Origin of the sequence: Acinetobacter sp. YH12064 (assembly GCF_013419735.1) — a bacterium.
Taxonomy (GTDB): Bacteria; Pseudomonadota; Gammaproteobacteria; order Pseudomonadales; family Moraxellaceae; genus Acinetobacter; species Acinetobacter amyesii.
In genome coordinates this window covers 115,343-173,013 of record NZ_VOZP01000007.1, presented here as the reverse complement: position 1 = coordinate 173,013, position 57,671 = coordinate 115,343, and the positions used below count along the sequence as shown (strand labels likewise).

The window sequence follows — 57,671 nt, the reverse complement described above, 5'->3', positions numbered from 1 at the left end:
TGTCGGTATGGATGCGTTCCTACGTGACTTCGATTTGTACTTTGCCAAACTATTCGACGGTTTACGTCATGACAGTGGCGACCCGTATGAATGGGGCGATAAAGCCTATGCACATTACAAAAAGCTTAAAATTGACAGTAAAACCAAAATGCTGACTTTCAGTGATGGCTTGAACATTGAAAAAGCTTGGGATTTACACAATTACTTTAAAGACCGTTTCCAAGTGAGTTTTGGTATTGGCACCAACTTGACCAATGATATGGGACAAACTGCACTGAATATCGTGCTGAAGTTGGTTGAATGTAATGGTCAATCTGTGGCAAAAATTTCCGACAGTCCGGGTAAAACCATGACGGATAATGATACTTTCTTAGCGTATCTACGTCAGGTGTTTGACATCTCTGAGGTTAGCGCTTAAACACAGCATTAGATAAAACTAAAAAAGCCGAATCAATGATTCGGCTTTTTTATATCTAAAATATTGCTAAAGGAATGCAAAAATTCAGAATAATAGTGAAAATGACTTATGCTAAGATCGAATTTAATCGCACAAAATACAACACGAACAACGATGACAGCATCTACACTGAATTTTGGTCTACTGATTGAAGCGGAAGAATTGGTTCCACATCTTGGTAATGAAAAACTACGGATCGTCGATTTGAGTCGTCGTTCGGTTTATGACCAATTGCATATTCCACATGCACTGCATGTGCAGCCGAAACTGTTAGTGCGCCAAGAAGAACAAGCGATGGGGCTTTTACCTGACCAAGCCGGTTTAGAACAGCTCATCAGCTATCTGAATATCAGTCCAGAACATCATGTAGTAGTGTATGACGATGAAGGTGGGGCATGGGCTGGTCGACTGATTTGGAACTTACATTGCCTCGGTTTTGAAAATACCAGTCTCCTCAATGGTGGCATCCATGCTTGGCTTGGGGCAGGCTTACCGACCTCGTCTGAAATTGAGCAATTTGAACCCGTGAGCCCATTGGTTGAAGTAAGTGCAGAGGCGCGTGCTCAGTATCAAACAAACTATGACGAGCTATTGGCTCGTGTACAGCAGGAGCAGATCCAAGTATGGGACTGCCGTACCGAAGATGAATATACAGGCCTACGTTTGGCTGCGCGACGCGGCGGTCACATTCCGGGAGCACGACATTTCGAATGGAGTACTGCCCTTAACCGAGAAAATCATTTAAAATTGCATCCTTTAGAACGCACACAACAACGCTTAGAACAATTGGGATTCAATTTAAACGAACCTGTGGTGGTATATTGTCAGTCTCATCATCGGTCGGGCCTAGCTTATATACTAGGACGTTTACTCGGTTGGAATATTCGAGCTTACGATGGTGCGTGGAGCGAGTGGGGCAACCGACTCGATAGTCCTGTGATCAGCGGAGAGTTGCCGTCTTGAGCCTTACATCTCAGTTAAAAAAACAAATTTTTATTCAAGCTCAGCGTGTTGTTCCACAGCACAAATTATCACGTATCGTCGGTAAATTGGCTGCAAGCGAAAACCCTGTGGTGAAAAATGCTGTGATTACCGCATTTAAAGCACAGTATGGCATCGACATGTCGATTGCTGAGCAAAGTAATGCCCTGAAATTTAAATCATTCAATGAATTTTTCACTCGTTCTTTAAAAGAAGGCGTACGTGTAGTTGATGCAAATGCCAACAGTGTTGTTTCACCCGCAGATGGTGCGATTTCACAACTAGGTAAAATTGAAAATGGTGACGTATTTCAGGCCAAAGGGCAGAAGTTCACCGTTGAAAACCTGATTGCCGATCCACAATTGGCAGAGCCGTTTAAAAATGGGCAGTTTGCTACGGTTTATTTGTCACCAAAAGACTACCACCGTGTACATATGCCATTTGCAGGAACATTGACAGAAACCCTGTATGTACCGGGTGAATTGTTCTCAGTAAACCAGACCACTGCTGAAAATATTCCGGGTTTATTTGCCCGTAATGAACGTATGGTCTGCTTATTTGATACAGAAGTCGGTCGTATGGCGGTTGTATTAGTGGGCGCAATGATCGTGGCAGGTATTGAAACCGTGGCTACAGGTAAAGTTAAACCTACAGGGCGTTTGGAACTGAATCAACACGATTTATTTTTAGAAAAAGGTGCAGAATTGGGCCGTTTCTATTTAGGTTCAACAGCGGTAGTGTTGTTTGAAGAAAACAAAATGCAATGGGATGCGACCTTTAAAGCCAACTCGTCTGTGGTGATGGGCGAAGCTATAGGGCATACCATTTAAGCAATTCCCTCTCCTTTTAGGAGAGGGTTAGGGAGAGGTTTTTGAGCTAAGCTGATGTATTCAAAAAAGAATCCCTTCTAACCTCCCTTTATTAAAGGAATGAATAAAAAAAGCGCCATCAGGCGCTTTTTTTAATTGCAAAATTTAGCGTTTTACGACAATCGAGTCGATACTGCTATGACGTAAAGTTTGCTGTGCAATCACAGCAGCTTCTTGTGAATCATAGGGGCCAGACACGACGCGATACCAAACTTTGCCATTTTCATTACTTTGGATCACATCGGCAGATAAGCCATTTAAAATAATTTCTGCACGACGGGCATCGGCTTGGTCAGGGTCATCATAGCTACGCACTTGCAAAATATAGCTTGCAGGGGCAGGTGTTGTTTCTGTGGCTTCAATACCCGGCTCAGTCGGTGTAGTGGTATCCGTTTCAGGTGCTTCAACGATCACCACGGTTTCTTTAGTATCTGTTTCAGGCACAGCTTGATCTGGAATCGGGGTGACTTGTTGCTGAGGCAACAGATCATAAAAACGGTAATCTTTATTGGTTTCTTCTTGGTAGTGTTCAGAGGTAATTTGACCTTTCGGTTTTACTGGCTCCCATGGCTTCCATAACATTAAGGCCACTAAGAAACTCAACACGATTAAAATGATCACAAGTGTACCTAACCATGCAGGAATCAATGGTTTTTTAGGCTGATTCGGCCGCTCTGATACACCGCGTTGCGTTTTTCCAAACACGAGGAAACCTCTTTAATTTTAATTGTTACGAACCTAGTGGGAACTGACCCAAAACCAAGTTCTGATTATTATATATTACATGACTGTCATGCTGTTTATGTTTAATTTTCACAATTTCAACATCTTCAAGTTTTCATTTAAAGATGACTGAATATCCATGAAAATACAGGCTCATAAAGAGCCTGTATAGGCGTCAATGTATATGGTTCATACATGGACGGATTCTAACGTATACTAAGAATGGCTTACATTGATTCAGGCGCACTCACACCCAATAATTCAAGACCATTGCGTAAAACTTGCTGTACGTTTACAGACAGTAATAAGCGTGCTTGAGTCAGTTCTGCATCATCACCCAAGACTTTATTTTCATTGTACCAACCATGAAACAACGCCGCTAATTCTTTCAAGTAGTTACCCACTTGGTGTGGTTCATAGCTGTTTGCTGCACGAATCACAATTTCAGGGTAAGCCGCAAGTTTAGCAAGAACTTCAGTTTCAGCTTCTAACTCAAGTTTAGCTGCAAATTGACGTGCAGCTTCAGCAGAGAATTGAACGTCTGTCGCAGCAGCTTTTTCGAGCATACGGCAGATACGTGCGTGTGCGTATTGGATGTAGTACACCGCATTGTCTTTACTTTGAGACACAGCAAGGTCTAAGTCGAAGTCAATGTGTTGTTCTGATTTACGCATGACGTAGTAGAAACGAGCAGCATCGTTGCCCACTTCTTTACGTAAGTCACGTAAAGTCACGAATTGACCTGAACGAGATGACATTTGAACCATCTCGCCGCCACGCCATAGGCTCACAAATTGAACCAATAGCACAGTCAATTTTTTAGAATCATAGCCAAGCGCATCAATCGCTGCTTTCACACGTGCAATATAACCGTGGTGGTCTGAACCCCAGATATCAACGATATCGGTATATCCGCGTTGTAGTTTATTTAAGTGATAAGCAATGTCGGATGCGAAGTATGTAGTCTGACCATTACGACGTTTCACAACACGGTCTTTTTCATCACCAAATTCAGTTGATTTGAACCAGATGTTGCCATCTTTTTCGTATAAGAAACCACGTTGATCGAGCATTTGTAATGCTTCATCAATTTTTTCAGTCAAGGTTGCTTCGCTGAACCATTGATTGAAAGTCACGCCAAATTCACCGAGGTCATCTTTAATGTCATCAAGAATGGCTTTCAGCGCAGCTTGATGGAACACACGGTAACCCACAGCCAAATGGTTTTGTGAATTATGAATCAAACCATCAATGTGTTTTTCTTTATCGCCTGAAACAACGACTTTATTGCCTTCGCTATCGAGTTCAGCAGCATATTGCACATCTTCAGGAACATCTTTGTAGATGTCGGCAACAGGGCGTACATAAGCATCGCCATCTTTGTCGATAATGCTTTGTGCGATTTCTTTAACGTAGTCGCCTTGGTATGCATTTTTAGGGAAGACCAGTTGTTGACCGGTCAATTCTAAATAACGCAAGTAAGTCGATGTCGCCAAGATATCCATTTGACGGCCAGCATCGTTGACATAGTATTCACGGTCAACTTTGGCACCTGTTGCCTCAAGGAGATTGGCAACGGTCATACCGTAAGCTGCGCCACGACCATGACCCACGTGTAGGCTAGACGTTGGGTTGGCTGAAACGAATTCCACTTGAACACGTTTTTCAGCATTGGCCTGTGTGCGACCGAACTGATCTTTCTGAGCTTGAATTTGGTCTAAGACAGCAAAACGTTGGTCAGCATTTAAAAAGAAGTTAATAAAGCCAGGACCTGCAATTTCTGCTTTGCTGATATCTGCGACTTCTGGAAGATTTGCCAGAATTTTTTCGGCTAAATCACGCGGCTTCATACCTGCAGCTTTAGAGGCAATCATGGCAATGTTCGACGCAAAGTCACCGTGGCTTCGGTCTTTGGTTCGGGTCAAATTGCTAGTATTGTTCCAGTCAGTTGGGAGTACACCTTCAGCTTGAAGGGATTGCACTGCATGATCGAGCGCTGCTTGTATTGCCGTATTCATAATCAGTCGAAAAATAAATGTCGCAGAAAAACGGTAAATATAGCAAATTTCAGACTCTTTAGGTGAACCCATTTGTTGCGAATAAAAAATATTCGATAAAAGTGGAAGCATTGCTTATATCGAAGTAAAACGATATAAGTAGTTTAGCGATTCAGGATCACTGCTTGAGTATATGGACATGTCACAACCCACCCCTAAAATTTTTGGCAATGTGCCGAAGTTAGCTGCACGCTGGGCGCTGATTATCGTGCCGTTTATTTTATCCTGTCTTATGAGCGGTATTATTTCGTTTATTAATATGCTCAGAAATTTAGGGTGGTTTGAGGGATTTCTGACACTATGGCTGCATAATTGGATGATTTCATGGGCAATTGCTTTTCCCATTGTGCTGATTTTATTGCCGTTTGTTCGAAAGTTTACAGGCCTGCTGGTTGATATGTCAGGGCCACAGCCACCTGCAAAATAAGCCTGCATGTAAGTCACAGTTGAGTAAAACGGTGACTTACTGCATTTCGCTTTAAATATTTATAGGCTATCGCGACAACTTACTGCTTTAGAGAGTAATTCGGCTTTGTTGTTTTGGAAGGTATAGAGTTTTGAGGAATTAAACACTTTAATGACTTTGGCCTGAGCGACAGCGGTTTTAAAGCTTTGGAACTTTTGCTGATGGGCTGTCTCAAACGGATTTCCAAAGTTTTTATTGTCGAGCAGAATTTGAATTTGCCCCACATTTGTATCATGTGCTTTTAGGATCTCTTGGCCATCCGCGTTGCTTATACTGAAAGTTGGGCGCTGAGTGCTGATTTTGCAATTTAACTTGAAGCTCAAAGTGAAATTATCTGCCGATTTATTTTTGAGGGTAGATATGCCTTGTTGATCATTTTCAATATAGACCCACTGATTTTTCGGCATATTGGTCAGTAGGGTTTCTAACTGTTGTTGGGTACTTTTGCTGATATCGACAGTGCCTTTTTTATCGATTTCAGGGGCTTTTTCTTTACCGAGCATGCCCATCACTTTGTCGCTGACTGTGCTACTGGTTTTGGAAATGGTCTGGCAAGCGCTTAAGCTACTGATGATTAGAATGAATGGTAGTGTATAGATGGCAGGTAAATGCATAGATTTTATTGTTCTATTAAATTTTCGGATCGGCAAAGTTTAACGGTTCTACGCATAAAGCTCAAACCTGCGGCCAATCTCCTTTGAGGAGGACTGCTGCAGGCGGCTAAAGCAGCCATTCTACACAGGCACGAATAATCCCCAGTGCGAGGCCAATAAAACCACCGACCACGACACCATTGACTCGAATCATATGCAAGTCGCCACCGACTTCGTTTTCGATCTTATCGATCATTTCACGTGAGTCCCATTCATGTATACGTTCACTGATAAACCGAATGACTTTTTCGCTGTATTGATCAGAGAGATTGATGGCAATATCACTCATTTTTTCATTCAACAATTGGCGTACAGCGACGTTAGAAACAATATTTTCGCCCACTTGTTGAATGGCGACGCGTAGGTTTTGTGCAATGCCAGAGTTGGGCTTTTCTAAATCAGAACGAATGGCATCGCATAAAATCACCACTGCGCCACTGATAAAATTCAACATTTGTGGACTATCGAGCATGGCGTCTTTGGTGCTATTCAAACGTTGGCTGGCTACACTTTGATTGTCTGCCAACTCATGCATGAGTTGCTGTGCCATTTCTTCAATTTTTCGACGCCACGGGTGTTCATGGTCGGCAAGCATGGACTCGACACGACTGACCAGTGAATCAATGGTGCGCTGCTGGACATCAATACCAATCCAGCTCGCACCTTTGGCGAGCTTCCAAACCCCGAGTTCTTTAAACAACTGACGCGACAAATCACGGGTTTGTTCAGGGTGTTGTAGCATCCAATCATGGGCTAAATCCAGTCCACGTTGCAGGACATCTTGATGGAAATCATTTTCTAAAACTGCCCGCAGCATTTCACTGGCTAGATGGTTGACTTGCGTATTGCGCACCCATTGCACGCTGTTATTTTGGATAAAGCGTCCAATTTGTTCCTGACCGACAAATTCGAAGATTTTCGGTACGGTTTGTTGAATGACTTGGGTCACTTGCGCATTATTGTGCGGGTTGGCCAACCATTTCCCGACGGCAAGAGAGAGATCCGTCTCCGCTAAGCTTTTTTCAACCACTTGTGGTGAAAGAAAATTTTCCTGAACAAAACGGCCCATGGACTCAGCAATGCGTGCTTTATTGCGTGGAATAATTTCAGTGTGATCACGTAAAAATTTGGGAATCGGAATACGACCAAAGGGATTGCGAAATAAGACAGTTATCGCATACCAGTCTGCCAAACCACCAACCACGCCAGCTTCTGCTGAAAGCATCAAAATATGAATGAGCCAAACATATTCGGGCAGCAATTTAGCTGCGATCATCAATGCAATCCACGCCAGCACCGCCACCACCAAAGCAATGGTGGCGAAGCGTTTACTGCGTTGCAGACTAGGTGAAACAGCGGGCTGTTCAGTTGGGCTCATCAATGATCGGGTCTCTATGGGTTGACTTATTTAGAGGTGGGCTCAGCGGCTACAGGCAAAGGATTTCCTTGGCTGTCTAAACCATATTTAGCTCCGAGTGACTGCAAAATCAAGCGAGCATCAAAGGCATCCTGAGGGGCTTTGGCACGATCTTTATAGCAAGTAATACTGTAGGAAACTTGAGTTGGATCGAGTGTGACCACCTGTGGAACGTCATAAAACGGGCCTGGCCAAAAACCAGGATGGCGACGGTAATAGCCATATGGATAAGGCATTGGGTCTGGGTAAATCACCGCTTGGCGCGGCGGTTTTTGACTCCGATTACTCGGGTCATCCATGACTTTAAAATATTGAAAGCCATTGTGTAGGGTGGTTTGAGCGGCTTTAACCAAGGTGATTTCTTCGGCAGTACCATAGCTCATATTGGGTCTAGCTTGGAAGCTAATCCGATAGCTTTGAGCATTTAATGGTGTCGCAGAATATTGACCGAGTTGTTCAAAGGTCAAAGGTTTTGATGGGGTTGTGGCACAGCCAGTTAAACCGAGTGCTGCGGTTATGGCTGCTGCGATAATGAGTTTGTTCATGCGCATACTCCTGTTTAATCGGTTCATGGCAAGGGGAGATACTGGCCAAAAGCCGTCAATTAAAAGCTAGAATTGGGCTGGGTTAAAAATTCCAATTCCTCTGCTGTAGATGTTCTGCCCAATACCGCATTGCGATGCGGGTAACGTCCAAATCGATCGATAATCACTTTATGCTTTTTTTCAAATTCTAAGTTGATCGGATTGCCCAGTTGCTCAAATAATTTTAACGCGCTTTGATGGATTTTTGTCGATTCGCTATGCATAAAGGGCATATATAAAAATGAGCGCTGTTCAGGGCTTAATTGTAGATCTAAACCCTGCGCGATGGCTTCTTGTGCAAGCGCCAAAGCCAGTGCATCTTGGGCAAAAGCCAAGCCAGAGTCACGGAATAAATTTCTAGAAAATTGATCTAAAACAATAATTTCAGCCAATCGACCTTCGGCAGTAGTACGCCATTGCCACAGTTCTGCTTGACTGGCCGCTTGATGGATGTCTTTAAACTTTTTTTCGATTAAAACATCAAAATTATTGCTTTTAGCGAACCAATTGGGCTGATTTTCTGGGTTAAACCAAAATTCGAGAATATCTTGATAATTCATAAGTTTTAAGCATTATTAGCATATATTTGTTTATAAAATCACAAATTTCAAATGTCATATAGAGTAAGTTTGTGATAAAAAATTGCCAAAATAAAATCACGGTTTGTCTCAAAACTATACAGTGGGTCATATGCCCACTTCAAATCGCGTTATACTGATATAAACTGATGATTTTATTTTAGTAGTTTCTTCCATTTAAGCGAGATAGCAATGAGTCAACCCGAATCGACCTCTCAAGACATTTTACCGACTTGGGTAGATTCTTCGCTGATTAAAGGAATGTTGCGCGGTATTGAGCGTGAAAGCTTACGTATGCAAAGCAACGGTTTCTTGTCTCAGGCCGACCATCCCCAAGCCTTGGGTGCGGCTTTGACTCATCCGCATATTACGACAGACTATTCTGAAGCTTTGATGGAATTTATCACGCCGCCAAAAGAAACCATTACAGAGGCGTTGAACTATCTGCAAGATATTCATGCTGTTGCGCATACGCATTTGGAACATGGTGAAAAACTTTGGCCGTTGTCGATGCCATGCATGTTGGATAAAGACGAAGACAGTATTCGTTTAGCGCAATATGGCAGCTCGAATATTGGGCGCTTTAAAACCTTGTATCGTCGTGGTTTAGGGGTGCGCTATGGTCGCCGTATGCAGACCATTTCAGGGGTACATTATAATTTATCTTTCCCAGATCATTTCTTTGAAGCACTGCAACAGCACGAAACTGACGACGCCCTCAAGGCATTGAGCTTACAGGATTATCGCAGTCATCGTTATTTCGGCTTGATCCGTAATTTTATTCGTTTAACGCCATTGGTGATGTTTTTGGTTGGGGCGAGTCCGTCGGTGTGTAAATGTTTTATGATCGGACGTGAACATCAGCTGTTACCGCTCTTAAAAGGCACGTTATTTTTACCTTATGCAACGGCACTGCGTATGGGAAATTTTGGTTATCAAAATTCGGCACAAAAACAGTTAGGGATTCACTACAACGACATTCAGGCGTATTTGAAAGGTTTGCAAAAAGCGGTCCATACCCCATATGCCGCATTTAGTCATTTAGGTTTAAATGATGAACACGGTGATCCGATTCAAATTAATGACCATGTGTTGCAAATTGAAAATGAATACTACAGTTTGGTTCGTCCGAAACAAGTGCCACAGGATGGTGAAACACCGTCTGAAGCCCTGCAAAATCGTGGCGTAGGTTATGTTGAATTACGCGCGGTAGACGTCAATCCTTATAGCCCGATTGGGATCAATGAAAACACGGCAGGCTTGCTCGAAGTGGTGGCTTTGTACTGTTTATTGCAAGACAGTCCAGCGTTGTTAGATGCCGAACAAAATGAAATTGAGAAAAATCAGGCGGAAGTAGTGAACCGTGGTCGTGCGCCAAACGCAGTGATTTTACAGCAAGGGCAAGCGATTCCAATTGAAACATGGTGTCGTACACATGTTGCTGCGATGCAACCGTTGGCTGAATTACTAGATGATTCTTACAATACAGATATTTACACTCAGGCAATGGCTGTGATGCAATCACGCATCGATGAAGTCGATGAAACATTGTCGGCACGTATGATTAGCGATACTTTAGAACAAGGTGGAACTTGGGGCTTTGGTAGCTTTATGGCCTTACAACATGCTGAAGTGTATGAGCAGCATGTCTTGAGCCCTGAAACTGCAGCATATTTTGCACAAGCTGCTGAGAAGTCTTTAGAAAAACAGGCGCAACTTGAGCAAGACTGCACCTTGAGTTTTGAAGAATATTTGAAAAACTTTAGATAAAAAATTTTAAGAGGATTTACCATGAAATGGAGTTTCCGCTTCGTGAGTGGTTTGTTGTTTTTAGCCAGCGTGATCGGTATGTCTTTTGCGCTGTTTTTAGAACATGTACAAGGCTTAGAACCATGTCCGTTGTGCGTATTCCAACGTATTGGTTTGATTGGACTCGGCATCATTTCATTGATTGCATTGATTCACAATCCAGCATCGAATTGGGGTAAACGCATTTACGCATTGTTGGGGACACTATCAATTCTTTGGTCTACTGGGGTGGCTGCGCGTCATATTTGGCTGCAAAACTTACCGCCAGACAAAGTACCGAGCTGTGGCCCAGGACTGGATTATTGGGTAGAAACGCTGCCGTTAAAATCGGTCTTTGAGCAAGTGCTGACAGGCTCTGGTGAATGTGCCAAAGTGGATTGGACGTTCTTGGGGCAATCGTTACCGGTTTGGTCATTGGTGTTTTTTGCGGTATTAACCTTGCTCAGTCTTTGGCAGTTATTGCGTAAATATCCAAGCAAACCAGTCCCACGTTTACGTGATAAATTTTAATTTAGTGATACATAAAAAAGCCCTCAGTTGAGGGCTTTTTTTTATGAGTCTCAATGGGGGGTACGTTAGGTTAGGGCAATGCCTTCCACACTTTCCAAGTCCATCATAAATTCATAGATATGATCACAAGCTTTATCGTCATTGTTTGGATAGAACCAATGCACGATTTGCTCAGCCACTTGCGGATGATGCTGAATTTCGAAATGGTTCAAGCCATAAAAAATCGCTTTATGTGAATCTGGCACTTTCAGTTGATACCGTGCATTTGGGTGTTCTCCTAACGCACTTTTTACGCTGACCAAATAATCTCCAATCACATGTCGAGTTTTATTGCGACGATGTTCATATTCGATGGTCCCTGCAACGAGGTAGGTATTGATATGCGATGGAATCGGGGCTGGTTTACGGTTGTCGTCCATGAGTCCAATACGGACATCATTATGTTCCCAATCATCATCACGCACGCTGCCATAGCGCAAATCTAAAATGCCGTTACTGCGAATATTCACCACGTGGCCCACGATTTTGACCAAAGGGAAACGCCCCAATTGATCTTGCAGATGAAATCCGATACGTTCAAGCACAGCACCATGATGCGGTGAGCCTAAGCAGACTAGATTTTCGACTTGATGAATCCATTGATACATATTTTGTTTGCCATAAAAAATGGCACTACGGGACACTAAGCCCCCCATACTATGACCAATTAAGTCGATACTGGTAATACCCGGGTTGCGACGGACCAAATCTTCTAATGTATTGGCAAGGCTGCGACCATTGGTCGAGATACGACGACCCGTGTTGTAATTTAAATACAGCATGGTGTTGTGGTCACGTTGTGACAGTAATTTTTCACCAATGCCGCCATATTTGGCTGTCGACCATGACAGATGATTCATGCAGAGCCCATGAATCAACAGGGTAATACGACCGTTTAATTCGCCTTTTTGTACCGCACCATAATGGTCGTAAACCACCATCGGTAAGGCCATCGGGTTGTGATATTTCAGTAAATAGTCGCCCAAAACCCCATTCAGCGCCCCCACTAAAAAATGTAAAGACGGCGTGAGGGGTTTGTCGTGTAAGCGTGGGAATTTTTCAATAATGCTACGCAGCGTCGGTGCGAGTAAATAATTGCCATAATTGAAAAAGGTGTTGTAAGAAAATTCATAAATCCGTGCAATGGTCGGCTGCTTATGAAAGGCTTTCGAGCCTTGTTCGCTCATTCCAAAAATACTGATTAAAATTTCACGTTGAATGTTTTTGATCAAGTCATGCACGACATCACTAAAACGCATTGTCACGAGTTGTGCCAAACCTTCCAGCACATCTGCTTGACTGGGTGGAGTGCGGTCCCATTTACAATAGGTTTCATGCAATGGTGTTAAGCTAGGCATAATGTTCCTATCCTTACATTCAATGCTATCCCTCGATTGTATTTATTACTGGAATAGCCTGAAGTTTCATTGTTTATTTTATAAAATTCTCACGAACAGCTTTTACAATACCGATAACAGACCTGTCGGTGAATGCCTTTTGTCTGACAATTTTACTAAAAATTCAAATTTAGAAAATGTGACGCAGTTAGCACTTATATGCCACTTTTAAAGCAATTTAAAGATCAATTTGGAATCAAAATGATGAATATTGTGTATTTGCATGGTTTTCAAAGTAACTCAAATTCAGTGAAAGGACAGATACTGCGGCGCCATTGCGCAGACTTAAATGGTCTGCATGTGTATTTGCCAGATTTGAATATGCCACCACTACAGGTAATGCAGCAGATGTCAGAGCTGATTGAAGGTTTGGATAATGTGGTTTTGGTCGGTAGCAGTTTAGGTGGCTTTTATGCGACGCAGTTGATGGCACGCCATCACATTCCTGCGGTGCTCATCAATCCTGCGGTCTATCCATGGCAATTATTTCGTGATTTATTTGGTGAGACGGCATTGCCTTATCAGGTGACTGAAACGTGGTGCTTGGATGATGCACAGCTCAATCAAATGCAGGCTTTGGCTGTATCTAAGGTTGAAAATGCAGATCAACTGTTGGTCTTGCTCCAACAAGGTGATGAAACCTTGGATTATCGTGATGCCACTAGGTTTTATAGTGCGGTTCAAGCCGGCACGGCTATGCTGATCACTGAGGTGGGTGGAACGCATGGCATGGATAACTTTGCAGAAAAAATACCCATGCTCTTGCAGTTTTTGGCAGATGCTGTAAAAAATAAGCGGGCATAAGAAAAGCGAAATCAGTTTAATCATACAAAAAAGCAGCTTTACGACATGAATTGACGCATAAATTGACTAAGAAAATGGCGGCTGATCGCAAGAGATATGCAATTTATTAAAAAAGCATATACTGTAGCGCTCGAAGAAATGTTTTAACCAAAAAGCAGGGAATTTTGCAACGTGACGCAATATACGGCTCAATCACTTGAAGTTTTATCTGGCCTGGATCCGGTACGTCGCCGTCCGGGTATGTATACAGACACTACACGACCAAACCATTTGGCGCAGGAAGTGATAGATAACTCCGTCGATGAAGCGCTTGCAGGTCATGCCAACAAAATTACTGTGACGGTTTATAAAGATGGTTCTTTGTCGGTAGAAGACAATGGACGCGGTATGCCTGTTGATATTCATCCTGAGTATGGTCAAAGCGGGATTGAAATTATTCTGACCAAATTACATGCCGGTGGTAAGTTCAGTACCGATAACTACCAATTCTCAGGTGGTTTACACGGTGTGGGTATTTCGGTGGTGAACGCACTGTCAGATCGTGTTGAAGTGGAAGTTCAGCGTCAAGGCAATCTATATAAAATGGCCTTTGAACATGGCGTTCCTGTGGCACCGCTTGAGGTGTTGGAAGGTAAATGCGCTAAACGTGCAACGGGTACTACCGTGCATTTTTGGCCTGAAGCCAAATATTTTGATTCGCCTAAATTTGCGCTGAAAGCCTTAAAACACAACTTAAAAGCCAAGGCTGTTTTGGCGGCAGGCTTGCAGATTATTTATATCGATCAAATCAACAACGAAAAGATCGAATGGCAATTTGAAAATGGTTTAGTCGACTATTTGATGGATGAGCTGCAAGACCGTGACATCGTTCCTGTTCCTGCATTTGTGGCGATTGGTGAAGCTGAACGTGCTAGTGCTGAATTTGCCATTTGCTGGAACGTTGAAGGCGGCGAACAGATTCAAGAAAGTTATGTCAATTTGATTCCAACTGCGCAAGGCGGTACACATGTCAACGGTTTACGTTCGGGTGTGACAGATGCGATTCGTGAGTTCTGTGAATTACGTAACTTGTTGCCGCGTAATATGAAGCTGTCTGCCGAAGATGTGTGGGATGGTGTCAACTTTATTCTGTCTTTAAAATTCCAAGAGCCACAATTTTCGGGTCAAACTAAAGAACGACTTTCAAGCCGTGAAGCCTCTAGTGTGGTGTTAAATATTGCCAAAGATGCCTTTGCACTGTGGCTGAATCAAAACTCCGATATTGCTATGCAACTGGCAGAAATGGTGATTGCCAAGGCCGGTCGCCGTTTAAAAGCTGCGAAAAAAGTTGAACGTAAGAAAATCGTTTCAGGTCCAGCTTTACCGGGTAAACTGGCTGACTGTGTGGGGCATACCCTCGAAGAATCAGAACTGTTTATTGTGGAAGGGGATTCTGCAGGTGGTTCTGCCAAACAAGCACGTGATAAGAACTTCCAAGCGATCATGCCGATCCGCGGTAAGATTTTAAATACTTGGGAAGTGTCTTCTGATGAAGTTTTAGCATCGCAAGAAGTACATGATATTGCGATTGCGATTGGTGTAGATCCGGGCAGTGATGATTTGTCAGAACTACGTTATGGAAAGATTTGTATCTTGGCCGATGCCGACTCGGATGGTTTGCACATTGCGACTTTACTCTGCGCACTGTTCGTCAAACATTTCCATACTTTGGTTGAGGAAGGACATCTGTTTGTGGCGATGCCACCGCTGTTCCGTATAGATGACAATAAAGATGTGCACTATGCTTTGGATGAGGATGAACTGGAAAGCATCTTAAAGAAATGTAAAACCAAAAATCCTCAAATCACTCGATTTAAAGGATTGGGCGAGATGAACGCGAGTCAGCTGCGTGAAACGACTATGGATCCCAATACACGTCGTTTAGTGCAACTGGACTTGGATGACGTACAGTTTACTTCAGGTTTACTCGACAAATTATTGGCGAAGAAACGCTCTTCAGACCGTAAACACTGGCTAGAGCAGAAGGGTAATTTGGCCGATTTGGCGGTTTAAAATTGCAATAAGAAAAAAACCACGCAAGTGGTTTTTTTTGCTTTAAATTTAGGAAAAGCTGCATGATTTGTGTGCTAAAACACCGTATTTTTTGAAAAACGTCGCAAAATTGTTCAATTATAGGTCAAGTGTTGGATACAAGTTTGTATGCATCTTTGTGGTGATTTTACGGTGTTTGGATCGAACCATAAAAAATTACAAGCAAGTTTTTTGAATATAACTATATGAAAAATAATATTTAAAAATAAATAAAAGCACTCAATCAAAATAAAAAATAAGGCTTGGCACAGTTATTGAATTGCTCTGTTGTGATGAAAGACAACAAATGCATTTTAAAAATGTGACTTACAAGCTTAGGTTGGGAGTGTGAATAATGTTTCAACGCAATGTATTTGCTAAAAGTATTTTAGCGGCAACGATGACTGGGGCGATTGCTTTAACGGGCTGTTCAAAACCTGCAGAAGAAAAAACAGAAAGTGCTGCATCTGAACCAAAAGCGGCTGCAGCAAGTGGCGATACTATTAAAGTCGGGATCTTACATTCGCTGTCAGGCACGATGGCGATCTCAGAAACTTCTCTTAAAGATACGGCCTTGATGGCGATTAATGAAATTAATGCCAATGGCGGGGTATTGGGCAAAAAACTAGAACCTGTGGTGGTTGATCCGGCATCGGACTGGCCATTATTTGCGGAAAAAACCCGTCAGTTGATTACCCAAGACAAAGTAGCCGTGATTTTTGGTTGCTGGACGTCGGTATCTCGTAAGTCGGTTCTACCCGTGGTTGAAGAATTAAATGGCTTATTGTTCTACCCTGTTCAGTATGAAGGTCAGGAACAGTCTAAAAATATTTTCTACACGGGTGCAGCACCGAATCAGCAAGCGATTCCTGCTGTCGAATATCTGATGAGTGAAGAGGGTGGTAAGGCAGAACGCTTTGTACTGTTGGGCACAGACTATGTTTACCCACGCACTACCAACAAAATCTTACGTGCATTCTTGAAGTCGAAAGGCATTGCCGATGCAGACATCATGGAAGAATATACCCCATTTGGTCATAGCAACTATCAAACCATTGTGGGCAATGTGAAGAAGTTTGCGGCAGGGAAAAAGACGGCTGTGATCTCGACCATTAACGGCGATTCAAATGTGCCGTTCTATCGTGAATTGGGTAACCAAGGCATCAAAGCTGCGGATATTCCAGTGATGGCGTTCTCTGTAGGTGAAGAGGAGTTACGCGGTATCGACACCAAACCGCTGGTTGGACACTTGGCATCGTGGAACTACTTCATGTCGGTGAAAAATCCAGTGAATACTGAATTCATCAATAAAATGAAGCAGTATGCCGTGGAGTACAAATTGCCAAATGCCGATAAATTTGTGACCAATGACCCGATGGAAGCTACCTATGTCGGCATCAATATGTGGAAACAAGCGGTAGAAAAAGCAGGAAGCACAGATGTCGATAAAGTGCGTGAAGCTATGGCCGGCCAAGAATTTAAAGCGCCATCGGGCTATACCTTGCAAATGGATGCGTCGAACCATCATTTGCATAAACCAGTCATGATTGGTCAGATCCGTGCCGATGGTCAGTTTGATGTGGTACACAAAACCGCAAAAACCATTGCTGCAGAGCCATGGAGCCCGTACATCCCTAAATAATTCAATCCGAATGCCTACTGCCATTGTGTAACAGGCATTTTTTGATGTGATCCCTAGAAGGGGTTGTTCTATTACTCAATAGGGATGCTTATAAGATGAAAAAATTACGCAATTTCCCGATCTTTTTTCTATTCCTGAGCCAATTATTCTGTCTGCAAATCGTGCATGCAGAAACAGCAGCGGATGTGGTGCCTACGGTGCAATCTGTGCAGCAAGGTGACGCCATTCAGCAATTTGTTCGCGGGAGTTTTACCGAGCGACGCAGCTTACTCAATCAATGGCCGGGCGATATTGAATCCTTAGATCAGTTGGCCGCATTGGTCGAAAAAGACCAGTTATATAGTGGTCAAAGCGGTCAAACCTATATTTTAGAAACTGACGAAAAATTATTGAGCTATCCAGATTTGCAAACCGTGACGGATTGGCCTGCCGATTTATCTCAAGTGACTTTGGTGAATACCCTTCGTAAAGCCTTAACTTTTGCGCAAGCGAAAGAAAAGCTGCAATCGGATGATTTAAACCAACGTTTGGATGCAATTGATATTTTAGAAAATAACTTGGCTGAGTTGGAAGTTAAAAATATTAATCAATTGTATTTAAATGAAAAAAATAACAAAGTTAAAGCCCGTTTAGCGCAGCTCAAAGCACGCTTAGATTATCAAAACCCTGATGTTTTACAAAAAATACAGGCGGCCAAAGTGCTGCAAGATTCTAACCGTCCCGATGTGTTGGCGATGGTGGAACAGGAATTACAACAAGCCAATCTGCATCCCGAGTTAAAAGCCGCACTGACAGAAGCCAAGAGCAATATTAAAACTCGTATTCAGGCCAGTGAATGGACTGGACATGTCTTTTCAGGTCTCAGCACGGCCAGTATTTTACTACTGGCGGCGTTGGGCTTAGCCATTACGTATGGTCTGCTAGGCGTGATTAACATGGCGCATGGTGAACTGATCATGATCGGGGCCTATACCACTTATGTGGTGCAAAGCCTGTTTAAGAGTTATCTCAGTAGCTATGTCGATTGGTACTTGATTGCCGCGATTCCTGCTGCATTTTTTGTTAGCGCTTTGATCGGCATGTTGATTGAACGTACTGTTATTCGTCCCTTGTATGGTCGTCAATTGGAAACGCTATTAGCCACCTTTGGTGTGAGCTTAATTTTGATGCAAGTGGTGCGTATGGTTTTTGGTGCGCAGAACGTTGAGGTGTCAAATATTTCATGGCTGTCAGGAGGGATCGCTGTGACACCGAGTCTGATGCTGCCTTATAACCGCATTGCCATTATTGGCTTTACCGTTGCGGTACTGTTGTTGCTGGTTTACTTGCTGAATAAAACCCGCTTTGGTTTATTTGTTCGTGCCGTGACGCAAAACCGTCAAATGGCACAGGCCGTAGGTATCCGTTCTAGCCGCATTGACATGATGGCTTTTGGCTTAGGTTCGGGGCTTGCAGGTCTGGCAGGTTGTGCCTTAGCACAAGTCGGCAATGTCGGTCCTGACCTAGGACAAAACTATATTATCGATGCGTTCTTGGTGGTTGTGGTGGGCGGTGTTGGCCAAGTATGGGGCGCAGTATTGGCGGCTTTAGGTTTAGGTGTCAGTGGCACAGTGCTGGAAATCGGCATGGGTGCAGTCTTAGCAAAAATTATTCTACTGGTTCTTGTGATTTTGTTTATTCAAAAACGTCCACAAGGTTTGTTTGCCATCAAAGGCCGTTTTGTGGAGTAAGCGCATGAAAATCACTTCGTTATTATCGGATAAACCCTATAGTGGTATGGCGATTGCCGTGTGCTTTGCCATTTTGCTGATTTTGCCTTGGTTACATGTATTGCCAGCCGATTCAGCACTGCATTTATCAGCGTATTGGGTCACGCTCATTGGCAAGATTATGTGTCTCGCCTTGGTGGCATTGGCCTTAGATTTGGTTTGGGGCTATGCCGGCATTTTAAGTTTGGGACATGGTCTGTACTTTGCCTTGGGCGGCTATGCCTTCGGTATGTATCTCATGCGTGAGGCGGCAGGCGATGGCTTACCCGACTTTATGCGCTTTTTGAGTTGGACTGAGCTACCGTGGTACTGGATGGGTACTGAACATATCGTGTGGGCATTGGCTTTGGTGGTTTTAGTTCCGGGATTGATTGCCTTCATTTTTGGCTTCTTTGCCTTCCGCTCAAAAATTAAAGGCGTGTATTTTTCAATTATTACCCAAGCCATGACTTTTGCCGCTGCGCTACTATTTTTCCGCAATGAAACAGGCTTTGGCGGTAACAACGGCTTTACCGGTTTTAAAACCATCTTAGGTATGGATATTACCTCTGCACCAATGCGTGCAACCTTGTGTTTCCTCACGGCACTGACTTTGCTTATCTGTTTTGTCGGTTTACGTCACCTGATGAATAAACCCTATGGTCGTGTACTTGGTGCAATTCGTGACAGTGAAAACCGTTTGCAATATTTAGGTTACCGCACCTTATGGTACAAGCTCTCTGCATGGGTGTTGTCAGCAGTGATCGCAGGGATTGCTGGTGCTCTGTATGTCCCTCAAGTCGGCATTATTAACCCGAGTGAAATGAACCCTGTCAATTCGATTGAAATGGCGGTGTGGGTGGCTGCAGGGGGGCGCGGTACGCTGATTGGCCCAATTTTGGGTGCAGGTTTAATCAATGGGGTGAAGACCTATTTCACGGTGGCTTATCCAGAGGCATGGTTATTGATTTTAGGTGCGCTGTTTATAGTGGTAACAATATTTCTGCCAAAAGGCGTGATTGGGCTATTAGAGCGGTTTAAAAAGGAGCGCAGCGAATGAATGATCAATGGGTTCAACCGCATGGCGGTCATGCTGTTGAAGGTTATGGACGACCGAAGGAGCAGGGTGCGGATTTCAGTCACGGGATTGCCTTGTATTTAGAAAAAGTCAGCGTTTGGTTTGATTCTTTCCGTGCATTAAATGATTTGTCGTTATATATCAAAGAAGGTGAGTTAAGCTGCATCATTGGACCCAATGGTGCAGGAAAAACCACGCTGATGGATGTGATTACGGGTAAAACTCGCCCAACAGCAGGTTCGGCTTTTTTTGGGCAAACCTATGATTTGGCAAAAATGAGCACGGAGCAAATTGCAGAAGCCGGGATCGGTCGTAAGTTTCAAAAGCCTACTGTATTTGAAAATTTTACTGTGATGGAAAACCTGTTATTGGCAGCGCCGAAAGATAAACGGGTGAAAAAGAGTTTCTTCAGCAAACTCCATCCAGATGCGCAAAACGCCCTGGACGAATCTTTAGCACAAATCCGCTTAGAAGAATTGATTCATAAACCGGCAGGGCTGTTGTCACATGGTCAAAAGCAGTGGTTAGAAATAGGCATGCTACTGATGCAGCGTCCAAAGTTGATTCTGCTAGATGAACCTGTAGCAGGGATGACCGATGCTGAAACAGAGCGCACTGCAGAGCTGTGTTTAGAGTTGAAAAAGAACCATACCCTTATCGTGGTTGAACATGACATGAGCTTTATTGACACCATCAGTGAAAAAGTCACCGTGTTGGCGCAAGGTGCAATTTTGGCCGAGGGTACATTGGCCGAAGTCCAAGCCAATGAAGATGTCATTGAAAAATATCTTGGACGTTAAGGAGCAGACCATGTTAGAAGTCAAAGACGTCAATCAGTTTTATGGTGGCAGTCATATTTTAAGGGATGTGACATTTGCCGCTCCCGTGGGGGCGTGTTCAGTGGTGCTTGGGCGAAATGGTGTGGGTAAAACCACCTTATTAAAATGTTTAATGGGCATTTTACCGATCAAGTCTGGGCAGATCTTACTGGATGGCAAAGACATTTCTAAACTGAGTCCAGAGCAACGTGTACGCGAAGGATTGGCTTATGTACCGCAAGGACGGGACATTTTTTCAACCTTGACCGTTGAAGAAAATATTTTGATTGGGATGGCAAAATTTAAAGGCGCTAAAACCCGAAAAGTGCCAGAACATCTCTATGAGATTTTCCCCGTATTGGATGAAATGAAACATCGACGAGGTGGAGATTTATCTGGTGGTCAGCAGCAACAATTGGCGATTGCCCGTGCGCTTGCTTCCGAACCGAGGGTATTGATTTTAGATGAGCCGACCGAAGGCATTCAGCCCTCGATTATTAAAGACATTGGCCGTGTGATTCGTCAGTTAGCCGATAGCGGAGAAATGGCGATTGTTTTGGTTGAACAGTTTTATGATTTTGCAGAAGAACTGGCAGATGAATATACCGTGATGGCGCGGGGGCAAGTGATTGCACAAGGTGTCGGTAGTGAAATGCCTGAAAAAGGCATTCGGGAATTGGTGGCGATTTAGGTTGTTTAATGCCCTCTTTTGCTCCATATGTTGGGGCAAGAGAGGGGGTATTTTACTCACGGCTGTAATGCTTAAAGGGAGGAAATCTTTATGTGGATTAAAGTTCAATGTTCTCAGGCCAAAGAAAATAGCCACCATATTGATTGGGCTTGAATTCTCCTCCAATGAATTTACCTGAATCTGTAAGCGTATGCTTACCTTCTGCTTTTTCTTCAAGTAACCCTTTATTCACCAATAGTTCTAATAATTCAGGGGTTTTTAATTTGTGCTTTGCGGCGAGTTTTGAACTGGTTAATTTAGATTGTAAAAGTGATTCTTCTTCAATTTTTTCAATAGTAGGTTTTTCTGCTTTCACCTCATCTAAAGTAATGCGTACTTCATCGCTGATGCGAATAATACGTTGGGCTTCTTCATAGGCATCTCTAAAGACTTCATCATCTTCGTATTTACGAACTAAAATCCCCATTTCATTGTTATTTACTTGGCTAAATTCATAAAGATTTAAACTTGAAATAATGCATTCACCTTCATTTAAATAGCACTTTGCATGCAAATTTTTACAAAAGCTCACGCGGACATAATCCAGTTTTTGCATCCATTTTATTTCATCTGGATGTAAGTCACTTTTACCGTAGACAATACGAATATCAATTTTCATACGGTCTTTATCTTCAAGAAGCTCTTTAATACGGTCATTTAAACGTAAATAGGGGCTGATTAAAATCAAACGCTCTTTGGCATTTTTGATTAACTCTTCAAGAAAGAAGTTAGTGCCACTGGTATTTAAGAATTTTGCCATTTATCCCCCTGATTATTTTTGATAATTTTAAATTTTAGCGCATAAAATTCATACTTTGAAATAATTCGCTTTTAAACTTTAGACATGCATTTGTTTTTTGAAAGCAGGTGGTCTAATTGAATTGGCGGTAAGCATAGTAATAGTGAGTTACTTATGATTTCAGTAAGAATAGATTGGGCTATGTATGAATTGAATAAGTCAGCTGATATAAAAAAAATTGTATAATTATTGCTCAATAAAAGTTAATCTTAACTAAATACATAACAAGAAGATAAGAATATGGATGCGATATTATATTTGATCCCACCGAATGATTTGGAAACTCTGATTTTAGAAGCAGACACCCCTCAAGATGTCTTGGATTCACCCTTTGTACAACACTCCTTATTTTTAGGGGAAGCGTGGCAAGAGTTGAATCCATTATTAAGCCTGAACAGTGATTCAGCTGCGGCACTGAGTTATGCCATTCAGGCAGAACATCCATTGTCAGAGCGACGCCCGGGACTGAGCCTTGCAGTGCATTACAATACTGTAGTTCGCGTTGCAGAAATCCATCAGGCATTACAGCAGTTTAGCGTGGATGAAATCAAAAAACGTTATTTGGTCACGATTGCTGAAACCGCACCTGAGCAAGAGCTTAAATTGGCCGAATTAAAACTGCTTTTTTTACAGTTACAAGATCTTTATCGCGATGCGGCGCGTCATAACTTATCGGTGCTGAGTGTGATACAAGATGGTATTCGTTTGGATAAATTACCATAAACACAGCTCAACACGGGCTATAACTGAAGTTGCATCAGGACGAGATCACGCCATTCACCAAACTTTTGTCCCACTTCGGGCATATAACCTGTTTGCTTAAAGCCTAATTTTTTGTGCAGGGCAATCGAGGCGCTATTGCCGTGATCAATGCCTGCAATCATCACATGCATACTTTGGCTTTTGGCATGCTGAATTAGGTGCTCCAATAGTTGCTGACCGAGACCCAGTCGAGCATAGTTTGGGTCAATATAGACAGAATGCTCAACAGTATGTCGATAGCCAGCAAAATGACGGAAAGAACCATAGTCAGCATAACCGGCGATTTGCTGTTGATCTTGATCTTCAATCACCACAAAAGGAAAATTTTGCTTTTGGAATTCCAGCAATTTCTGTTGAAAAGAGTCAAGGGTATAAGCTTGATCATTCCATGTCGCAAAGCCGTTGAGAACTTCATGATTATAGATTGCGAGAATGGCCGCTAAGTCTTGTAGAATTGCAGGTCGAATGAGAAAAGACATGCGCAAATTTCTGATAAAAATAAAGTCAATTTAAAAACTTAGGCATAAAAAAAGCAAGGTGATGAACCTTGCTTTTTTCTTCATCGCGTTCTGAGTTGAACTTAGAAATGGTATTTCACCAATGCGCTGACATCGTTTTGGTCTACGCCTTTAATACCAAATTTGTTGTTCCAAACTGAATGTTCGATACCAACATATAATTTAGTTTTTGGTGAAATGTGTTTACCCACATTCCATTTGTACTGAGATGTCCAGTTTAATTCACTTGCATGGTCTGCTTCAGCAGTAGACCAGTCTAGGAAGGCATCTGCTAAAAACTCTTCTGAACCTAATTTGAACGGCACTGCATAAGTGATTGTCATTTGATAATCATCTTTAGTTTTGTCGTTAGCCGCTTTATAGAAGTTCACATTCGCATATTGTGTATATGGAATATCGAGAGAGAAACCTACACCGTACAAGAAGTTGTTAAATTCAGAGTTGTGGTGATCGTAACCGGCATTATGTTCCCAAGTCGTTGCAATCAGAACGTCTTTGATTGGACCCATAGAAAGGTCTTTACCAGAAACTTCACCTAAGCTTAGACGTGGCGCTAATTCTGCATAAGTTGATTGATCATCGTTACCATCCAATTGTTGGTCAACGAAGAAGAATACATCTGAATATTTCAGTTTCGCTGCATATTCGGCTGTGATCGTTGTACGGTCTTCAGTACCAACTTCATAGTTTTCACCATATAAGCCAGTTAAGCTGAAATCTTGCCATACGATAGGTGAAGCTTGAGTGAAAGCCGCAGCAGATGCTAATGCACATGATGCAACGATTTGTGTAAGTTTCATTAAAAAATATCTCCCCCCGAGAAGCACTGAAAGCATACAGATTATTAAGCAAAAATAAAGCCAAATTTGACTCATTGGACAAAAACTTTGTAAATGAGTGTACTTTAAGTAAATCTTATAAATTCATACAGATGCAATAAATACGCGGTAATTACATAAAAACATTAAGATTATTTTTTACCCATTGGGAAAAATACAAAAAAAACATTAAATAGATCAACTTTTTTCATAAATTGAACAATAAAACCTTATTTATTTAATGGGTTTTAAAAAAATATCAAAATAGCACTTGCAAAATGTCAATATAAGACCGATATTCGAAGTATAAGGACACGGATCTGCAGACTCTAAAGTGTTCATCATTCAATGTGGAGGACGACGTTCCATACAAAGTTGAAGATGGTCATTGCTGTAACATTTACAGCAAATGTAACGTGCCAAGATAATAAGTTTTGCACAAATATTTATAGATATTACAGATAGATATGAGGATGATATTATGAACATAGAAATCCGTACAGATAAAAACATTCCTAATAGTGATCGATTAATTACATACGTTCGTGCAGAACTTAATGAAGAATTTCAGCGCCATAGTGAACGCATTACTCACTTTTCGGTGCATTTAAGTGATGAAAATGGGGACAAGGGTGGTAGCGACGACATTAAATGTATGATTGAAGCGCGTCCTGCTGGTTTGAAGCCTGTCGTGGTCAACCATCGTGGTCATAATGTAGATACAGCTATTCACGGTGCAATTGATCGACTTAAACGTAGTCTTGAACATGTATTCGAAAAGAAAGAGAACCCACGCAGTACACAACCTGCTTTTGCTGAAGCAGATGACAGCGTAGACGACGAATAAGTCTCAAAATTTAAAAAAGCCCTGCGGGGCTTTTTTTGTGTGTTTTGTATTTTGTTTTACATGAAATTCAAACAAACGCAGCTTTATTCGGCATAATAGATCAAAATAAATTGAAGTGAGCTTTCCCGATGTTAACAGCGCAACAACAGCTTTTTGTGCAAGCGTTAGAAGAACAAGATCTTGCACAGGTGCAACGCCTGTTGGCAGATGGTCTTAATCCAAATTTTATAGATTTTGAAAAAGGACCTGCGGTTTCTGTATGGTCTGATGGTTTGTTTAAATGGTGGGAAATGGTTTGCGAAGCATATGAAGCAGGTCAACCCTTAACAGCAGAACAGAAAGCACAACATTTAGACGTACATATGCAAATCTTGGAAGCACTGATTCAAGCCAAAGCCAATGTGCATTTATGGGATGCTGAAGAAATTTATGGTCCATTATGGGACGCCGCGAGTGCAGCATGTGTCCCTGCGGTACAGCGCTTATTGGATGAAAAAGTGAATCCAAATATGATTGATAGCGATGGTTTAACCATTTTATCGTCGATTAGTGAATTATTTTTTGACTGTGATTTTGACGCGGTAAATTGGTCGGAAGCATTGGAAGAAGAAAAACAAACCTTGGAGCTTTTGCGTAGCCATGGCGCAAAAATGAGCAAAGAATTAGCATAATTGTGAGTAAAAACATGACTGTATTTAAAGTTTTAAGCATTGCAACATTATCCGGTTTGAGCCTGTCTGCATTTGCGGCGGATTTTTCATTTGACCGTCCGGGCGCGGGTATGGGCACAGGCATTACCCCTGTAGGTCGTTTGGCGTGGGAACAAAGTTTGCCGGCAGCGAGCTATAGTGAAAGTCGTGATGAAAATGGTGAAAAAGTAAAAAACACTACTTTAAATGCAGACATGTTATTCCGTACTGGTTTGGCAAAAGATTTGGAATTGCAATTGGGTTGGCAAGGTCCTGCATGGTCTAAAACCAAAGTTGCGGGTCGCTCAGTTGAAGAAGATGGTTTGGGTGATGTCAGCATTGGCCTGAAAAAAGCCATTGATTTGAATGATGAGAAATTATCGATGGCCATTCTTGCAGAAGCCATTATTGCAACAGGCAATCAAGGCTTTAGTGCTGAAGATGACATTTATAGTCTGACTTCAGCCGTGGCTTATGATTATAGCGATACAATTGGGACTTCAATGACCATGCGTTATGAAGTTCAAGATGGTGATTGGGCTGTGAGTGCTATTCCTGGATTGGAATATCAAATAGCGGGTAATTTATCGGGTTTTTCTGAGCTGGTTTATCGCAAAGCAGAGAGTACCGATCAGGAAGTGTCATTAGCATCAGGTTTGACGTATGCCGTTTCAGATCGTATGCAGTTGGATGCGAGCGTTGGTCTAGAACTCACTGGCGGTCATAAAAATTATCAGTCAGGTTTAGGTGTATCTTACCTGTTCTAAAAGAACCCTAAATTTTAAAACGTATAAATACAGACTGAGGATGAATTCAGCTGAATGAAACAATGGACTTATGTTGCGGCAGCGGCTGTGCTGTCGTTCAGTATGGGCGTCTCTGCTCAGGATGCATTACTTTCAGCTGAAGATGCTTTTCCTTTCTCGGTCGTCTCTGAGCGTGCAGACCAGGCGGAGCTGAGTTGGGATATTCCAGCGCATTATTATCTGTATCAGCACAAAATAGAGGTGAAGCAGGGCAATCAAGTTTTAGCTTTGGATTTGCCTGCTGCTGAGGATTTAAAAGACGATAACTATGGTCATACGCAGGTGTATTACCAACAGTTGAGTTTTAAAATTCCGACTCAAAAACTGCAGACCTATCAAGTCAGTTGGCAAGGCTGTGCCAAGGATCGGGTGTGTTATCCACCACAGAGCATCAGCTTTGAAACGGATGCTTCTGGCTTGGTCACACAGCAAAATCTTGCCAGTCCAAATAAACGCTTACTCGACTTTGTAGCAGAAAATACTGCCGAACAGCCTATGGCGAATCGTTTAGATCAGCAGCGGGCAGAGAATGCTGCATTGGCTTCTGAACGCTATACCGCAAGTGACCAAATGTGGTCTGAAAAATTAGCACAAAGCTCTATATTTTATGGACTTTTACTGTTTTTTGGACTGGGTTTTTTGCTGGCTTTTACCCCATGTTCATTGCCAATGCTGCCGATTTTAACCTCACTGATTGTCCGCGACAGCCGAGGTTTAAAAGCATGGATGATTGCACTGACTTTTGTCACCAGTATGGCGATGGTGTATGCCATTCTCGGCTTGGTGGCATCGTCTGCAGGTTTGAATTTCCAGCGTTGGTTGCAACAACCCTCGACTTTAATTGCCTTTAGCGTGCTCTTTGTAGTTTTTGCCCTGAATTTATTTGGTTTATTTGAACTGAAATTGCCACGCAGTTGGGTCAATCGCTTAGACCAAGCGCAGTCGATGCAAAAGGGCGGTAGTCTCGTTGGCGCTGGAGTCATGGGGATGATTTCAGCATTGCTAGTCGGTCCTTGTATGACAGCACCGTTGGCAGGCGCATTATTATTCATTTCCCAAACCCAAAGTCAGTGGCAAGGTGCGTTATTGTTATTCACCCTCGGCTTTGGCATGGGGACCCCACTATTGTTGGCCAGTGTCCTTGGCTCACGGGTATTGCCTAAAGCGGGATTGTGGATGAATCAAATCAAGGTGCTTTTTGCTTTCATCATGTTGGCATTGGCTTTGTATTTTATTCGACCATTGATCAATGAAGCTTGGTTACAGTGGTTATCCCTTGCTCTGGGGCTGGTGTTTAGCGCTTATGTGCTTTGGCGCATTTTATGGCGCAGTACTCAGCTCAAATGGTTATATATCTTGGTGTTCTGTGCAGCTGTACCTTATATTGTGTACAGTCAATATCAACACAGCCAACGTTTTTTAGTCGAAGAAAATCAACAACAAAGTGCTTGGCATGTGGCACATACAGCGGAAGAGTTTCAACGTTTATTAAGTGAAATTCCCCAAGGTCAATCCGCGATTATTGATGTCTATGCTGATTGGTGTGTGGCCTGTCAGCCGATTGAACATAAAGTTTTAAAATCGGCTGCGGTACAACAGGCTTTGGCACCGTATTACTTAATTAAGTTAGATTTGAGTCAGTATGATGCAACCCATCAAGTACTGCTCAATCAATGGGATATTTTAGGGCCACCGACCTATTTATTTTTAGATACAGCGCATCAAGAGATACGTGGACTGCGTTTGACGGGTGCTTTTAGTGAGGAAGAATTGCTAGCGCAATTGGAAAAATTTAAATCGCGTGGAGAATAAAAATGATGCAATTATATATTGCCAATAAAAACTATTCGACGTGGTCTATGCGACCGTGGTTGGTGTTACACGCGTTTAATTTATCCTTTCAAGAGATCTTGATTCCTTTTTCTGAAGAAGCAGATGGCGGAGCATTCAAGCAGCAAATGTTAGCCCTACATGCCAATGGTAAAGTGCCCCTACTGCAACATGACGGTGTGATGATTTGGGACTCATTGGCAATTTGTGAATATTTGGCAGAGCAGTTTCAAGATCTTCCACTGTGGCCTAAAGATCCCGCGCAACGGGCATGGGCACGTAGTATTTGCGCGGAAATGCACAGTAGTTTTATGCAATTGCGTAGCTTATGTAGTATGAATCTGTAGGCGGATTATGGTCGTCATGGTCAGAGATTATGGTCTGAACATGCCGAATTGCGTGCTGAAGTGACTCGAATCGAGCAGATTTGGTCGAGTCGTCCTGCGGTGGATGGCTTTCTATGCGGTGAATTTAGTATTGCCGATGCATTTTTTGCACCCGTGGTGACACGTTTACAGACCTTCCAGCTACCTGTGAGTGACAACACACAGCGTTATATGCAAAAGATTTTGCAGCAACCTTCTGTGGTGGCATGGATCACGGCTGCTCAACTGGAACAGCCAGTCCGTCGTATGGAACAGTATCCACGTTAAAAGCTTAATGCCGCATCTGAGCTATATAAAAGGTTTTAAACCAAATGGCTAAAGCTTTGTTGTTCGGTGTAGGCCATGACCATGTTACGACCACCAGCTTTAGCTGCATATAGCGCCTGATCAGCATGGGTCAGCAATTGTTGCGGTACCAATTCAGGCGTAGAAATTGCAATGCCAAAACTAGCTGTCACATGAATTGTCTGACCGTCATGCCCCCAAATTTCAAGCTGTTCAATGGCTTTTCGACAGCGCTCTGCAATGAAAATCGCTTGTTCTAAGTTAGAATTTTTTAACACCAAAATAAACTCTTCCCCGCCAAAACGCCCAACTACATCACTACCGCGTAAATGTTGGTTTAATACTTGGCTGACGAGAATCAAGGTTTCATCGCCTTTATCGTGTCCGTATTCATCATTGATGCGTTTAAAATGGTCTAAGTCCAACAAGACCAGTGCATATGTATCTGTTTTAGCACTATCGAGCTGTTCCAAACACTGATTGATACTGCGTCGATTAAATAAATTGGTCAGTGGGTCGACTTGACTGAGTTTTTGAATCAAATGCTCACGGTGACGCCATTGGCTCAGTAAGATTTCAAATAAAGCCAGACAGGTTAATAAAATAGGAACAATGAAAAAGATCATTGAGAAGAGCCAAAAACTATTTTGATAGCCATAGGCATGAGGTTGAAAAATCGGGGCATAGGGAATAATGCCGCGAATACTTAAATACATGCAAATAGATAAAAAAATCGTGGCTGGAATCAGCATGCTATAGACGATTTTTCGTGTAAATAGCACTAATCCAACGGTCACTAGGCTCACATAGGAGATCATGGTGGCTGGGCTCATGACACCAATTAAATAACCATCACGACATAAAGAAATGACGAATAAGCCGACCGAAAGATAAGGTAAAACAAGCTGAATTTTTGGGTTTTCTTTTCCAGCATAGCAAGGCCAAATCAATAGCACCATTAAGCTAAAAAAGACGATGTTGGTCCACAATTGAGAATGGATTAGATCAAGGTTAACCCACTGCCAAAGTTCAGGTGTAAAAGAAATATATAATTTCCAAATAATCCAAAGCAGATGAATGGCTGAGCCAAGCATCAGCATGAGCATACACTTTTTCAGGATGCTCCAATTCATGACCACTTCATCTTCCAGTAAATACTGGGCGATTCTATTGCGAAGGATCATGTCACGTATGCTTGATTTCACCGTCATCCTGTGTCTTTGCCCTGTTCGAGTTATCAGTTTTTTTCTTAAAGTTTATATAGATATCATTTTATAGGCTTACATTAGCATGAAAATTTACACTTGATAACGGTCAAGAACCGCTCAGTAATTTTAAATTTTTTACGAGTTCAAAAAGATTGTTCTAAAAATAAAACATAGTGTCATAAGGATCGGGATTATTCTATTTATGAAAAGTGATTACACTAGGCTCAAGTTAATAACAACAGCTTTAGGTTTTAGTCATGAAAATTTTGCATATTGATTCAAGCATCATGGGCGACGCTTCAGTTTCGCGTCAACTTAGCGCTGAAATTGTACAACAGCTACAGCAAAAACATGGGGATGCTGCGCAGGTTCAGCATCTCGATTTAGCTGTACAGCAGATTCCACATCTCAGCAGTGAAATTTTGATGGGTCAGAATGCAGAACAATCGGCTTTAGGCGAGCAACTGTTACAACAGTATTTGGATGCCGATGTGGTTGTGGTTGGTGCTGCTATGTATAACTTCGGTTTGCCATCAACTTTGAAAGCATGGATAGACCGTATCAGTGTTGCAGGTCGTACCTTTAAATATACAGAACAAGGTCCAGTGGGTTTGGCAGGTGACAAAAAAGTCTATATTGCCAGCAGTCGTGGCGGTGTGTATGGCGATAACAGCCCTGTAGATTATCAAGAAGGTTTATTAAAAGCCGTGTTTAATTTTACAGGTGTCAGTGATATTGATGTGATTCGTGCCGAAGGTGTCAATATGGGACCAGATATGAAAGCACAGGCAATGGCGACAGCTCAGGCTCAAATTCAAGCCATTTAACAGATTGACATTTCCCTCTTAGGTCAGCATCTGCTGACCTTTTTTTATGGTGACTTTGATCCATTTCAGGGATTATTTTTCAGCGATTAATCCTGATCCAGTCGATGTGCAAAATCGGCTAAATCACTTAGCGCACGCTGTCCTTCTTCAAACCATGGGCTAAACATTTGGAAGTTATGCCACATGCCAGTGTATAACTTGAATTCGACATCTAGGCCGGCTTCTTCTGCTTTGACTTTAAAGCGCTGCGCATCATCCAATAAAATTTCTTTAGAACCCACTTGAATATGAATCGGAGGCAGTCCTTTGAGTTCGGCAAAAAAAGGCGAGACCAATGGATCAGCTCGATCGACCGAGCGGGGTACATAATAATCAATGCCTGTTTCGAGAGCTTCTATGCTTAACAGCGCATCGTGCTTACGGTTATAACGCAAAGACTCACTACTCAGCGTCAAGTCTAAAAACGGTGACATCAACACCAAACCACTGACTTGTGGAAGTTGTTCCTGTTGAATTTTAAGGGCTAAGGCGAGCGCCAAGTTTGCACCACAAGAGTCGCCTGACAAAATAATATCTTTGGCTTGAACCCCTTGATCTAATAACACCGCATACACATCAAAAAGGGCATCGAGTGCTTCAGGAAACTGCGCTTCTGGGGATAAAGGATAATCCAAATGTAACACTTGCATTTGCGTGCGTGCGGCAACTTGGGTCAGAAACGCCCGATGCGTGTTCATCGAACCCAAGAAAAATGCGCCCCCATGAATATGAAAAATGAGTTGGGTCGATGCCTGTTGCGGCTTGATTTCTTCGGCTTTTAAGCCAGCTAAGCGAATTGGACGAATTTGTACATCCGGGTTTTGGGGAAATGCACGACACATTTGTTCCAAAGCAAAACGTAAAGTATTGGGTGGTAAATTAAACTGGCTCGGCCCACGAATTGTGGTTTTTAAAATGCTTTCTGTAATCAGTTGTTTCGTCAGTGGCGATATCTTCATTGTCTTTCCATCTTTTTCTATTTTTGGAATCGTGTGAGCATATTTACCAACACAAATTACAAGGTTACACTAAACGGTCACATACAAAAATTGATAAATTGTTGTGACTTTTGGATACTAATGTCGTCTATATCAGACCAGGGAAATAAACAAAAATGAAAAAAATTGCACTAGCATTAGGATTGATGAGTTTAGCCGCATTTGCAAATGCTGCAGATCCGCTAAATGGTACAACTTGGAAAACCATTGATGATAAAACCAAGCAACCAAAAGCGATTGTAAAATTCACCGAGCAAAAAAATGGTACGCTTTCTGCGAGCATTCAGTCAGTTTTGACACCAGGTGAAGAGAACGCTTGTAAAAAATGTGAAGGCCCATATCACAATAAATCATTAAAAGGCTTACGTATTGTGACAGGTCTTAAAAATGTAGGTGGTACAAGCTATGAAGATGGTTCAATTTTGGATCCTCAATCAGGTAAAACTTACAAGTTAAAAGGTCAATTGGCTGATGGTGGCAAAAAACTAGAGCTTCGCGGCTTTATTGGCGTTGCTGCTTTAGGTCGTAATCAAACATGGATTCGTGCCAACTAATTTGACATGATTCAAACAAAAAAAGCCTGACAATGTCAGGCTTTTTTATAGCCTATTTTCAGCCACAATTGAACTAGAGCCGTGCATGAGTGTGATAAAAAATTTATTTCAATGCACGGTAAGCGCTTTCATCAAAGCCAACCAATAAATCACTACCTGTATCGAGTACAGGACGTTTAATCATGCTGCTATGCGCTGTTAAACACTGAATCAAATTTTCTTCACTGGCTAAGGCTGTCTGTTGCTCTTCTTCACTGAGTTTTTTCCATGTGGTGCCTTTTTTGTTGAGAATCACATCAGCGCCTTTGGCATTAAGCCATTTTTTTACGGTTTTAGCATCAATCGCTTGTTTTTTATAGTCATGAAATTCGTAGCTTAGGCCTAATTCGTTGAGCAAGTCGAAAGCTTTTTTCATGGTATTACAGTTTTTGATGCCATAAATTTTAAGCATGAACATGTGTCCTCAATTATTCAAACAATAAGATAAAAATACACTTCAGCATTATCCTACAGGCTAATTCATCAATGCTCAAAGCTCGATCTTGATGTGGATTGAGAAATAAATGTTTTGCTGCAAAAGTCGCATGTAATAAATATTGGGTATTGTCATCAAAACGACATTTTGGTCTTTTAGAATAGCCTACAGAACAAAACGATGCTCAGAAAAGAAAGCGATGCAATAACAAGAAAATTCAGCTTAAGGTTGCACAGTCAAAAGTAGAAAGAAAGCGAGAATAAGAAAATGCTGTGCAGATCGAATTTTTAGCTGTTTTATTTGGGGGGATGTTTGAGTCTAGAGATGTGGGGGCTAGATAAGAGAAAACCCGCATTTAATCATCCTGATCATGCGGGTCTCAATCCAACGTCCATTGTCACATCCTTGAAAACAAGCTAAATCATTTAGTTTGTTTTTATACTTCCTTCGGCGTCCAATCCTTTTATGTCATCCTGACATGTCCCTTTGCCGTGCGACCATAATGCTATGTTCAAGTTATGAGATAAATCCACAAATTCGTCATGTAATGTGAGAAATAAGCTCTAATTGAGTAAACAATTGTTTACTCAATTAATTGTTGGAAGCTTAAATTTTATAATCAATAATCACAGGGGCGTGGTCGCTAAACCATTCATCTTTAAATATCCAAGCATTGACTGTACGTTCTTTCCAGTCTGGTGAACATGCATGGTAGTCGATACGCCAACCCACATTTTTGGCACGCGCTTGTCCTCGGTTAGACCACCAAGAGTAAAGCTCGGCTTCTTTACGTACCTCACGGAAGGTGTCGACATAGCCAAGCTCATCATAAATATGATCGAGCCATGCACGTTCATGTGGTAAGCAGCCTGAAGCCTTTTGGTTCCCAGACCAATTTTTAATATCAATACGTTTGTGTACGATGTTGTAGTCACCGCAAACAATCACTGACTTATTTTCAGCACGCCATTGCTTCAAAATTTGTTGATATTCGCCTAAAAATAGGTCTTTGCGCGCCTGAGCTTCTTCACCCGATGAACCAGAAGGCAGGTAGAGCGAGCAAATATGTGCAGTTTGTCCAAGTCCTAAATCGAACTCAGCAGAAATAAAGCGGCCTTGAGTGTCTGCCAATTCAAAACCTAAACCATCTGTCACTGAAACAAAAGGTAGGCGGCTATAAATCGCAGTACCGGCATAGCCTGGGCGTTCTGCAGGGAAAAGATGTGTAAACCAACCTTCGGGTTTAAATTTATCGGTCCATTGTTCATGGGTAATGCGGCTTTCTTGCATGCAGATGACATCGGCATCTGAAGTTGCCATCCAGTCAAAAATACCTTTTTTTTCAGCGGAACGCAGACCATTCACATTAATTGAAACGACACGTAAAATTTTTTGATCACTTGGATAGCTACTCTTTGGTATCATGCTCAGGTTTAACCTCAAACTTAAAAAAATGGAGCACCTCATGACAGCGCAAGCGGCATTTAATCCACAAGCTTTTATCGAACTCGCATTATCACGTGGTGTGCTTAAATTTGGTGAGTTTACTTTAAAATCGGGTCGTGTGAGTCCTTATTTTTTTAATGCAGGTCTACTAAACGATGGCGAAGCCTTATCATTATTGGCTTCTGGCTATGCAGCTAAATTAACACAATGCGATAATGTGGAAGTGGTCTTTGGCCCAGCTTATAAAGGTATTCCATTTGTAGCAGCAACGGCTGTCGCACTGTCACAGAACCATGGTGTGAGCGTACCTTGGGGCTTTAACCGTAAAGAAGCGAAAGACCATGGGGAAGGCGGTGTATTGGTTGGTGCGTCTGTTGAAGGTAAAAAAGTCTGGATTATTGATGATGTGATCACTGCGGGCACAGCGATTCGTGAAGTAGTGACTATTTTGAAAAATGCTGGCGCGCAAATTGCGGGCGTATTGGTTGCACTAGACCGTCAAGAAAAAGGACAAGGTGATTTGTCTGCGATTCAAGAAGTACAAAAAGAGTTAGAAATTCCTGTACATGCTTTAATCACTATGAAAGATTTAATGACTTTCTTAGATGCAAAAGGCGAAACTGAAGCCTTGGCGAAAATGGAAGCGTACCGTGTTAAATACGGCATCTAATTTTTCGGGATTTCAAAAGGCAGCTGAAGCTGCCTTTTTTACGTCTTTAAATGATGATTGTTGCATCTAACTAATAAAAAACGTGAAATATTGCTTAAAAAGTAGGCGTTAAACGTGAAGAATCAATAAAAAGCCGTCTCAGTGCGCTATTTACTGAAACGGCTTTAGTTAAAGTATTGATGCTTATAGAAAATTTAAAGAATTTCGTATAACGTGTATTATGTTAATTTTAGGAAAGCTCACTAATCATCAAATTAAAAATATAAGAGAGACTTATGGACTCATATCTTAATTCAGGGGCTGGTTTTCCTGCTGGAACACGTATAAATACAGACAAAGGTTTAATCGCCATTCAGAACATTAAAGTCGGAGATTTAGTACTGTCAAAGCCAAAAAATGGTGACGGAGAGTTATGCTATAAACCTGTTATAAGAATATCTACTTGTGAGAATAGTGAGATTTGGGAGCTAACCTATTTCCAAATTAAAGCAAATACAGATTTATCAAAATTAAATAAAAGCAAATTATTGCAACTTTCTCGCAAAGGAAAAATGGTCAGTAATATGCTGAGGTCTAATCAGATATTCTGGGTTAAGAATATTGGATGGACGCGCTTGGATGAGTTGAAGAACGGTCAAGCTATAGAAACATCTGATCAAGAAATCATTGGTCTTGTTTTTATGGTGAATCCATTACGAAAAACAAGTATGGAAAATGTGGCTGGAAGTTACCATCCTAGCAATATATTTAATGCGGATAAAAAAGGTTTTGATATTGAAAATGTTGAATATTTTACTTTTATCAAATATGGCTTAGAAGGACCTATCGAATGTATAGGTGATGATAATGTACCTAGTCCAATATGTGTTAATGGTGAAAGTGTTCACGTTCTCTCAGAGGCATTCCGATTAAAAACTTACAGCTTTGACGTTGAGGATGATTATACTTGCTTTATTACGAAGCTAGGATTGTGGGTTAATAATACTGCCTATAAATAATATAAGAAATAAATTACTAATTTTCTTATTTAACATAATGGCGATTATACGAAATTTCGTTATTCCTAGCAGGTAAAACAATCATATGCCTTATCAGAACTTAAATATTATGTATGACTTCGGACCAATCGACGTAAAGGTCATAGAAATTTTTGAGCAAGATAATAAAATTAATTTTCCTTTAAGTTATAAAAAGCTGATTGCTTCCCACAATGGGGTGCAATTTATTGAGAATAGCTTTGAATATTCTGATTCTAACAATGAAGTTGGAGAATCTAGCATAGCCTTTTGTTGTTTTGGACAAGGGGTAGGAGGTGATCATATTGAAAACTGTCAAGATCAGGATATATATGGCCATGATAAGATAGTCGTCTTTGGACTAAATGGTTGTGGTGACTATATCGGATTTGACTACAGATCTGACGTTAATAATCCGAAAGTAGTTCTTATGTACCATGATCAATATATCAAGGATCAACATGGACAGCCTAAATTAGAATTGATAGAAGTATGTGATAGTTTTGATAATTTTTTGAACTTACTAAGATAGCTTAAATTATTAGCCTGAGACTATATTTAACATAAAATCTCTTATACGAAACTCTCTTCATCACACTTCTTACATTCCAACATCACCCCTAACTTTTCATTCCGTCCTTGCTCCGTCAAAACCCAAGGGCGGTTTTGCCATGGAGGATCATGTCGGACATGCTGTGTATGACCACAAGCTAAAATGGCATACCAATGATTTTCATCATCCAAGGCAAAATCAACAATGGCTTGTTGCATATCAAACACCTATCTAAATTAAAATGATGCTGAAAAAGGGAAGAGAGTTCATCTTGAACAATTACAAAGGTTTGAATATCAAATTGCTAAATAAACTGTGAAATTTGGTTTATTTCTGCCGCACGCTTAGGCCGCGACAATTCTATTTTTCCCGCCATGTTTGGCTTTATACAGCGCTAGATCAGCGCGCTTAATGGTATCTTCATAGGTGCAATCTTCAGGCATGATGGTTGTCACTCCTATGCTCACGGTGACATGCGCGTTATCTATTGAAAACCGACTTAATTCTTTTCTGGAATGTTCATGAATCCGTTTGGCAAACTGGATGGCCTGCTCGCAGCCCGTATTGGGCAAGGCGACCACAAACTCATCTCCACCTAAGCGGCAGGCGCAATCAGTCTTGCGCAGTGTTAAACGAAGAATATCTGCGACTGCTCGGATTGCCTCATCACCGACATGATGGCCTTTACTGTCGTTGATTTTTTTGAGGTTATCAAGATCGAACATCAAGATCGAGGTCTGTATGGAATGCCGTAGGTATGACTCATAATGTAATGCTAAATCATGCTCTAATTTTCTTCGGTTGAAAAGACCAGTTAACTGATCTGTATGGCTGAGTTCCTTCAGCTTGATTTCCTAGTCGTGACGCGCTGAAATATTACTTGCGACCCAAAGTACAACGTCTTCTTCATCTACCGAAAAACTGAGAGCTTGGATGCGCACCTCAAACCAAATGGGCTCTTCAGGACCTTAGTCGGGCAGACCTTTTACATCCCTATTGCTCAGCTCATACTCTTCGATGAGTAGATTTCCTGATGCTAGAGCTTGGTCGATCAGTTGCATAAACAAGTTGGCTTTATCTGGCTTGATCACATCTGAAATATAGGTACCAACAAGACCGGAACCATCGTGATAATAACGATTATCGCGCCCGCCAAAAACTGCAACGTATTTTCCACTACGTGATATGACAAATGCAGGGTCTGGTAAAGCATCAAGAATGATAGCCATCTGCTCAATGTTGATCCTCAATGAATTCTATTTTTTTATTTACAATAATTAACACAATATCTAAAAAAAATAAAAAAATCACGTATTTTTTAACCAAAAATAGGGCTAAGTATATTTGGAAGTAATTAAACAGGTAGCAATGCTTTGGTATTTATTTACGCAGACCTATCACATGATGTGATTAAAGCTTATTTCCATTATTGAGATAAGGCCGATGATAGAAATGTTTTGAATTATCGCCTGCATCACACGAATCCATACATACACATGCAAAATCAGAATAAACAAAAGAAAAATCTCGGCTATACTCGTTCATAAATTGATAATGAACAGAGCACTGAATAATGCGTGTACTTGTTGTGATGGATCCCATCGAAAATGTAAACCTAAAAAAAGATACCTCAATGGCGATGCTATGGGCAGCAGCACGTCGTGGACATGAGCTAGGCTATGCATTACAGCAAGATTTATATATCGATCAAGGCAAAGCCTTTGGTTTGATTTCTCCGCTAAAAGTTTTTGAAGACTACAACCACTATTACGAACTCGGCGAAAAACAAAAAGAATCAATTGCTGCTTATGACGTGGTTTTGATGCGTAAAGATCCGCCGTTTGACATGAACTTTGTCTACACCACCTATATTTTGGAACAGGCTGAACGCGAAGGCGCATGGATTATTAACAAACCGCAAAGCCTACGTGACTGCAATGAAAAATTGTTTGCGACGCAATTTCCTGAACTTCAAGTACCGACCTTGGTGACTTCACAACAAAGTCTGATTCGTGAATTTTTACAAGAACATGGCGATGTGATTGTGAAGCCATTAGACGGCATGGGCGGTATGGGCATTTTCCGTTTATACCAAGATGGCGTTAATATTGGTTCAACCATTGAAATCCTGACCAATAACGGCACACAGCCGATTATGGCGCAGCGTTACATCCCAGAAATTGTGGATGGCGACAAGCGCATCTTGATGATCAATGGCGAACCCGTACCGTATTGTTTGGCGCGTATTCCGCAAAATGGCGAAGTGCGTGGCAACTTGGCGGCAGGTGGTTTGGGCGAGGCGCGTCCATTGACCGAAAATGATAAAGCCATTGCAGCCAAAGTTGGGCCATTCCTTCGTGAAAAAGGGTTAGTGTTTGTTGGTCTGGATGTGATTGGTAATTACGTGACTGAAATTAATGTCACCAGTCCAACCTGCGTACGTGAAATTGATGCGCAATTTGGCACCTCGATTGCCGATGATCTATTCGATGTCCTTGAGGCAGGTTTAAAAGCTTAATTTTGCACTAGATTTAAAAGAGTCCTCCACGGGCTCTTTTTTTGTCCTGCCCTCAGGGGAGGGGAGCTTAAAAAGCAAAAAAAATGTAAGTGAATGCAATTAAAGTGAAAAATTGTCTGATTTTTTTTCAATTCTCATAGATTAATAATAAAACTAGTTTAAACTTTTAAAATAGTAGAAAAAAACAATCATACGCCTGTTGAAAAAAAGTAAATTACCTTTCACGGTCATGCGTTTGTGATTACAATTGTTTGCTTAAAATCGAATATCATTAGCCTCTTTTTAGAATTGAAGAATTAGACAGTGACCGAAGTAACGCAAGTAAAGCCGAAACATGTCATGATGATGGCTGCCGGAACCGGTGGTCACGTCTTTCCAGCGCTCGCTGTTGCCAAAGAGTTGCAACAACAAGGCTGTGAAGTTTCTTGGCTCGCAACGCCAACAGGCATGGAAAATCGCCTGCTTAAAAATCATAATATTCCAATTTATCAAATTGATATCCAAGGCGTGCGCGGCAATGGAGTCGTGCGTAAGCTGATGGCACCGTTTAAAATTCTCAAAGCTACATTGAGTGCCATGCGTTATATGAAACAACTCAAAGTTGATGCAGTTGCAGGCTTTGGGGGTTATGTGGCTGGGCCAGGTGGCTTGGCGGCTCGTGCATTGGGCATACCAGTCATTATCCATGAACAAAATGCTGTAGCAGGTTTTACCAATACGCAGTTGTCACGTGTGGCTAAAATTGTCTGTCAGGCATTTCCAAATACCTTTCCTGCACAAGATAAAATCGTAACCACAGGTAATCCTGTACGTAAGGAAATTACAGAAATTTTAAATCCGTCATGGCGTTACCAAGAGCGTGAAAAAGCTGGGTTGCCATTACGGGTTTTAATTGTAGGGGGCTCACTGGGCGCACGTGCCTTAAATGAATGTGTGCCGGCTGCTTTGCAGCAATTAGAACAGCCCCTGAGTGTATATCATCAGTGTGGTCAAAATAATGCTGAAAGCACATTGGCTCGTTATGCAAACGCACCTGAACATATACAAGTTGACGTTCAGCCGTTTATTGAAGATATGGCAGCAGCCTATTCTGCAGCGGATTTGATTATCTGCCGTGCTGGTGCACTAACCGTCACTGAAATTGCGACAGCGGGTGTAGCAGCCGTCTTTGTTCCTCTGCCAAGTGCAGTGGATGACCATCAAACTGCAAATGCAGGGTTCTTGGCCAATATCAATGCTGCAAAAATTTGCCCACAAGCGGACATGACCGCAGAAAGTTTAACAGCGTTGTTGAAGCCGCTGATGAATCGCCAACGACTTATGGAAATGGCGGTTAAGGCTCGACAACAGGCACAACCCGATGCGACACAGCACGTGGTTGGTTTAATTCAAGATTTGTAAAATTCGAGTAATCTATGTCTCCATCAACGCCTGCCGATCAAGCGAAAAAGCTCATTAAAGTGCCAGAAATGCGCCGTATTAAACACATCCATTTTATTGGGATTGGTGGTGCGGGCATGTGCGGTATTGCCGAAGTATTGAAAAACCAAGGCTATAAAGTTTCAGGTTCAGATATTAAAGCGTCGAAAACCACGGCTCAGCTTGAAGAAAACGGCATTCAAGTTTTCATCGGTCATGCTGCTGAAAATATTCAAGGCGCCAATGTAATCGTGGTATCAACAGCTATTGATTCTGAAAACCCGGAAGTGAAAGCGGCGATTGAAACTCGTACACCTGTCGTGCGTCGTGCAGAAATGTTGGGTGAATTAATGCGTTACCGTCATGGTATTGCCGTTGCGGGGACGCATGGCAAAACTACGACAACCAGTCTTGTGACCTGCATGTTGGCAGAAGAAAATCTAGACCCAACTTATGTCATTGGTGGTTTGTTAAATCGTACTGGTGTGAATGCTGCATTGGGTGCAAGCCGTTATATCGTGGCTGAAGCGGACGAATCAGATGCGTCATTCCTGCATTTACAGCCGATGGCAACGATTGTCACCAATATCGACGCTGACCATATGGATACCTATGGCGGTAGCTTTGATGTATTGAAAGATACCTTTGTGCAATTTTTACAGCGTCTTCCATTTTACGGTTTAGCCGTGATGTGTGGTGATGATGCCAACATCCGTGAAATTATGCCGCGTATTGGTCGTCCTGTCGTGACGTATGGTTTCAATGAAGACAATGACATTCGTGCTGTTGATGTGGCTCAAGAAGGCATGCAATCACACTTTACAGTTTTGCGTAAAGACCGTGAGCCGTTACGTTTAACCATTAACTTGCCGGGTCTTCATAATATCTTAAATGCCTTGGCAGCGATTGGTATTGCAACGGATGAAGGTGTTTCTGATGCTGCGATTGCGCGTGCCTTAGAAAGCTTCAGTGGTGTAGGTCGTCGTTTCCAAGTACAAGGCGAATTTGAAGTTGAAGATGGCTTGGTGAAATTGGTCGATGACTATGGTCACCATCCAAAAGAAGTCGAAGCGACCATTAAAGCGGCACGTGCAAGTCATCCAGATCGTCGTTTAGTGATGATGTTCCAACCGCACCGTTTTAGCCGTACGCGTGACTGTTTTGATGACTTCGTCGATGTCTTGTCACAAGTCGATCAACTGTTGTTATTAGAAGTTTATCCTGCGGGTGAAAAACCAATTGTGGGTGCAGATAGTCGTGCATTGGCTCGAAGCATTCGTCTACGTGGTGAAGTTGAACCGATTCTCATCGATCCAGTAGAAGGCAACTTACAAGCAGTAATGAAAAAAGTGTTACAAGCAAATGACTTGTTATTAACACAGGGCGCAGGTAATGTTGGAGCAATCTCAATCGAACTTGCTCAAAACAATCTCTATGTAAAATGATCACCGCTTGGTGATCCAAAGTTTGTTTAGACCGTAGATAAAAGTTTAAGGATATAAACGTGTCAAATGCTTCAAAATTCGGCAAAGTTGCCGTGTTATTAGGTGGGAAATCTGCCGAACGTGAGGTTTCTCTCGATAGTGGTAAAGCTGTACTTGAAGCATTGGTGCGTTCGGGTGTAAATGCCGAAGCATTCGATCCGCAGCAACGCAGTGTGACTGAGTTGGTGGCTTATGACCGTGCATTTATCGTACTTCATGGCCGTGGTGGTGAAGATGGTCAAATTCAGGGTACTTTGGAATGGTTAAACATTCCGTACACTGGAACGGGCGTTCAAGGCTCGGCGATTGGTATGGATAAAGTCAAAACTAAACAAGTTTGGCAAGGTTCAGAACTACCGACAGCACCTTATCGTATTATCAGCAAAGACTCAGATTTACAAGAAATTGTAGATTCAATTGGTTTGCCATTTATCATCAAGCCCGTGCATGAAGGCTCAAGCATTGGTATGAGCAAAGTTGAAAAAATTGAAGACTTTGCAACAGCAATTGCAAAAGCGACCCAGCATGATGCAGTCGTGATGGCTGAAAAATGGATTACCGGACGTGAATTTACCATTGTGATTTTAAATGGTCAGGCTTTACCGGTGATTCGTTTAGAACCGCCTGCAGATGTGGCTTTTTACGATTATGAAGCGAAATATAACCGTAACGATGTGCAATATGGTATTCCATGTGGCTTGACTGAAGATGAAGAAAAGCGTCTACAAGCTTTATCTTTACGCGCTTTCCAAGCGGTAGGTGCGAGTGGTTGGGGCCGTATTGACGCGATGCAAGATGCAGAAGGAAACTTCTGGTTACTTGAGGTAAATACCGTGCCGGGTATGACCAGTCATTCTCTAGTGCCTAAAGCTGCTAATGCTATAGGCTATAGTTTTGATGATCTTTGTGTTGCAATTTTGGAACAAACCCTAACAGGTGCGGCACACTAAATTATGGCTCAACTTCCTGCGTCAATGCGCCGTAAACGTGCAGCAACGACATCGATACATGACAAACCACCGACACGTAAGGAAAAGCTTACCAATGTGGGTGGATGGCTGTTGTTGTTTATTGCATGTGTGGTCTTGATTGCTGGGATTTGGGGGCTATATAAAGTCATGACGGATGCACGTGTGGCTGAACTTGATGTGGTGGGTGTGCGGAGCGCCCAAGAAAAACAACAAGTCATATCATACGTTTCACCGATGATGACTGAAAACTATTTTACCTCTGATTTACGTGTCATTCGTGACCGTACTTTAGAAATCTCTTGGGTCGATCGCGTGGTGGTATCGCGTGCTTGGCCAAATGCAATTCGTGTACGGGTGATGCCGCGTCAAGCGATTGCACGTTGGGGAACTGGGCGATTGTTAAGCGACAGTGGTGATGTATTTGCCGAATTAACCCCGACCAATCATCAGAATTTACCGTTATTGCATGGGCCGACGAGTCAGTCCAAAATGATGATGCGTCGCTATAATGAAATTAATCAACTATTTATACCTGTTGGCATTCGTTTAAAAGAATTATATTTAACCGAACGAATGACTTGGTTTATGCAGTTTGATTCAGGCTTACGCGTAATTGTCGATCAGGATCAGACCATGAGTAAGTTGCAGCGTTTAAGTTATCTCGCACACAGTGACTTAAAACCTGTTTGGCCACGAATTTCTGCCATCGATTTGCGCTACCGAAATGGTTTAGCGATTCAATGGAAAAACTCTGTGCCAGCAAAGTCGGTAAATGGTCAGTTTGTTGTAACCAGTGATGACATAGGCATTGCGAATGCAGCGCCTGTAAAGCCATAATGATCGGCTTTATAAGTAGAGGCTTTAAGCCATAAATTAAACAAACATGTGAATGGTAGTAGTAAATAATGAATGAAGCTGTTCCCTCGGTTGTTGCGATTGACATTGGGACACACAAAGTTTCAGTTTTGATTGGTAAGGTACACGCGCCAGACAATATCCAAGTGGTAGGGATGGCGACCGCTCGTAACCGCGGCATGAATAAAGGGAAAATTGTCAGTCTCGATAAAGTTGTTACCGCAATTAAAAATGCAGTGCAGGAAGCGGAAGATATGGCGGAATGTCGTGTACATTCTGCGTGGATTTCCATTCCCAGTGCTGAACTAAAAAGTTTTTATGCCTCTGGTCGTACTCCAATTGAAAATAATGACCATGCGATTACCACCAATGAAGTGGTGCGTGCTTTAGAACTGGCCAAAGCCAGTCATTTAACATCTGACCATTATTTGGTGAGTGCTGTACCTTTAGGTTTTGAACTAGATGATGAACCTGAATGGGTGTTAAACCCGATTCGCATGTCAGCACGGAGTATGACAGGGCATTATCATTTGATGATGTTGCCCATCAGCACCATGCAGAATTTGGATCGTGCATTAAAAGGTGCCAATATTGGTGTTGAACGCATGGTCATTTCATCATTAGCAACTGCTGAAGCTAGTTTGCTTAAAGATGAAAAAGAATATGGTGTGTGCTTGGTTGATATTGGTGCTGGTACGACCAATATTGCGGTGTATTTAGATGGTCGCTTGGCGATGACACACACTTTGCAACGTGGCGGTGAGCATGTAACGCGTGATATTGCTGCTGTATTGCAAACCACAACAGAAGAAGCTGAACGTATTAAGCTGTTATATGGTTGTGTTGATCTGAAAGTGGTTAAACCTGAAAGTATGATTCAGTTCCAAGGTATTGATGGTCCACAAACCATTAGCCGTATTGAACTGACCGAAATCATTATTGCGCGCTATGAAGAAATCTTTAATCAAGTGCGTAATGAGTTGGTGGATCATGGTGCGATTCATGGTTTATACCATGGTGTTGTACTCACAGGTGATGCCTGCCAAATTGAAGGGATGGTGACATTTGCGCGTCGGATGTTAGGTGTTTCTGCACATTTAGGTAATCCACCTATGCAAGTGTATGCTGATGATCAACAGCAAGCCGCTTTACGTCGTTCACAATACGCGACTGCCGCAGGTCTGTTAATTTTCAGTCAAAGTGAAACACAAGATACGATCGTTGAGCCAGAAGATACGGAAAAACTTTCAGTATTGAATCGGGTAAAACGTGCATGGTCGGGCTTCAATGACACCTTGAAGTCGATCTTTTAAGTTGAAATATTTGGGAATATTGTTGGGAAGTTGTACGGATTATTGCTTGTACTTGACAAGCTGGAACTTGGACAGCATTCTAAAAAACAATTTTTATTAAGATCAAGGCAGTATACGGGCTGAAGTGTCTGCCAATTATGGATTAGGAATTTTTTAGGCATGGCCTCATTTGAATTTTTAGAAGATGATCAAAGCGACAGCAACGGTCAAGCCCGTTTCACAGTATTCGGTGTAGGTGGTGCTGGCGGTAACGCTGTGCAACACATGTTGGAATCAGATATCGAAGGTGTAAAATTTGTTTGTGCCAATACAGACAAACAGGCACTCGACCGCATGAATGCACAATTTAAAATCCAACTGGGTGAGCAAAGTACGCGTGGTTTGGGTGCAGGTGCAAATCCACAAGTGGGTCAAACTGCTGCTGAAGAAAGCCGTGAGTTGATTCGCCAACACCTTGAAGGTACGGACATGGTGTTTGTGACTGCAGGTATGGGTGGTGGTACAGGTACAGGTGCTGCGCCAGTTGTTGCTGAAATTGCCAAAGAAATGGGTATCTTAACTGTAGGTGTGGTGACGACTCCGTTTAACTTTGAAGGTAAACGTCGTCAGCAGTCTGCTGAGAAAGGTATTGAAGCACTTGAGCAACATGTTGATTCTCTGATTATTATTCCGAACCAACGTCTACTTAAAGTATTCCGCGATATTTCAATGAAAGATGCCTATAAAAAGGCAGACGATGTATTGTTAAATGCGGTGCGTAGTATCTTTGATCTTGTCGTGCGTCCGGGTCATATCAACCTTGACTTCGCCGATTTGAAAACTGCCATGAGTACACGTGGTTATGCAATGATGGGTGCAGGTTCTGGTCGTGGTGAAAACCGTGCGCGTCAAGCTGCTGAACAAGCGATCCGTAGTCCGTTGTTAGATAACGTGACCATCATGAATGCAAAAGGCATTTTGATTAATGTTACAGGTGGCGATGATGTAACCTTCGGTGAAATTGAAGAAATCACTGATGTGGTGAACCAAATTGTCGATCTTGATGAAGGTCAAGTGTTCTACGGTACGGTATTTGATCCAGATGCACGTGATGAAATTAGCGTAACGGTGATCGCAACGGGTTTAACTCGTAATTCTGCCGATTCTGCTGAGCCAGTGAAACGCCCTGTCGCACAAGCAACGCGTACAGTCGCTTCTGCACAAGTACCTGTAGATGAAGATGATGTGCCAGCGATTCAACGTCAGCACAATGAAGCAGTAGCTCCAGCTGCGGCAGCGGCGTCAGCATCCAATTCACGCCCTACGCCAATGAGTATTCAAGACTATTTGAAAAATCAGCAACGTAAATAACATAAATTCAATGACTTAAGTGTCTGTTGATTACAAAAGGTAGCTGATCAGCTACCTTTTTGTTTTTTATCAATGGCTAAATATGCTAACGTATAGCGGTTTTGTGAACTGATGATAGAAGACACATGTTGAAACAACGTACCCTGAAACGCATCGTGAAAGCGAGTGGCATCGGACTGCATAGTGGGCAAAAAGTGATGATTAACTTTGTGCCACATCATGCCGATGGGGGGATTGTGTTTCGTCGTATCGACTTAAATCCACCGATTGATATTCCAGCCGATGCTATGCTGATTCAAGAAGCATTCATGTGTTCTAACTTGGTGCAAGAAAATGCCAAGGTGGGCACAATTGAGCACATTATGAGTGCGATTGCTGGTTTAGGGATTGATAACCTGATCGTGGAAGTGTCGGCGTCTGAAGTGCCCATTATGGATGGGAGTGCCGGCCCGTTCATTTATTTGCTTATGCAAGGTGAACTACAAGAACAAAATGCACCTAAAAAATTCATAAAAATACGCAAACCTGTCGAAGCACTGATCGATGATAAACGTGCTGCCTTCCAACCGCATGACGGTTTCCAATTAAATTTTACGATTGATTTTGACCATCCTGCATTTAAGAAAGAATTTCAGTCGGCAACCATCGACTTTTCAACCGAAACATTTGTCTATGAAGTTAGTGAAGCGCGGACTTTTGGCTTTATGAAAGATTTGGATTACCTCAAAGCCAATAATTTGGCTTTAGGGGCAAGTCTCGAAAATGCCATTGGCGTAGATGATAATGGTGTGGTCAATGAAGAAGGTTTACGCTTCTCAGATGAGTTTGTTCGTCACAAAATATTAGATGCCGTGGGTGATTTATATTTGCTCGGTCATCAAATTATTGCGAAATATGATGCCTATAAGTCAGGTCATGCATTAAATAATCAGTTATTACGCAATGTCAAAAGTGATCCAGACAGCTATGAAATTGTAACATTTGATGACATTAAAGATTGCCCAATTAGTTATGTGAATGTGACATAAGTCATTGTCTTATAATAGTGATGTTATATTGTATCATTTGTAAGTGTTAAGTCTGTCACATTCTGAATATTCAAATTTATCTGTTACAACTCGGTGGTTACTTTTTATTGCTTGCCAAACGCAGCATTGCTTGGCTAAGCTTAGGGTCGCTCACAAAGTCAGCAGCATTACGGAGTAAATCCTGAGTTTCTGTACTGAGGGTTCTTGAAATTTTTTCAGGGGAATGGGGCGTTGGAGACGGAGTTCTCAGACGAACTTGAATCTTGTGTAAATCCTTGAATTCGTATATTTGTGATAACTGTGCAATATATTGCTTTTGTAAATAGGCCAACTGACTTATCAGTGCCTGATTTTCACCAGTTAATATAAGTACACCGTTTATATAACAAACGACTTGCCATTGATCCGGTTGGGGTAATAGCGGTTGGACAATTTTCGTAAGCTTCTGCCATGCAGCAACTTGCGTTGAGAGAAACGAAAAGTTTCCTGTTTTTATGTGTTTTCTTGTTGGTTGAAAGACGTTGACAGGTTCTGACATACATATTTCCTACATGTTTATGTCTTAATCTTATGCGCTCCTTTTGGCTGATATCAAGGACGAAATCACACAAGGAACAAAAGAGAACAGTTTATAGAGGTTTTTTATGCATTTACGACGTATTTTATTGGCGTTTTCATTGGCTGCTTCGGCCGCTTCAGTCGCTTTTGCAGATTTAGTTGAATTAAATCAAGCAGATTCATCATCAGATCGTATTGAACAGTTAACTCGCACTTTGTCTCAAGGGGCTTACTCTGAAAGCAATGATATTGATATTCCAGCAGAAACAAAGTTGAATGTTAAAATTCGTGAAAAATCAATTGAACTCAACAATGCGACAATCGCAAAAAAATATGGTTCAAGCAATTCCTCTAAAAACTATTCAGCAAGTTCAAATAATCCATATTCATGGTTAATTGCCCACCCACTTCCAGACATGAAGCGTGTAAGTTCAAACTATGGTGGTCGTACCATGGGGGGCCGTGCGGAGAATCATTCAGGTTTAGATCTTTCTGCGGCTAGTGGCACACCTATTTATGCAACGGGTCCAGGCATTGTAACAAAGTCAGGTTGGGGCACAGGTTATGGTCAATATGTTGAAATTAACCATGGTAATGGTTACCTGACACGTTATGCACATGCATCACGCTTAATTGCACGTGTAGGCGACCGTGTTGCTGCGGGTGAGCATATTGCTAACGTTGGTTGTACTGGTCGTTGTACTGGCCCACATTTACATTACGAAGTAGTGAAAGATGGTCAACGTAAAAATCCATCAACGTATTTAGCGATGTTACCATAAGCACATATAACATCTATATACGAAGCCATTGTCTGAACCTCTACAGACAATGGCTTTTTTATTTATCGCTAATAACTATAAAATTATCATTTTAAAAAATATTGTCTGTATGAAAAATGGCGAAAATTGACCCAAAAATGTAAATTTGTGTAATTATTAATCAATAAGTATTTAGTAAATAAATAACAGAGCTATTTCGTATTCATCTGTGGCGATAACTCAGCCTAGCCAAAATATGGTACTAATAGAGCCATATATTTAGCACATAGGATAGGTGAAGTATGGCGTTTTATGGCGATACAGATGCGCAAGAAACCCAAGAATGGCAGGACGCATTTGATTCAGTTTTACAGCACATGGGAACTGACCGCGCTGCATTTTTGCTTGAAAAACTCTATCAACAAGCGATTGCTAAGCACGTTCCCATTCAGCGACTAAATACTCCTTACTTAAATACCATTTCAGTTGAAGAACAACCGCCTATGCCAGGTGATTCGGATATGGAGCGCCGTATTCGTGCGCTGATCCGCTGGAATGCCTTAGCGATGGTACTGCGTGCCAATAAAACAGGTGATGACTTAGGTGGTCACTTGGCAAGTTTTGCATCATCTGCAACTTTATATGACGTGGGCTTTAACCACTTCTTCCGTGCCAATAGCGACAGCTTTGGCGGTGACATGATCTATTATCAAGGTCACTGTGCACCGGGTATCTATGCACGTTCGTTCTTAGAAGGTCGTTTGACTGAAGAACATTTAAATAATTTCCGTCGTGAAGTGGGGGGTAAAGGTTTGCCGTCATACCCACATCCGTACTTGATGCCAGATTATTGGCAGTTCCCAACCGTATCGATGGGTCTAGGCCCAATCATGTCGATCTATCAAGCACACATTCAAAAGTACTTGATGAACCGTGGCCTGATCAAAGAAGAAAACCGTAAAGTTTGGGCTTACCTCGGTGATGGTGAAATGGATGAACCTGAAAGTACAGGTGCCATTTCACTTGCAGGTCGTGAAAAGCTCGACAACCTAATTTGGGTCGTGAACTGTAACTTACAGCGTCTAGATGGCCCAGTTCGTGGTAACGGTAAAATTATTCAAGAACTTGAATCATTGTTCCGTGGTGCAGGCTGGCGCGTAATTAAAGTGGTATGGGGTCGTCATTGGGATCCGTTACTGGCAAAAGATGATTCAGGTGCCTTAAAAGCGGTGATGGAAGAAGCGGTTGATGGTGACTTCCAACGCTATCAAGTGAAAGGCGGTGCGTATACGCGTGCACATTTCTTTGGTAAGTATCCTGAAGCTGAAGAGTTGGTGCGCAACTTAAGCGATGAAGATATTGATAACCTGAACCGTGGTGGTCATGATCCATTCAAAGTGTATGCGGCTTATGCCGAAGCGATGAAGGAAACAGGTCAGCCAACGGTTATCTTGGCAAAAACAGTCAAAGGTTATGGTTTGTCGGAAGAGATTGAAGCAGTCAACAAGACGCATCAAATCAAGAAAATGCAGCTTGAGTCGTTGAAATACGTGCGTAACCGTTTCAACTTGCCATTTACCGATGAACAGCTTGAAGAAGTGCCATTCTACCGTCCAAGTGAAAATTCACCTGAAATTAAATACATGAAAGCACGTCGTGAAGCATTGGGTGGTTACCTACCTGCACGTCGTAAAGAAAGTGAACAGTTGGCTATTCCTGAACTTTCTGTCTTTGATACAGTATTGAAAGGTTCAAATGGTAAAGAGCAATCGACCACTATGGTGATGGTGCGTTTGATCTCTGCACTGCTTAAAGAAAAAGCGATTAAAGATCGTGTTGTGCCAATCGTACCGGATGAAGCGCGTACTTTCGGTTTGGAAGGTATGTTCCGTCAGTTGGGGATCTATGCTGCGCATGGTCAAAAATATACCCCTGAAGACCAAGAACAGTTGATGCATTACCGTGAAGCCAAAGATGGTCACATGTTACAAGAAGGGATTAACGAAGCGGGTGCGATGAGTGCTTGGGCTGCGTTAGGAACCAGTTATTCAACCAATAACTTGCCAATGATTCCGATGTATATGTACTACTCGATGTTCGGTTTCCAGCGTATTGGCGATATTGCATGGGCTGCAGGTGATGCACAGGCGCAAGGTTTCTTGCTCGGTGCAACTGCGGGTCGTACAACACTGAACGGTGAAGGTTTACAGCACCAAGATGGTCATTCACATATCTTGGCAAATACGATTCCAAACTGTATTTCTTATGACCCATGTTTTGGTTATGAGTTGGCAGTAATCGTACATGATGGTTTAAAACGCATGTACGTGAACCAAGAGCGTGTGTTCTACTACTTAACAGTAATGAATGAAAACTATGAACATCCAGCTATTCCTGAAGGTGCTGAAGAAGGCATTAAACGTGGTATGTATCTCTTCGAAGAAGATGAGAAAGCAACGGTTCAATTGATGGGTTCAGGTGTGATTCTGCGTGAAGTGATTAAAGCGGCGAAAATCCTTCGTGATGAATATCAAATTCATTCAAACGTATGGAGCGTCACTAGCTTTAACGAATTAGCTCGTGATGGTATGGCCTGTGAAGAATACAACCGCTTACATCCGTTGGCTGAAGATACGAAAGAAGCTTGGGTCTCTCAATTACTTCGTGAAAAAGACGGTATTGTGGTATCGGCAACCGATCACATGCGTGCATATAGCGAACAAATCCGTGCCTATCTTCCAGACAATCGTCCGTTCGTTGCATTAGGCACAGATGGTTATGGTCGTTCAGATACACGTGGCAACTTACGTAGCTACTTTGGTGTCGATGCCGCACATATTGTGGTAGCAACATTGAAAAAACTCGCGGATGAAGGCGAAGTTGATGCGCGTTTAGTCAAAGATGCTATCTCAAGCTTTGAACTAGATACTGACCGTCCAGTGGCATGGGCTCCGCAGGAAACGCCGGAACTGCATGCTGTGGCTGACTACAAAGAGGAGAACTAATCATGCAAATTACGACTCCTGATATTGGTGTAGATAAAGCAACGGTCGCTGAGATATTAGTGAAAGTCGGCGACACCATTAGCGTCGATGACAGCATTGTGTTGTTAGAGTCTGATAAAGCCTCTGTTGAAGTGCCAAGCACTTCGGCAGGCGTGGTGAAAAGCATTGCAGTTAATCTGGGTGACAGTGTTGCTGAAGGTGCTGTGCTGATCGAGTTGGAAGCAGAAGGTCAAAGCGCTGCTACCGTTGAGCCAGTACAAAATGCAACTGAAGACGAAGCAGCAGAACCAACTCCGGTTGTGGAAGCAGAACAAACTGCAGCAGCACCTGTTGCAGCCAATGCTACTCAGTCGCAAAGCATCGATGTGCAAGTTCCTGATATTGGCGTAGAGAAAGCTACGGTAAGTGAGATTTTGGTCTCTGTTGGTGATGAGATTGATGTTGATCAAAGCATTATCGTAGTGGAATCCGACAAAGCGACAGTCGAAGTCCCAAGTACTGTATCAGGCCGTGTCGAATCGATCACGATCAGTGCTGGCGATGTAGTGAAAGAAGGCGTAGTGATTTTAACGGTGAAAACGGCGGCTTCATCTGCTGCGGTTGAATCGGCTCCTGTGCAAGAAACAGCACAGCCTGTTGCTGCACCTGTTGTTGCAGAAGCAACACTAGCGTCGTCTACGGCTGCGGCGTCTGGACCTGTTGAAATTGCAGTGCCTGACTTAGGTGTTGATAAAGCAGCAGTGGCTGAAATTTTAGTCGCTGTGGGTGATGTGGTTGAAAAAGACCAAAGCATCATCGTGGTGGAATCAGACAAAGCAACGGTAGAAGTGCCAAGCTCTACAGCTGGTAAAATCATCGCGATTCATGTTCAGTTAGGGCAAAGTGTCTCTGAAGGCGTCGCTTTAGTGACGATTGAAGCCGAAGGTCAAGCTGTTGCAGCACCCGCGCCAGCAGCGAAACCTGCTCCAGCTGTAGCACAGCCTGCGACAGTTGCTCCAAAAGCTGAAAGCAAAGTTGAAACGGCATCGCAACCACAAGGCGCAGATAAGCTCACCAAAGAGCAAAATGCTGCCAATGCCAAAGTGTATGCAGGTCCGGCCGTTCGTAAGCTTGCACGTGAATTGGGTGTGGTTTTGGCAGAAGTCAAAGCATCTGGTCCGCATGAGCGTTTAATGAAAGAAGATTTATTCGCTTATGTGAAAACCCGTTTGACCACTCCGCAAGCTGCACCAGCAGCGCAAGCTGTGGCACAGGTTTCAGGTTTGCCGAAGTTGCCAAGTTTTGATGCTTTTGGTGGTGTCGAAGAGAAAGTTTTGACACGTTTACAACAAGTGTCGATTCCGCAATTGTCTTTAAACAACTTTATCCCGCAAGTGACACAATTCGATGCTGCGGATATTACCGATCTTGAAGCTTGGCGTAATGATTTAAAAGCTAACTTTAAGAAAGAAGGTATTGGCTTAACCATTATGGCTTTCATCATCAAAGCAGTGGCTTATTTGTTGAAAGAAGAGCGTGAATTTGCAGGTCATTTGTCTGATGATGGCAAGTCAGTATTGTTACGTAATGAAATCCATATGGGGATTGCCGTTGCCACGCCTGATGGTTTGACCGTGCCTGTACTGCGTAATCCAGATCAAAAATCCATTAAGCAGATTGCAATTGAGCTGGGTGAGCTGAGTCAAAAAGCACGTGACAAAAAATTGTCGCCGAAAGATTTACAAGGTGCGAACTTTACCATTACCAGTCTGGGTTCAATTGGTGGCACGGCATTTACACCGTTGGTCAACTGGCCACAGGTGGCGATTTTGGGTATTTCACCTGCAACCATGCAGCCAGTATGGAATGGTGAAAGCTTTGATCCACGTTTGATGCTGCCGCTGTCATTGTCATACGATCACCGTGTAATTAATGGAGCGGATGCTGCACGTTTTGCCAATAAACTGACGAAGCTGCTCAAAGATATCCGAACTTTATTGATCTAATATGACCTGTTTAAGTTTCAAAATGAACCCTGCTTTGGCAGGGTTTTTTTATGGCGTCGTGGTGGTGGACTGACAAAGCCAATCCGGAAGTTCAATGGGTGAAGGGTAGAGCTTTAATGCCGAGTTTGCGTTGAGGTTATAGGTGAGTGGAAGCGTACGATGTGGGTGCGCCGTCGACCAAAGCTTATGTCGTAAATGTTCAAAGCGTTGGAAGTCTTATTAAAAATAAACCCCAAAACTTTTCATAATGCCCCAGTTCTTGCACATGTTGATGCTGATATGCATGTGTTTGACCGTGTTGGTGCTGAAAGTCATAGCCCATCAGCCAAATACGCTGCGGTTGAAAGAGATGTGCGAGTGAATAGGCTTGAAGGCCGCAATTATTACCATAAACAAAGTACGGTGAATGAAATAACTCCGCTTGCGTATCGATACGCACGGTTTTAAAGTTAATCACTTCATGTTCAGGATATGGACGGTTGTGACCTAAACCACATCCGCTAATGATGTCACCTTGAAAGCAGGCTTTGAGCATGGGTTGATAGTGTAACCACCATGCATAATCTGAATGATGGGCAATTTGAGCCTGAGGAAGTTGAAGAAAACTTTGATTACAGCAAATGATTAGCAGCTTTTTTGAGGGCTGAATGGTGGTTAAGTCAAAACTGAGCTGAGACGGGCCGCCTGCAATGATTAATACATCCTGCACATGCATATAGTGTTGAATAAATTCTTGAAATTTTTTGATTATTGTTTTGCATATCATATTGAGTCATCGAAAATTAAAATTGCGAAAACATGCATTCCTCGCTAGAATAGCATTACTTCATTGGGGAGTAGCCGCTTTTTACGCAAAGTAAAAAGGTGATGGTCAACATATTTGCTCTAAAACGAGCATGGTCATCATAGCAAAGAACCAAATGAGCTCTTCGTAGCTTTCTTTTGTTGGCAAGACCTTTGATTTATCACTCTGCACATTGGCTAGCAGGAGGGATAAGTCATCGGTATATGTTATTGCTAGCCAGAGAAATGCACCATGTTAACCGCTTTCTTCATTTCCCTTGCTGTTGTTGCCCTGTCAGAAATGGGCGATAAAACACAATTACTTGCCTTACTGCTTGCTGCACGTTTTCGTAAACCCGTTCCGATCTTAATTGCAATTTTCCTCGCGACTGTGGTGAACCACGGGGTTTCTGCTGTGTTGGGTCAATGGATTACCACTGTTTTAAGTCCAACCGTTTTATTGTGGATCGTTTCTCTGGGCTTTATTGCTATGGCGGTGTGGATGTTGATCCCCGATCAATTGGATGATGAATCTGAAAGTATCAATAAGTGGCAAAAATATGGGGTTTTCGGCGCCACTTTCGTTTTGTTCTTCTTGGCTGAAATTGGAGATAAAACCCAAATTGCCACAGTCGCACTGGCTGCACGCTTTGACAGTATTGGCTGGGTGACTTTGGGGACGACACTAGGCATCATGTTGGTTAATGCGCCTGCGGTATTTATTGGGAACAAGCTAGCTGAAAAACTACCGATTTCACTGATTCATAAAATTGGCGCCTTGGTATTCTTGGTGATTGGTTTGGCTGCATTGGCACAACACTATTTATTTTAAATACCAATCCCACCATATTAAAAAATACATGAAATCCTGAGTTAAAAACTCAGGATTATTCGCCAATAAATGAGACCCAATTCACTGATATTTCAGATAATATTGACTGAATATTTATTGTAAGTTTCCCTAAATAAATATATGTTATTCACCTATAGAATATATATTTTTTGATAAAAAATTTGGGGAATGGGAATGGCTTTCGAACGCACAACATCACAGGTACTTTATGATGATGGAAAGCATAAATGTATTAGCTTTACCAGTTTGGTAAAAGGCGAGGGCGTACAGGCGAACCAGTTCCTGATTTTGGATAATGAGCGCGCAGCAGTGCTCGATCCGGGTGGTGACTTGACCTATGTCCCACTGACTATGGAACTGAATAAATATACCCGTTTGACCAATCTTGACTATGTGATGGCCTCGCATCAGGACCCAGACATTATTACCTCGATGCCACGTTGGTTGGTTTATACCGACGCCAAAGTGGTGGCATCTAAACTGTGGGCGCGTTTCTTACCGCATTTAAACTCTGCATTTATGAGTGACCGGATGAAAGGCAACTGGTTGGATCGTCTGATCGAACTGCCAGATCATGGGCAGGTGATTCCATTAGGCAACAGCCATTTGGTGGCTGTTCCTGCACACTTCCTACATTCGGTTGGTAACTTCCAATTTTATGACCCGATTGCCAAAATTTTATTCTCAGGGGATATGGGCGCATCTATGGTGGATGATGCCTCTAAACCTTTAGAAAATTTTGCCGCTCATATTCCTAAAATGAAAGGCTTCCATCAGCGCTATATGTGTTCAAACAAAGTGATCCGTCTGTGGGTCAACATGGTACGGACGATGGATGTGGAAATGATCGTACCGCAGCACGGCACGCCATTTATTGGTAAAGAACAGATCAATCAATTCTTAGATTGGATCGAAACCTTACAATGTGGTGTCGATTTAATGGATGAAACAGTCTTTACTTGCCCAGTATAATGACTTGAAAATTTCAAAAAATAATTGAGTTTCCAGATAACATTTTTTAATATTTTTCGTCCATAAAATAAGCTTTTAGATGACGAGAATAGATAAAAATGTTGTCTCAAATACCGACTCAGGATGCATGTTTAACCTGTGGAGCATGTTGTGCCCACTATCGCGTTTCTTTTTATTGGGCAGAAGGGCTAAATATGCCTGAACATTATACGGAACCTGTGACATCGGTGTATTCATGTATGGTGGGTACGAATCAGGCAAATCCACGTTGTATTGCTTTGGGTGGAGAAGTAGGCAAACAGGTGAGTTGTAACATGTATGAGGCACGTAGTTCATCTTGTAAAGAAGTTCAAATCGCCGATGAGCAATGTAATAAAGCACGCATCGCGCATCAAATGATTCCATTGATCAGTATTCCACTGCATGATGCTGAAAATGACGAAGATTTCGATCAAGTCAGTTAAGGCTTTATTTCCAGAATAAATTTATTGAAATTAAGCGGTAGAGTCTTCGGATTCTGCCTGTATTGCACTGGATGCTGACTAACCCTCAGTGTATTCTCGCTGAAAACAGCATATTCGATGGTTAATATTGAAAACTCCGTAAAGAATTGCCGCAATTAAAATGAAAATTGAACGGAAATTTGTATATAATGGCTCACGGAAATTACCAGCGAGACTGTTATGTTGACCATCGTTCAAGAAGCCCTAACCTTTGATGATGTCTTATTACTCCCTGCCTATTCTACTGTTCTCCCAAAAGATGTCTCTCTTAAGACACGTTTCACACGTGGCATCAATTTGAATATTCCACTTGTTTCTGCTGCGATGGATACTGTGACTGAATCACGTATGGCGATT

At 42.2% G+C, this 57,671-nt stretch carries 57 protein-coding genes, 1 pseudogene and 1 riboswitch (2 of these 59 running past the window's edge); of the genes and pseudogenes, 39 read left to right on the top strand and 19 right to left on the bottom strand.

The genetic code is table 11. The features are described 5' to 3' along the window. The 3 genes from pncB to asd all read left to right on the top strand — a co-directional run. Positions 1-418: the 3' portion of a nicotinate phosphoribosyltransferase gene (gene pncB, locus FTU13_RS09125; protein WP_180127462.1), read on the top strand. The gene continues 791 nt to the left of window position 1, outside the view; only the last 418 of its 1,209 coding nucleotides appear in the window; the start codon falls outside the window, past its left edge; the stop codon is at positions 416-418. A gap of 153 nt (positions 419-571) precedes the next feature. Next, positions 572-1,420: a sulfurtransferase gene (locus FTU13_RS09120; protein WP_180127526.1), complete on the top strand. Its 849-nt coding sequence runs from the start codon at positions 572-574 to the stop codon at positions 1,418-1,420. Beyond that, a complete protein-coding gene (gene asd / locus FTU13_RS09115; RefSeq protein ID WP_180092672.1) occupies positions 1,417-2,268 on the top strand; it encodes an archaetidylserine decarboxylase in 852 nt (283 codons plus the stop codon). Before FTU13_RS09120 ends, asd begins: the two co-directional genes overlap by 4 nt. Before the next feature lie 144 nt (positions 2,269-2,412). Here the strand turns inward: asd and FTU13_RS09110 are convergent, their stop codons facing one another. Together FTU13_RS09110 and argS are read right to left on the bottom strand one after the other, a co-directional pair. After that, positions 2,413-3,012, bottom strand: a complete 600-nt coding sequence (locus tag FTU13_RS09110) for an SPOR domain-containing protein (RefSeq protein WP_078193250.1) — start codon at positions 3,010-3,012, stop codon at positions 2,413-2,415. Between the two features lie 245 nt (positions 3,013-3,257). Beyond that, positions 3,258-5,048, bottom strand: a complete 1,791-nt coding sequence (gene argS, locus FTU13_RS09105) for an arginine--tRNA ligase (protein WP_180127525.1) — start codon at positions 5,046-5,048, stop codon at positions 3,258-3,260. Positions 5,049-5,226: 178 nt separating this feature from the next. On the opposite strand from argS, the gene FTU13_RS09100 reads away from it, so the two are divergent. Then, positions 5,227-5,514 carry a DUF2798 domain-containing protein gene (locus FTU13_RS09100; protein ID WP_372491143.1) on the top strand — a complete coding sequence of 96 codons (288 nt, stop codon included), beginning with the start codon at positions 5,227-5,229 and terminating at the stop codon, positions 5,512-5,514. 59 nt (positions 5,515-5,573) lie between these two features. Here the strand turns inward: FTU13_RS09100 and FTU13_RS09095 are convergent, their stop codons facing one another. The 4 genes from FTU13_RS09095 to FTU13_RS09080 all read right to left on the bottom strand — a co-directional run bounded on the left by FTU13_RS09095 (position 5,574) and on the right by FTU13_RS09080 (position 8,767). Continuing rightward, positions 5,574-6,167: a hypothetical protein gene (locus tag FTU13_RS09095; protein WP_180127460.1), complete on the bottom strand. Its 594-nt coding sequence runs from the start codon at positions 6,165-6,167 to the stop codon at positions 5,574-5,576. A 106-nt stretch (positions 6,168-6,273) separates the two neighbouring features. Further along, positions 6,274-7,584 (bottom strand): DUF445 domain-containing protein, encoded by a 1,311-nt coding sequence (locus FTU13_RS09090; RefSeq protein ID WP_180127458.1) that lies wholly within the window; start codon positions 7,582-7,584, stop codon positions 6,274-6,276. Between the two features lie 26 nt (positions 7,585-7,610). Further along, positions 7,611-8,168, bottom strand: a complete 558-nt coding sequence (locus FTU13_RS09085) for a hypothetical protein (protein WP_078193246.1) — start codon at positions 8,166-8,168, stop codon at positions 7,611-7,613. Positions 8,169-8,227: 59 nt separating this feature from the next. Then, on the bottom strand, positions 8,228-8,767 hold the full coding sequence (locus FTU13_RS09080) for a DUF924 family protein (RefSeq protein ID WP_078190604.1): 540 nt from the start codon (positions 8,765-8,767) through the stop codon (positions 8,228-8,230). A gap of 210 nt (positions 8,768-8,977) precedes the next feature. On the opposite strand from FTU13_RS09080, the gene gshA reads away from it, so the two are divergent. Together gshA and FTU13_RS09070 are read left to right on the top strand one after the other, a co-directional pair. After that, entirely contained in the window at positions 8,978-10,555 is a 1,578-nt protein-coding gene (gene gshA, locus FTU13_RS09075) for a glutamate--cysteine ligase (protein ID WP_180127456.1), read from the top strand. 21 nt (positions 10,556-10,576) lie between these two features. Beyond that, complete coding sequence (locus FTU13_RS09070; RefSeq protein WP_180127454.1) at positions 10,577-11,104, top strand: disulfide bond formation protein B; 528 nt, start codon at positions 10,577-10,579, stop codon at positions 11,102-11,104. A gap of 65 nt (positions 11,105-11,169) precedes the next feature. On the opposite strand, the gene FTU13_RS09065 is transcribed toward FTU13_RS09070, so the two are convergent. Continuing rightward, positions 11,170-12,501: an alpha/beta hydrolase gene (locus FTU13_RS09065; RefSeq protein WP_078193243.1), complete on the bottom strand. Its 1,332-nt coding sequence runs from the start codon at positions 12,499-12,501 to the stop codon at positions 11,170-11,172. 243 nt (positions 12,502-12,744) lie between these two features. Here FTU13_RS09065 and FTU13_RS09060 point away from each other — a divergent pair, with 243 nt between their 5' ends. From FTU13_RS09060 to urtE, 7 genes are all read left to right on the top strand, one after another. Continuing rightward, positions 12,745-13,344, top strand: a complete 600-nt coding sequence (locus FTU13_RS09060; protein ID WP_180127524.1) for a YqiA/YcfP family alpha/beta fold hydrolase — start codon at positions 12,745-12,747, stop codon at positions 13,342-13,344. A 171-nt stretch (positions 13,345-13,515) separates the two neighbouring features. Next, positions 13,516-15,396: a DNA topoisomerase IV subunit B gene (parE, locus tag FTU13_RS09055; protein ID WP_180127452.1), complete on the top strand. Its 1,881-nt coding sequence runs from the start codon at positions 13,516-13,518 to the stop codon at positions 15,394-15,396. 373 nt (positions 15,397-15,769) lie between these two features. Further along, complete coding sequence (gene urtA / locus FTU13_RS09050) at positions 15,770-17,056, top strand: urea ABC transporter substrate-binding protein (RefSeq protein ID WP_180127450.1); 1,287 nt, start codon at positions 15,770-15,772, stop codon at positions 17,054-17,056. Between the two features lie 95 nt (positions 17,057-17,151). Then, on the top strand, positions 17,152-18,786 hold the full coding sequence (gene urtB / locus FTU13_RS09045) for an urea ABC transporter permease subunit UrtB (RefSeq protein WP_180127448.1): 1,635 nt from the start codon (positions 17,152-17,154) through the stop codon (positions 18,784-18,786). A 4-nt stretch (positions 18,787-18,790) separates the two neighbouring features. Beyond that, positions 18,791-19,864, top strand: coding sequence for an urea ABC transporter permease subunit UrtC (urtC, locus tag FTU13_RS09040; RefSeq protein ID WP_180054174.1), 1,074 nt, complete (start codon positions 18,791-18,793; stop codon positions 19,862-19,864). Further along, positions 19,861-20,682, top strand: a complete 822-nt coding sequence (gene urtD, locus FTU13_RS09035; RefSeq protein WP_180127447.1) for an urea ABC transporter ATP-binding protein UrtD — start codon at positions 19,861-19,863, stop codon at positions 20,680-20,682. The genes urtC and urtD overlap by 4 nt, the downstream gene beginning before the upstream one ends. Before the next feature lie 10 nt (positions 20,683-20,692). Continuing rightward, positions 20,693-21,391: an urea ABC transporter ATP-binding subunit UrtE gene (urtE, locus tag FTU13_RS09030; protein ID WP_180127445.1), complete on the top strand. Its 699-nt coding sequence runs from the start codon at positions 20,693-20,695 to the stop codon at positions 21,389-21,391. A 97-nt stretch (positions 21,392-21,488) separates the two neighbouring features. On the opposite strand, the gene FTU13_RS09025 is transcribed toward urtE, so the two are convergent. After that, positions 21,489-22,190 carry a phospholipase D family protein gene (locus FTU13_RS09025; protein ID WP_180127443.1) on the bottom strand — a complete coding sequence of 234 codons (702 nt, stop codon included), beginning with the start codon at positions 22,188-22,190 and terminating at the stop codon, positions 21,489-21,491. 279 nt (positions 22,191-22,469) lie between these two features. Between FTU13_RS09025 and FTU13_RS09020 the strand changes: the two genes are divergently transcribed. Then, positions 22,470-22,952: a DUF1877 family protein gene (locus FTU13_RS09020; protein WP_180127434.1), complete on the top strand. Its 483-nt coding sequence runs from the start codon at positions 22,470-22,472 to the stop codon at positions 22,950-22,952. A gap of 17 nt (positions 22,953-22,969) precedes the next feature. Here the strand turns inward: FTU13_RS09020 and FTU13_RS09015 are convergent, their stop codons facing one another. Beyond that, a complete protein-coding gene (locus tag FTU13_RS09015; protein WP_180127432.1) occupies positions 22,970-23,470 on the bottom strand; it encodes a GNAT family N-acetyltransferase in 501 nt (166 codons plus the stop codon). A gap of 101 nt (positions 23,471-23,571) precedes the next feature. Next, positions 23,572-24,309, bottom strand: a complete 738-nt coding sequence (locus tag FTU13_RS09010; RefSeq protein WP_078190594.1) for an outer membrane protein OmpK — start codon at positions 24,307-24,309, stop codon at positions 23,572-23,574. Between the two features lie 499 nt (positions 24,310-24,808). On the opposite strand from FTU13_RS09010, the gene FTU13_RS09005 reads away from it, so the two are divergent. The 5 genes and pseudogenes from FTU13_RS09005 (at position 24,809) to FTU13_RS08985 (ending at position 29,152) form a co-directional block, all read left to right on the top strand. Beyond that, positions 24,809-25,174, top strand: coding sequence for an HPF/RaiA family ribosome-associated protein (locus FTU13_RS09005; protein WP_111885127.1), 366 nt, complete (start codon positions 24,809-24,811; stop codon positions 25,172-25,174). 128 nt (positions 25,175-25,302) lie between these two features. Further along, entirely contained in the window at positions 25,303-25,845 is a 543-nt protein-coding gene (locus FTU13_RS09000) for an ankyrin repeat domain-containing protein (RefSeq protein WP_180109608.1), read from the top strand. A gap of 14 nt (positions 25,846-25,859) precedes the next feature. Continuing rightward, positions 25,860-26,630, top strand: a complete 771-nt coding sequence (locus FTU13_RS08995) for a transporter (protein WP_180127430.1) — start codon at positions 25,860-25,862, stop codon at positions 26,628-26,630. Positions 26,631-26,684: 54 nt separating this feature from the next. After that, entirely contained in the window at positions 26,685-28,481 is a 1,797-nt protein-coding gene (gene dsbD, locus FTU13_RS08990) for a protein-disulfide reductase DsbD (protein WP_180127428.1), read from the top strand. Positions 28,482-28,483: 2 nt separating this feature from the next. Then, positions 28,484-29,152: pseudogene (locus FTU13_RS08985) on the top strand (glutathione S-transferase family protein). 35 nt (positions 29,153-29,187) lie between these two features. On the opposite strand, the gene FTU13_RS08980 reads toward FTU13_RS08985, so the two are convergent. Further along, positions 29,188-30,381: a GGDEF domain-containing protein gene (locus FTU13_RS08980; RefSeq protein ID WP_180127426.1), complete on the bottom strand. Its 1,194-nt coding sequence runs from the start codon at positions 30,379-30,381 to the stop codon at positions 29,188-29,190. Positions 30,382-30,635: 254 nt separating this feature from the next. On the opposite strand from FTU13_RS08980, the gene FTU13_RS08975 reads away from it, so the two are divergent. Next, positions 30,636-31,205: an FMN-dependent NADH-azoreductase gene (locus tag FTU13_RS08975; RefSeq protein WP_078190588.1), complete on the top strand. Its 570-nt coding sequence runs from the start codon at positions 30,636-30,638 to the stop codon at positions 31,203-31,205. 86 nt (positions 31,206-31,291) lie between these two features. Here the strand turns inward: FTU13_RS08975 and FTU13_RS08970 are convergent, their stop codons facing one another. Beyond that, complete coding sequence (locus FTU13_RS08970; protein WP_078190587.1) at positions 31,292-32,203, bottom strand: alpha/beta hydrolase; 912 nt, start codon at positions 32,201-32,203, stop codon at positions 31,292-31,294. A 155-nt stretch (positions 32,204-32,358) separates the two neighbouring features. Between FTU13_RS08970 and FTU13_RS08965 the strand changes: the two genes are divergently transcribed. Continuing rightward, entirely contained in the window at positions 32,359-32,796 is a 438-nt protein-coding gene (locus tag FTU13_RS08965; protein ID WP_078193227.1) for a DUF2147 domain-containing protein, read from the top strand. 103 nt (positions 32,797-32,899) lie between these two features. On the opposite strand, the gene FTU13_RS08960 is transcribed toward FTU13_RS08965, so the two are convergent. After that, a complete protein-coding gene (locus tag FTU13_RS08960; RefSeq protein WP_078193226.1) occupies positions 32,900-33,247 on the bottom strand; it encodes a Spx/MgsR family RNA polymerase-binding regulatory protein in 348 nt (115 codons plus the stop codon). Between the two features lie 630 nt (positions 33,248-33,877). Continuing rightward, entirely contained in the window at positions 33,878-34,696 is an 819-nt protein-coding gene (locus FTU13_RS08955; RefSeq protein WP_078193225.1) for an exodeoxyribonuclease III, read from the bottom strand. A gap of 40 nt (positions 34,697-34,736) precedes the next feature. On the opposite strand from FTU13_RS08955, the gene pyrE reads away from it, so the two are divergent. From pyrE to FTU13_RS08940, 3 genes are all read left to right on the top strand, one after another. Next, the gene (gene pyrE / locus FTU13_RS08950) at positions 34,737-35,387 is read left to right on the top strand and encodes an orotate phosphoribosyltransferase (protein ID WP_180041430.1); all 651 of its coding nucleotides are present in this window, start codon (positions 34,737-34,739) and stop codon (positions 35,385-35,387) included. A gap of 275 nt (positions 35,388-35,662) precedes the next feature. After that, positions 35,663-36,385: a hypothetical protein gene (locus tag FTU13_RS08945; protein WP_180127424.1), complete on the top strand. Its 723-nt coding sequence runs from the start codon at positions 35,663-35,665 to the stop codon at positions 36,383-36,385. A gap of 85 nt (positions 36,386-36,470) precedes the next feature. Beyond that, the gene (locus FTU13_RS08940) at positions 36,471-36,935 is read left to right on the top strand and encodes an SMI1/KNR4 family protein (RefSeq protein WP_076753373.1); all 465 of its coding nucleotides are present in this window, start codon (positions 36,471-36,473) and stop codon (positions 36,933-36,935) included. A gap of 41 nt (positions 36,936-36,976) precedes the next feature. On the opposite strand, the gene FTU13_RS08935 is transcribed toward FTU13_RS08940, so the two are convergent. From FTU13_RS08935 to FTU13_RS17585, 3 genes are all read right to left on the bottom strand, one after another. Continuing rightward, on the bottom strand, positions 36,977-37,174 hold the full coding sequence (locus FTU13_RS08935; RefSeq protein ID WP_180101671.1) for a DUF3565 domain-containing protein: 198 nt from the start codon (positions 37,172-37,174) through the stop codon (positions 36,977-36,979). A 126-nt stretch (positions 37,175-37,300) separates the two neighbouring features. Continuing rightward, entirely contained in the window at positions 37,301-37,801 is a 501-nt protein-coding gene (locus FTU13_RS17590) for a GGDEF domain-containing protein (RefSeq protein ID WP_306441883.1), read from the bottom strand. Positions 37,802-37,924: 123 nt separating this feature from the next. Further along, positions 37,925-38,185: a hypothetical protein gene (locus FTU13_RS17585; RefSeq protein ID WP_306441869.1), complete on the bottom strand. Its 261-nt coding sequence runs from the start codon at positions 38,183-38,185 to the stop codon at positions 37,925-37,927. A 344-nt stretch (positions 38,186-38,529) separates the two neighbouring features. Here FTU13_RS17585 and gshB point away from each other — a divergent pair, with 344 nt between their 5' ends. The 8 genes from gshB (at position 38,530) to lpxC (ending at position 47,894) form a co-directional block, all read left to right on the top strand. Beyond that, entirely contained in the window at positions 38,530-39,474 is a 945-nt protein-coding gene (gene gshB / locus FTU13_RS08925) for a glutathione synthase (protein WP_078190578.1), read from the top strand. A gap of 303 nt (positions 39,475-39,777) precedes the next feature. Continuing rightward, the gene (murG, locus tag FTU13_RS08920) at positions 39,778-40,875 is read left to right on the top strand and encodes an undecaprenyldiphospho-muramoylpentapeptide beta-N-acetylglucosaminyltransferase (RefSeq protein ID WP_180127422.1); all 1,098 of its coding nucleotides are present in this window, start codon (positions 39,778-39,780) and stop codon (positions 40,873-40,875) included. 14 nt (positions 40,876-40,889) lie between these two features. Further along, the gene (murC, locus tag FTU13_RS08915; RefSeq protein WP_078190576.1) at positions 40,890-42,338 is read left to right on the top strand and encodes a UDP-N-acetylmuramate--L-alanine ligase; all 1,449 of its coding nucleotides are present in this window, start codon (positions 40,890-40,892) and stop codon (positions 42,336-42,338) included. A 59-nt stretch (positions 42,339-42,397) separates the two neighbouring features. Then, a complete protein-coding gene (locus tag FTU13_RS08910; protein ID WP_180161106.1) occupies positions 42,398-43,327 on the top strand; it encodes a D-alanine--D-alanine ligase in 930 nt (309 codons plus the stop codon). A gap of 3 nt (positions 43,328-43,330) precedes the next feature. Further along, positions 43,331-44,185, top strand: a complete 855-nt coding sequence (locus FTU13_RS08905; protein WP_078193218.1) for a cell division protein FtsQ/DivIB — start codon at positions 43,331-43,333, stop codon at positions 44,183-44,185. Between the two features lie 68 nt (positions 44,186-44,253). After that, entirely contained in the window at positions 44,254-45,516 is a 1,263-nt protein-coding gene (gene ftsA / locus FTU13_RS08900; protein ID WP_111884462.1) for a cell division protein FtsA, read from the top strand. Positions 45,517-45,675: 159 nt separating this feature from the next. Next, on the top strand, positions 45,676-46,866 hold the full coding sequence (ftsZ, locus tag FTU13_RS08895) for a cell division protein FtsZ (protein WP_180127420.1): 1,191 nt from the start codon (positions 45,676-45,678) through the stop codon (positions 46,864-46,866). A gap of 125 nt (positions 46,867-46,991) precedes the next feature. After that, positions 46,992-47,894 (top strand): UDP-3-O-acyl-N-acetylglucosamine deacetylase, encoded by a 903-nt coding sequence (lpxC, locus tag FTU13_RS08890; protein WP_078193215.1) that lies wholly within the window; start codon positions 46,992-46,994, stop codon positions 47,892-47,894. Positions 47,895-47,991: 97 nt separating this feature from the next. Here the strand turns inward: lpxC and FTU13_RS08885 are convergent, their stop codons facing one another. Further along, positions 47,992-48,432, bottom strand: coding sequence for a DciA family protein (locus tag FTU13_RS08885; RefSeq protein ID WP_111884464.1), 441 nt, complete (start codon positions 48,430-48,432; stop codon positions 47,992-47,994). Positions 48,433-48,538: 106 nt separating this feature from the next. Here FTU13_RS08885 and FTU13_RS08880 point away from each other — a divergent pair, with 106 nt between their 5' ends. The 3 genes from FTU13_RS08880 (at position 48,539) to FTU13_RS08870 (ending at position 54,203) form a co-directional block, all read left to right on the top strand. Further along, a complete protein-coding gene (locus FTU13_RS08880; protein ID WP_078193213.1) occupies positions 48,539-49,234 on the top strand; it encodes a M23 family metallopeptidase in 696 nt (231 codons plus the stop codon). A gap of 281 nt (positions 49,235-49,515) precedes the next feature. After that, positions 49,516-52,218: a pyruvate dehydrogenase (acetyl-transferring), homodimeric type gene (gene aceE / locus FTU13_RS08875; RefSeq protein ID WP_180127418.1), complete on the top strand. Its 2,703-nt coding sequence runs from the start codon at positions 49,516-49,518 to the stop codon at positions 52,216-52,218. A 2-nt stretch (positions 52,219-52,220) separates the two neighbouring features. Next, positions 52,221-54,203: a 2-oxo acid dehydrogenase subunit E2 gene (locus FTU13_RS08870; protein ID WP_180127416.1), complete on the top strand. Its 1,983-nt coding sequence runs from the start codon at positions 52,221-52,223 to the stop codon at positions 54,201-54,203. Between the two features lie 199 nt (positions 54,204-54,402). Here FTU13_RS08870 and FTU13_RS08865 read toward each other — a convergent pair whose 3' ends face one another. Beyond that, a complete protein-coding gene (locus FTU13_RS08865) occupies positions 54,403-54,918 on the bottom strand; it encodes a methyltransferase type 11 (protein ID WP_180127413.1) in 516 nt (171 codons plus the stop codon). Between the two features lie 104 nt (positions 54,919-55,022). Then, a riboswitch (yybP-ykoY riboswitch) is annotated at positions 55,023-55,165 on the top strand. Between the two features lie 74 nt (positions 55,166-55,239). Between FTU13_RS08865 and FTU13_RS08860 the strand changes: the two genes are divergently transcribed. The 4 genes from FTU13_RS08860 to guaB form a co-directional block, all read left to right on the top strand. Continuing rightward, positions 55,240-55,818, top strand: a complete 579-nt coding sequence (locus tag FTU13_RS08860) for a TMEM165/GDT1 family protein (RefSeq protein WP_078190565.1) — start codon at positions 55,240-55,242, stop codon at positions 55,816-55,818. Between the two features lie 195 nt (positions 55,819-56,013). After that, positions 56,014-56,811: an MBL fold metallo-hydrolase gene (locus FTU13_RS08855; protein ID WP_078190564.1), complete on the top strand. Its 798-nt coding sequence runs from the start codon at positions 56,014-56,016 to the stop codon at positions 56,809-56,811. A gap of 98 nt (positions 56,812-56,909) precedes the next feature. Further along, positions 56,910-57,275: a YkgJ family cysteine cluster protein gene (locus tag FTU13_RS08850; RefSeq protein ID WP_078193208.1), complete on the top strand. Its 366-nt coding sequence runs from the start codon at positions 56,910-56,912 to the stop codon at positions 57,273-57,275. Positions 57,276-57,494: 219 nt separating this feature from the next. Continuing rightward, a protein-coding gene (gene guaB / locus FTU13_RS08845; protein WP_078190562.1) for an IMP dehydrogenase crosses the window boundary here: on the top strand, positions 57,495-57,671 show its 5' end (the start). 1,290 nt of this gene lie beyond the right edge of the window; 177 of the gene's 1,467 nt are visible here — the first part of the coding sequence; the start codon lies at positions 57,495-57,497; its stop codon lies off the right edge, out of view.

Coding starts and splice junctions, on each gene's coding strand:
- argS (WP_180127525.1), bottom strand. CDS start 5,048: ATGAATACGGCAATACAAGCAGCGCTCGATCATGCAGTGCAATCCCTT.
- FTU13_RS09065 (WP_078193243.1), bottom strand. CDS start 12,501: ATGCCTAGCTTAACACCATTGCATGAAACCTATTGTAAATGGGACCGC.
- FTU13_RS08905 (WP_078193218.1), top strand. CDS start 43,331: ATGGCTCAACTTCCTGCGTCAATGCGCCGTAAACGTGCAGCAACGACA.
- gshA (WP_180127456.1), top strand. CDS start 8,978: ATGAGTCAACCCGAATCGACCTCTCAAGACATTTTACCGACTTGGGTA.
- dsbD (WP_180127428.1), top strand. CDS start 26,685: ATGAAACAATGGACTTATGTTGCGGCAGCGGCTGTGCTGTCGTTCAGT.
- urtB (WP_180127448.1), top strand. CDS start 17,152: ATGAAAAAATTACGCAATTTCCCGATCTTTTTTCTATTCCTGAGCCAA.
- FTU13_RS08850 (WP_078193208.1), top strand. CDS start 56,910: ATGTTGTCTCAAATACCGACTCAGGATGCATGTTTAACCTGTGGAGCA.
- FTU13_RS08870 (WP_180127416.1), top strand. CDS start 52,221: ATGCAAATTACGACTCCTGATATTGGTGTAGATAAAGCAACGGTCGCT.
- FTU13_RS08980 (WP_180127426.1), bottom strand. CDS start 30,381: ATGACGGTGAAATCAAGCATACGTGACATGATCCTTCGCAATAGAATC.
- ftsA (WP_111884462.1), top strand. CDS start 44,254: ATGAATGAAGCTGTTCCCTCGGTTGTTGCGATTGACATTGGGACACAC.
- urtE (WP_180127445.1), top strand. CDS start 20,693: ATGTTAGAAGTCAAAGACGTCAATCAGTTTTATGGTGGCAGTCATATT.
- FTU13_RS09015 (WP_180127432.1), bottom strand. CDS start 23,470: ATGTCTTTTCTCATTCGACCTGCAATTCTACAAGACTTAGCGGCCATT.
- FTU13_RS08940 (WP_076753373.1), top strand. CDS start 36,471: ATGCCTTATCAGAACTTAAATATTATGTATGACTTCGGACCAATCGAC.
- urtC (WP_180054174.1), top strand. CDS start 18,791: ATGAAAATCACTTCGTTATTATCGGATAAACCCTATAGTGGTATGGCG.
- FTU13_RS08945 (WP_180127424.1), top strand. CDS start 35,663: ATGGACTCATATCTTAATTCAGGGGCTGGTTTTCCTGCTGGAACACGT.
- FTU13_RS09000 (WP_180109608.1), top strand. CDS start 25,303: ATGTTAACAGCGCAACAACAGCTTTTTGTGCAAGCGTTAGAAGAACAA.
- FTU13_RS09060 (WP_180127524.1), top strand. CDS start 12,745: ATGAATATTGTGTATTTGCATGGTTTTCAAAGTAACTCAAATTCAGTG.
- FTU13_RS08880 (WP_078193213.1), top strand. CDS start 48,539: ATGCATTTACGACGTATTTTATTGGCGTTTTCATTGGCTGCTTCGGCC.
- gshB (WP_078190578.1), top strand. CDS start 38,530: ATGCGTGTACTTGTTGTGATGGATCCCATCGAAAATGTAAACCTAAAA.
- FTU13_RS09070 (WP_180127454.1), top strand. CDS start 10,577: ATGAAATGGAGTTTCCGCTTCGTGAGTGGTTTGTTGTTTTTAGCCAGC.
- FTU13_RS08955 (WP_078193225.1), bottom strand. CDS start 34,696: ATGATACCAAAGAGTAGCTATCCAAGTGATCAAAAAATTTTACGTGTC.
- FTU13_RS09005 (WP_111885127.1), top strand. CDS start 24,809: ATGAACATAGAAATCCGTACAGATAAAAACATTCCTAATAGTGATCGA.
- FTU13_RS08935 (WP_180101671.1), bottom strand. CDS start 37,174: ATGCAACAAGCCATTGTTGATTTTGCCTTGGATGATGAAAATCATTGG.
- FTU13_RS08855 (WP_078190564.1), top strand. CDS start 56,014: ATGGCTTTCGAACGCACAACATCACAGGTACTTTATGATGATGGAAAG.
- FTU13_RS08960 (WP_078193226.1), bottom strand. CDS start 33,247: ATGCTTAAAATTTATGGCATCAAAAACTGTAATACCATGAAAAAAGCT.
- FTU13_RS09090 (WP_180127458.1), bottom strand. CDS start 7,584: ATGAGCCCAACTGAACAGCCCGCTGTTTCACCTAGTCTGCAACGCAGT.
- FTU13_RS08965 (WP_078193227.1), top strand. CDS start 32,359: ATGAAAAAAATTGCACTAGCATTAGGATTGATGAGTTTAGCCGCATTT.
- FTU13_RS09025 (WP_180127443.1), bottom strand. CDS start 22,190: ATGGCAAAATTCTTAAATACCAGTGGCACTAACTTCTTTCTTGAAGAG.
- FTU13_RS08865 (WP_180127413.1), bottom strand. CDS start 54,918: ATGCATGTGCAGGATGTATTAATCATTGCAGGCGGCCCGTCTCAGCTC.
- aceE (WP_180127418.1), top strand. CDS start 49,516: ATGGCGTTTTATGGCGATACAGATGCGCAAGAAACCCAAGAATGGCAG.
- ftsZ (WP_180127420.1), top strand. CDS start 45,676: ATGGCCTCATTTGAATTTTTAGAAGATGATCAAAGCGACAGCAACGGT.
- urtD (WP_180127447.1), top strand. CDS start 19,861: ATGAATGATCAATGGGTTCAACCGCATGGCGGTCATGCTGTTGAAGGT.
- FTU13_RS09085 (WP_078193246.1), bottom strand. CDS start 8,168: ATGAACAAACTCATTATCGCAGCAGCCATAACCGCAGCACTCGGTTTA.
- FTU13_RS08885 (WP_111884464.1), bottom strand. CDS start 48,432: ATGTCAGAACCTGTCAACGTCTTTCAACCAACAAGAAAACACATAAAA.
- lpxC (WP_078193215.1), top strand. CDS start 46,992: ATGTTGAAACAACGTACCCTGAAACGCATCGTGAAAGCGAGTGGCATC.
- FTU13_RS09095 (WP_180127460.1), bottom strand. CDS start 6,167: ATGCATTTACCTGCCATCTATACACTACCATTCATTCTAATCATCAGT.
- FTU13_RS09120 (WP_180127526.1), top strand. CDS start 572: ATGACAGCATCTACACTGAATTTTGGTCTACTGATTGAAGCGGAAGAA.
- pyrE (WP_180041430.1), top strand. CDS start 34,737: ATGACAGCGCAAGCGGCATTTAATCCACAAGCTTTTATCGAACTCGCA.
- FTU13_RS09020 (WP_180127434.1), top strand. CDS start 22,470: ATGGATGCGATATTATATTTGATCCCACCGAATGATTTGGAAACTCTG.
- FTU13_RS08975 (WP_078190588.1), top strand. CDS start 30,636: ATGAAAATTTTGCATATTGATTCAAGCATCATGGGCGACGCTTCAGTT.
- FTU13_RS17585 (WP_306441869.1), bottom strand. CDS start 38,185: ATGGCTATCATTCTTGATGCTTTACCAGACCCTGCATTTGTCATATCA.
- FTU13_RS09100 (WP_372491143.1), top strand. CDS start 5,227: ATGTCACAACCCACCCCTAAAATTTTTGGCAATGTGCCGAAGTTAGCT.
- murC (WP_078190576.1), top strand. CDS start 40,890: ATGTCTCCATCAACGCCTGCCGATCAAGCGAAAAAGCTCATTAAAGTG.
- urtA (WP_180127450.1), top strand. CDS start 15,770: ATGTTTCAACGCAATGTATTTGCTAAAAGTATTTTAGCGGCAACGATG.
- FTU13_RS08860 (WP_078190565.1), top strand. CDS start 55,240: ATGTTAACCGCTTTCTTCATTTCCCTTGCTGTTGTTGCCCTGTCAGAA.
- FTU13_RS08970 (WP_078190587.1), bottom strand. CDS start 32,203: ATGAAGATATCGCCACTGACGAAACAACTGATTACAGAAAGCATTTTA.
- FTU13_RS09010 (WP_078190594.1), bottom strand. CDS start 24,309: ATGAAACTTACACAAATCGTTGCATCATGTGCATTAGCATCTGCTGCG.
- FTU13_RS08995 (WP_180127430.1), top strand. CDS start 25,860: ATGACTGTATTTAAAGTTTTAAGCATTGCAACATTATCCGGTTTGAGC.
- FTU13_RS09080 (WP_078190604.1), bottom strand. CDS start 8,767: ATGAATTATCAAGATATTCTCGAATTTTGGTTTAACCCAGAAAATCAG.